The organism is Pseudomonas trutticola BRTCR10, from assembly GCF_056155105.1.
Genome location: NZ_CM149552.1, coordinates 3,729,883 through 3,787,553 on the forward strand (window position 1 = coordinate 3,729,883; position 57,671 = coordinate 3,787,553).

The 57,671-nt window shown below is 60.3% G+C and carries 45 protein-coding genes (2 of these 45 only partly in view); 17 read left to right on the forward strand and 28 right to left on the reverse strand.

The window, feature by feature from the left end; all coding sequences use genetic code 11:
• On the reverse strand, positions 1–1,422 hold the 5' portion of the coding sequence (locus tag ACVVH8_RS16915; protein ID WP_475225054.1) for a fatty acid cis/trans isomerase. 873 nt of this gene lie to the left of the window's left edge; only the first 1,422 of its 2,295 coding nucleotides appear in the window; its start codon is at positions 1,420–1,422; the stop codon falls past the left edge of the window.
• A gap of 155 nt (positions 1,423–1,577) precedes the next feature.
• Here ACVVH8_RS16915 and metH point away from each other — a divergent pair, with 155 nt between their 5' ends.
• Positions 1,578–5,288, forward strand: coding sequence for a methionine synthase (metH, locus tag ACVVH8_RS16920; protein WP_475225057.1), 3,711 nt, complete (start codon positions 1,578–1,580; stop codon positions 5,286–5,288).
• 53 nt (positions 5,289–5,341) lie between these two features.
• Here metH and ACVVH8_RS16925 read toward each other — a convergent pair whose 3' ends face one another.
• Complete coding sequence (locus ACVVH8_RS16925) at positions 5,342–12,583, reverse strand: NEL-type E3 ubiquitin ligase domain-containing protein (RefSeq protein ID WP_475225060.1); 7,242 nt, start codon at positions 12,581–12,583, stop codon at positions 5,342–5,344.
• Positions 12,584–12,755: 172 nt separating this feature from the next.
• Here ACVVH8_RS16925 and ACVVH8_RS16930 point away from each other — a divergent pair, with 172 nt between their 5' ends.
• Entirely contained in the window at positions 12,756–12,974 is a 219-nt protein-coding gene (locus ACVVH8_RS16930; RefSeq protein ID WP_042559414.1) for a DUF2970 domain-containing protein, read from the forward strand.
• A gap of 6 nt (positions 12,975–12,980) precedes the next feature.
• Here the strand turns inward: ACVVH8_RS16930 and ACVVH8_RS16935 are convergent, their stop codons facing one another.
• Positions 12,981–14,054, reverse strand: coding sequence for an ABC transporter substrate-binding protein (locus tag ACVVH8_RS16935; RefSeq protein ID WP_475225062.1), 1,074 nt, complete (start codon positions 14,052–14,054; stop codon positions 12,981–12,983).
• A 524-nt stretch (positions 14,055–14,578) separates the two neighbouring features.
• Between ACVVH8_RS16935 and ACVVH8_RS16940 the strand changes: the two genes are divergently transcribed.
• Positions 14,579–16,237, forward strand: a complete 1,659-nt coding sequence (locus ACVVH8_RS16940) for a nitrite/sulfite reductase (RefSeq protein WP_103302364.1) — start codon at positions 14,579–14,581, stop codon at positions 16,235–16,237.
• Entirely contained in the window at positions 16,221–16,715 is a 495-nt protein-coding gene (locus ACVVH8_RS16945; RefSeq protein WP_095189786.1) for a DUF934 domain-containing protein, read from the forward strand. The genes ACVVH8_RS16940 and ACVVH8_RS16945 overlap by 17 nt, the downstream gene beginning before the upstream one ends.
• Before the next feature lie 81 nt (positions 16,716–16,796).
• On the opposite strand, the gene sohB is transcribed toward ACVVH8_RS16945, so the two are convergent.
• Positions 16,797–17,828 carry a protease SohB gene (sohB, locus tag ACVVH8_RS16950; RefSeq protein ID WP_475225064.1) on the reverse strand — a complete coding sequence of 344 codons (1,032 nt, stop codon included), beginning with the start codon at positions 17,826–17,828 and terminating at the stop codon, positions 16,797–16,799.
• Positions 17,829–18,032: 204 nt separating this feature from the next.
• Between sohB and ACVVH8_RS16955 the strand changes: the two genes are divergently transcribed.
• Together ACVVH8_RS16955 and ACVVH8_RS16960 are read left to right on the forward strand one after the other, a co-directional pair.
• Positions 18,033–18,743, forward strand: coding sequence for a histidine phosphatase family protein (locus ACVVH8_RS16955; RefSeq protein ID WP_103302366.1), 711 nt, complete (start codon positions 18,033–18,035; stop codon positions 18,741–18,743).
• A 49-nt stretch (positions 18,744–18,792) separates the two neighbouring features.
• Positions 18,793–19,107, forward strand: coding sequence for an SCP2 sterol-binding domain-containing protein (locus tag ACVVH8_RS16960; protein WP_008015934.1), 315 nt, complete (start codon positions 18,793–18,795; stop codon positions 19,105–19,107).
• Between the two features lie 58 nt (positions 19,108–19,165).
• Here ACVVH8_RS16960 and ACVVH8_RS16965 read toward each other — a convergent pair whose 3' ends face one another.
• The 14 genes from ACVVH8_RS16965 to ACVVH8_RS17030 all read right to left on the reverse strand — a co-directional run bounded on the left by ACVVH8_RS16965 (position 19,166) and on the right by ACVVH8_RS17030 (position 36,376).
• Positions 19,166–19,741 carry a hypothetical protein gene (locus tag ACVVH8_RS16965; RefSeq protein ID WP_475225066.1) on the reverse strand — a complete coding sequence of 192 codons (576 nt, stop codon included), beginning with the start codon at positions 19,739–19,741 and terminating at the stop codon, positions 19,166–19,168.
• An 81-nt stretch (positions 19,742–19,822) separates the two neighbouring features.
• On the reverse strand, positions 19,823–20,329 hold the full coding sequence (locus ACVVH8_RS16970; protein ID WP_475225069.1) for a hypothetical protein: 507 nt from the start codon (positions 20,327–20,329) through the stop codon (positions 19,823–19,825).
• 95 nt (positions 20,330–20,424) lie between these two features.
• Positions 20,425–21,462: a hypothetical protein gene (locus ACVVH8_RS16975; protein ID WP_103302370.1), complete on the reverse strand. Its 1,038-nt coding sequence runs from the start codon at positions 21,460–21,462 to the stop codon at positions 20,425–20,427.
• Between the two features lie 12 nt (positions 21,463–21,474).
• Positions 21,475–22,002, reverse strand: a complete 528-nt coding sequence (locus ACVVH8_RS16980) for a PAAR domain-containing protein (protein ID WP_103302371.1) — start codon at positions 22,000–22,002, stop codon at positions 21,475–21,477.
• A 43-nt stretch (positions 22,003–22,045) separates the two neighbouring features.
• Positions 22,046–23,665 (reverse strand): ABC transporter ATP-binding protein, encoded by a 1,620-nt coding sequence (locus ACVVH8_RS16985; RefSeq protein WP_475225071.1) that lies wholly within the window; start codon positions 23,663–23,665, stop codon positions 22,046–22,048.
• Positions 23,666–23,667: 2 nt separating this feature from the next.
• Positions 23,668–24,690: an ABC transporter permease gene (locus ACVVH8_RS16990; RefSeq protein WP_475225073.1), complete on the reverse strand. Its 1,023-nt coding sequence runs from the start codon at positions 24,688–24,690 to the stop codon at positions 23,668–23,670.
• Complete coding sequence (locus ACVVH8_RS16995) at positions 24,690–25,754, reverse strand: microcin C ABC transporter permease YejB (protein WP_315446978.1); 1,065 nt, start codon at positions 25,752–25,754, stop codon at positions 24,690–24,692. Before ACVVH8_RS16995 ends, ACVVH8_RS16990 begins: the two co-directional genes overlap by 1 nt.
• Positions 25,741–27,591 (reverse strand): extracellular solute-binding protein, encoded by a 1,851-nt coding sequence (locus ACVVH8_RS17000; protein ID WP_475225076.1) that lies wholly within the window; start codon positions 27,589–27,591, stop codon positions 25,741–25,743. The genes ACVVH8_RS16995 and ACVVH8_RS17000 overlap by 14 nt, the downstream gene beginning before the upstream one ends.
• Before the next feature lie 224 nt (positions 27,592–27,815).
• Positions 27,816–30,470 (reverse strand): TonB-dependent receptor, encoded by a 2,655-nt coding sequence (locus tag ACVVH8_RS17005; RefSeq protein ID WP_475225078.1) that lies wholly within the window; start codon positions 30,468–30,470, stop codon positions 27,816–27,818.
• Positions 30,471–30,588: 118 nt separating this feature from the next.
• Positions 30,589–31,092, reverse strand: a complete 504-nt coding sequence (locus ACVVH8_RS17010) for an RES family NAD+ phosphorylase (RefSeq protein WP_103302377.1) — start codon at positions 31,090–31,092, stop codon at positions 30,589–30,591.
• Positions 31,089–31,565, reverse strand: a complete 477-nt coding sequence (locus ACVVH8_RS17015) for an antitoxin Xre/MbcA/ParS toxin-binding domain-containing protein (protein WP_177431357.1) — start codon at positions 31,563–31,565, stop codon at positions 31,089–31,091. Before ACVVH8_RS17015 ends, ACVVH8_RS17010 begins: the two co-directional genes overlap by 4 nt.
• Before the next feature lie 270 nt (positions 31,566–31,835).
• Complete coding sequence (locus tag ACVVH8_RS17020) at positions 31,836–34,757, reverse strand: TonB-dependent receptor domain-containing protein (RefSeq protein WP_475225081.1); 2,922 nt, start codon at positions 34,755–34,757, stop codon at positions 31,836–31,838.
• Positions 34,758–34,925: 168 nt separating this feature from the next.
• A complete protein-coding gene (locus tag ACVVH8_RS17025) occupies positions 34,926–35,873 on the reverse strand; it encodes a FecR domain-containing protein (protein ID WP_475225084.1) in 948 nt (315 codons plus the stop codon).
• Entirely contained in the window at positions 35,870–36,376 is a 507-nt protein-coding gene (locus ACVVH8_RS17030; protein WP_064120628.1) for a sigma-70 family RNA polymerase sigma factor, read from the reverse strand. The genes ACVVH8_RS17025 and ACVVH8_RS17030 overlap by 4 nt, the downstream gene beginning before the upstream one ends.
• A gap of 297 nt (positions 36,377–36,673) precedes the next feature.
• On the opposite strand from ACVVH8_RS17030, the gene ACVVH8_RS17035 reads away from it, so the two are divergent.
• The 4 genes from ACVVH8_RS17035 (at position 36,674) to ACVVH8_RS17050 (ending at position 41,762) form a co-directional block, all read left to right on the forward strand.
• Positions 36,674–38,392 carry a hydrogenase maturation protein gene (locus ACVVH8_RS17035; protein ID WP_475225087.1) on the forward strand — a complete coding sequence of 573 codons (1,719 nt, stop codon included), beginning with the start codon at positions 36,674–36,676 and terminating at the stop codon, positions 38,390–38,392.
• A gap of 175 nt (positions 38,393–38,567) precedes the next feature.
• Positions 38,568–39,431 carry a LysR family transcriptional regulator gene (locus ACVVH8_RS17040; RefSeq protein ID WP_103302381.1) on the forward strand — a complete coding sequence of 288 codons (864 nt, stop codon included), beginning with the start codon at positions 38,568–38,570 and terminating at the stop codon, positions 39,429–39,431.
• Between the two features lie 112 nt (positions 39,432–39,543).
• Entirely contained in the window at positions 39,544–40,689 is a 1,146-nt protein-coding gene (locus ACVVH8_RS17045) for a sterol desaturase/SRPBCC family protein (protein WP_475225090.1), read from the forward strand.
• Entirely contained in the window at positions 40,686–41,762 is a 1,077-nt protein-coding gene (locus ACVVH8_RS17050) for an SMP-30/gluconolactonase/LRE family protein (protein WP_103302383.1), read from the forward strand. The genes ACVVH8_RS17045 and ACVVH8_RS17050 overlap by 4 nt, the downstream gene beginning before the upstream one ends.
• 132 nt (positions 41,763–41,894) lie before the next feature.
• On the opposite strand, the gene ACVVH8_RS17055 is transcribed toward ACVVH8_RS17050, so the two are convergent.
• Together ACVVH8_RS17055 and ACVVH8_RS17060 are read right to left on the reverse strand one after the other, a co-directional pair.
• Complete coding sequence (locus ACVVH8_RS17055; RefSeq protein ID WP_177431347.1) at positions 41,895–42,059, reverse strand: hypothetical protein; 165 nt, start codon at positions 42,057–42,059, stop codon at positions 41,895–41,897.
• Positions 42,060–42,168: 109 nt separating this feature from the next.
• Positions 42,169–42,411 carry a DUF465 domain-containing protein gene (locus ACVVH8_RS17060; protein ID WP_212809167.1) on the reverse strand — a complete coding sequence of 81 codons (243 nt, stop codon included), beginning with the start codon at positions 42,409–42,411 and terminating at the stop codon, positions 42,169–42,171.
• Between the two features lie 205 nt (positions 42,412–42,616).
• On the opposite strand from ACVVH8_RS17060, the gene ACVVH8_RS17065 reads away from it, so the two are divergent.
• A complete protein-coding gene (locus ACVVH8_RS17065) occupies positions 42,617–43,138 on the forward strand; it encodes a DUF4142 domain-containing protein (RefSeq protein ID WP_103302385.1) in 522 nt (173 codons plus the stop codon).
• Positions 43,139–43,200: 62 nt separating this feature from the next.
• Here the strand turns inward: ACVVH8_RS17065 and ACVVH8_RS17070 are convergent, their stop codons facing one another.
• Positions 43,201–43,470 carry a hypothetical protein gene (locus ACVVH8_RS17070; protein ID WP_475231203.1) on the reverse strand — a complete coding sequence of 90 codons (270 nt, stop codon included), beginning with the start codon at positions 43,468–43,470 and terminating at the stop codon, positions 43,201–43,203.
• A 251-nt stretch (positions 43,471–43,721) separates the two neighbouring features.
• Between ACVVH8_RS17070 and ACVVH8_RS17075 the strand changes: the two genes are divergently transcribed.
• Genes ACVVH8_RS17075 through ACVVH8_RS17100 form a run of 6 tightly spaced genes read left to right on the forward strand, consistent with a single transcriptional unit; the run spans position 43,722 to position 49,126 of the window.
• Positions 43,722–44,573 carry an STAS domain-containing protein gene (locus tag ACVVH8_RS17075; protein WP_212809168.1) on the forward strand — a complete coding sequence of 284 codons (852 nt, stop codon included), beginning with the start codon at positions 43,722–43,724 and terminating at the stop codon, positions 44,571–44,573.
• A 2-nt stretch (positions 44,574–44,575) separates the two neighbouring features.
• Entirely contained in the window at positions 44,576–44,938 is a 363-nt protein-coding gene (locus ACVVH8_RS17080) for an STAS domain-containing protein (protein ID WP_103302387.1), read from the forward strand.
• Positions 44,935–45,339: an anti-sigma regulatory factor gene (locus ACVVH8_RS17085; protein WP_103302388.1), complete on the forward strand. Its 405-nt coding sequence runs from the start codon at positions 44,935–44,937 to the stop codon at positions 45,337–45,339. The genes ACVVH8_RS17080 and ACVVH8_RS17085 overlap by 4 nt, the downstream gene beginning before the upstream one ends.
• Positions 45,336–46,346 (forward strand): ATP-binding protein, encoded by a 1,011-nt coding sequence (locus tag ACVVH8_RS17090; protein ID WP_103302474.1) that lies wholly within the window; start codon positions 45,336–45,338, stop codon positions 46,344–46,346. The genes ACVVH8_RS17085 and ACVVH8_RS17090 overlap by 4 nt, the downstream gene beginning before the upstream one ends.
• Positions 46,339–47,214: a sensor histidine kinase gene (locus ACVVH8_RS17095; RefSeq protein ID WP_475225092.1), complete on the forward strand. Its 876-nt coding sequence runs from the start codon at positions 46,339–46,341 to the stop codon at positions 47,212–47,214. The genes ACVVH8_RS17090 and ACVVH8_RS17095 overlap by 8 nt, the downstream gene beginning before the upstream one ends.
• Positions 47,204–49,126 (forward strand): response regulator, encoded by a 1,923-nt coding sequence (locus ACVVH8_RS17100; protein ID WP_475225094.1) that lies wholly within the window; start codon positions 47,204–47,206, stop codon positions 49,124–49,126. The genes ACVVH8_RS17095 and ACVVH8_RS17100 overlap by 11 nt, the downstream gene beginning before the upstream one ends.
• Positions 49,127–49,418: 292 nt before the next feature.
• On the opposite strand, the gene ACVVH8_RS17105 is transcribed toward ACVVH8_RS17100, so the two are convergent.
• From ACVVH8_RS17105 to ACVVH8_RS17135, 7 genes are all read right to left on the reverse strand, one after another.
• Positions 49,419–52,052, reverse strand: a complete 2,634-nt coding sequence (locus ACVVH8_RS17105; RefSeq protein WP_475225096.1) for an excinuclease ABC subunit UvrA — start codon at positions 52,050–52,052, stop codon at positions 49,419–49,421.
• A 227-nt stretch (positions 52,053–52,279) separates the two neighbouring features.
• The gene (locus ACVVH8_RS17110) at positions 52,280–54,391 is read right to left on the reverse strand and encodes a hybrid sensor histidine kinase/response regulator (protein WP_103302392.1); all 2,112 of its coding nucleotides are present in this window, start codon (positions 54,389–54,391) and stop codon (positions 52,280–52,282) included.
• Between the two features lie 134 nt (positions 54,392–54,525).
• The gene (locus tag ACVVH8_RS17115; protein WP_401297020.1) at positions 54,526–55,215 is read right to left on the reverse strand and encodes a GntR family transcriptional regulator; all 690 of its coding nucleotides are present in this window, start codon (positions 55,213–55,215) and stop codon (positions 54,526–54,528) included.
• 220 nt (positions 55,216–55,435) lie between these two features.
• Positions 55,436–56,095 carry a DUF799 domain-containing protein gene (locus tag ACVVH8_RS17120; RefSeq protein WP_103302394.1) on the reverse strand — a complete coding sequence of 220 codons (660 nt, stop codon included), beginning with the start codon at positions 56,093–56,095 and terminating at the stop codon, positions 55,436–55,438.
• Positions 56,092–56,460, reverse strand: coding sequence for a DUF4810 domain-containing protein (locus tag ACVVH8_RS17125; RefSeq protein ID WP_103302395.1), 369 nt, complete (start codon positions 56,458–56,460; stop codon positions 56,092–56,094). The genes ACVVH8_RS17120 and ACVVH8_RS17125 overlap by 4 nt, the downstream gene beginning before the upstream one ends.
• A gap of 29 nt (positions 56,461–56,489) precedes the next feature.
• Positions 56,490–57,176, reverse strand: coding sequence for a CsgG/HfaB family protein (locus tag ACVVH8_RS17130; RefSeq protein ID WP_166223043.1), 687 nt, complete (start codon positions 57,174–57,176; stop codon positions 56,490–56,492).
• 331 nt (positions 57,177–57,507) lie between these two features.
• A protein-coding gene (locus tag ACVVH8_RS17135) for an error-prone DNA polymerase (protein WP_475225099.1) crosses the window boundary here: on the reverse strand, positions 57,508–57,671 show its final stretch. 2,914 nt of this gene lie beyond the right edge of the window; the window shows 164 of its 3,078 coding nt (coding positions 2,915–3,078); the start codon falls outside the window, past its right edge — the gene reads right to left on this strand; it ends in the stop codon at positions 57,508–57,510.

Genomic DNA, 57,671 nt, shown 5'->3' on the forward strand with positions numbered 1-57,671 from the left:
CACTTCACCGATCAGGCCTTTGGTCACCGAAGCGCTGTCGAAGTGGCGGAAGATGCTCAACAGCGCGTTGTCGTTGCCGGCCCACAACGTCGACCAGCTCGGCGCGGGAATATCGGCGTAGCTGTCGCGGCGCAAAGCCTCGTACTCGTTTCGTTTGTTGCGGTAGTTATGCCACAGGCTCAAAACGCTGCCGACATCGTCGTTCTGCCCCGGCATGGCCAACAGCGGCGTGGCCTGGCCGCGATAGTTGGGGTCGGTGATGTACAGGTCATGTTCCGGCGCCTGGAACAGCGCCCAGAAGTTGTCGCGGATCACGTCAGTCGCGATCTGCCCACGGCACACCGGACCGCGAATAAAGGTGCGGACGAAGTATTCGGCGTTATCGAGCATGAACTGATAACGCGCCTGCGCCGGAATCGCTTCAAACGTGGCAAACGGGTTGGCGCGACTTTGCGGGCCGTAGCCGGGCAACGCGCTGACTTGCCAGTTGCCGTTGTAGAACAGGCTTTTGACCCGAGCCATCTTCGCCGCGCTGAGCGGATAGGTGATGTGGGTTTTATGCACGATCACCCCTTGCACCGGCCACAAGCGGTAATACACCTGGGTGCCCGGATCATCGTTGGGGCGACGGGTGGCAATCAGGTCGATCGGCTGACCTGTCGGCGTGCGCGAGCGCACCCACTGAAAGTAGTGCCCCGGCTCGCCATCCTTGAAATAGATGTGCGCCAGAAACAAGTGCTCGAACAACCAGCGCCCGACCAGACTCTGGCGAGCGCCCGGCGCATTGAGCAGGTTTTCCCACTGAACGATCTGCATCGCCTCTTTGGCACTCGGCGCCAGCCCTTGCTCGTCAATCGGCGCACCTGAGGCCAGCCAACGCTGCAACGTCTGATACTGCTGATCGGTGAGGCCGGTCACCGCCAACGGCATGCCTTCCTTCGGATGCGCCCCGGCATAGCCCTCGAATTCGGCGGGCATCGCACACATGTTCTCGCGATTGAGACCGAGCACGATGTCTTCCGGGAGTTTGGCGTTCGGCGTCAACGGGGTTTTGTGCCCCAGCTCAAGCATGCGCGCCATCAACGCGGCCTGACTGCCCTGGGCATCAAGCACCGAATAGAAGCCCTTCTGCTGCCAGGCGCGTTTGCCGAAGGCGTCGTAGAACAAGCGCGTGGTCGGTGCCGCTTGTGTGCGTTCGCCGTCATAGACCGGCATCTTGCTCGCGCCCCGACCCGCGCCTTCGCCACTGCCCAGATTGAGCTGGCAGGCAGAGTCATAGCACGCATGGCAGGCCACGCACTTCTCGGTGAAGATTGGCTGGATGTCGCGGGTGTAGGAAATGGAAGGCGAGATCGAGGGCTCTTGCGCCGCCGCGCCAAAGCTTAATAACAGCAACACAGTGCTGATGACGCGGTACGACATGCCCTTGATCCCGATCCTGAAAAAAACGCCGCGATTCTACAGTATGACGCCCGCACCAACATGAGCGATATTCATGCAAAAGCCTCACATGCTCCAAAACCGCACAGGTTTGTTATGATCCCGCTCCTTCGTAATGGTCTTTCCGAGTAGTCCAAATGTCCGATCGCAGCGTCCGCCTTCAAGCTCTCAAGCAAGCCCTCAAAGAGCGCATCCTGATACTCGACGGCGGTATGGGCACGATGATCCAGAGCTACAAGCTCGAAGAGCAGGATTATCGCGGCAAGCGCTTCGCTGACTGGCCGAGTGACGTCAAAGGCAACAATGACCTGCTGGTGATCACCCGTCCGGACGTGATCGGTGGCATCGAGAAAGCCTATCTGGATGCCGGCGCCGACATTCTCGAAACCAACACCTTCAACGCCACGCGCATTTCCATGGCCGATTACGGCATGGAAGAACTGGCCTACGAACTAAACGTAGAAGGCGCCCGCCTGGCCCGCAAGGTCGCAGACGCCAAGACTGCCGAGAACCCGGACAAGCCACGCTTTGTCGCCGGCGTACTTGGCCCGACCAGCCGCACCTGCTCGCTGTCGCCTGACGTCAACAACCCTGGCTATCGCAACGTCACCTTTGATGAGCTGGTGGAGAACTACACCGAAGCCACCAAAGGCCTGATCGAGGGCGGCGCCGACCTGATCCTGATCGAAACCATTTTCGACACCCTCAACGCCAAAGCAGCGATTTTCGCCGTGCAAGGTGTGTTCGAAGAGCTGCATATCGAACTGCCGATCATGATTTCCGGGACCATCACCGATGCCTCCGGTCGTACCCTGTCGGGCCAGACCACCGAAGCGTTCTGGAACTCAGTGGCGCACGCCAAGCCAATCTCGGTCGGCCTCAACTGCGCACTCGGCGCCAGTGAGCTGCGTCCGTACCTGGAAGAGCTGTCGAACAAGGCCAGCACCCATGTGTCTGCGCACCCGAACGCCGGCCTGCCCAACGAATTCGGCGAGTACGACGAACTGCCGTCGGAAACCGCGAAAGTCATCGAGGAGTTCGCCCAAAGCGGTTTCCTCAACATCGTCGGCGGTTGCTGCGGCACCACGCCGGGGCATATCGAAGCCATCGCCAAAGCCGTGGCCGGTTATGCCCCGCGTGAAATTCCAGACATTCCCAAGGCCTGCCGCCTCTCGGGTCTGGAGCCGTTCACCATCGATCGCAGTTCGCTGTTCGTCAACGTCGGCGAGCGCACCAACATCACCGGTTCCGCCAAATTCGCCCGGCTGATCCGTGAAGACAACTACACCGAAGCGCTGGAAGTCGCCCTGCAACAGGTCGAGGCCGGTGCGCAGGTGATCGACATCAACATGGACGAAGGGATGCTCGATTCGAAGAAGGCCATGGTGACCTTCCTCAATCTGATCGCTGGTGAACCGGACATCTCGCGCGTACCGATCATGATCGACTCGTCGAAATGGGAAGTGATCGAAGCAGGCCTCAAGTGCATTCAGGGCAAGGGCATCGTCAACTCGATCAGCATGAAAGAAGGCGTCGAGCAGTTCATCCATCACGCCAAGCTGTGCAAGCGCTACGGCGCTGCCGTTGTGGTGATGGCGTTCGACGAAGCCGGCCAGGCCGACACCGAAGCGCGCAAGAAAGAAATCTGCAAACGTTCCTACGACATTCTGGTCAACGAAGTCGGCTTCCCGCCGGAAGACATCATCTTCGACCCGAACATCTTCGCCGTCGCCACCGGCATCGAAGAACACAACAACTACGCTGTGGACTTCATCAACGCCTGTGCCTACATCCGCGACGAACTGCCGTATGCGCTGACGTCGGGCGGCGTGTCCAACGTGTCGTTCTCGTTCCGTGGCAACAACCCGGTGCGCGAGGCGATTCACTCGGTATTCCTGCTTTACGCGATCCGCGCCGGCCTGACCATGGGCATCGTCAACGCCGGTCAACTGGAGATTTACGATCAGATCCCGGTCGAGCTGCGCGACGCCGTTGAAGACGTGATCCTCAACCGCACACCGGAAGGCACCGACGCCCTCCTCGCCATCGCTGACAAGTTCAAGGGCGACGGCAGTGTCAAGGAAGCCGAAACCGAAGAGTGGCGCAGCTGGGAGGTCAACAAGCGTCTGGAGCATGCGCTGGTCAAAGGCATCACCACGCACATCGTTGAAGACACCGAAGAGTCGCGCCAGTCGTTCGCCCGCCCGATCGAAGTGATCGAAGGCCCGCTGATGTCCGGCATGAACATCGTCGGCGACCTGTTCGGCGCCGGCAAAATGTTCCTGCCGCAGGTGGTGAAATCCGCCCGCGTAATGAAGCAGGCCGTAGCGCACTTGATCCCGTTCATCGAACTGGAAAAAGGCGACAAGCCGGAAGCCAAGGGCAAGATTCTCATGGCCACGGTGAAGGGTGACGTGCACGACATCGGCAAGAACATCGTTGGCGTGGTGCTCGGTTGCAACGGCTATGACATCGTCGACCTCGGCGTGATGGTCCCGGCAGAGAAGATTCTGCAAGTGGCCAAGGAGCAGAAGTGCGACATCATCGGCCTCTCCGGCCTGATCACACCGTCGCTGGATGAGATGGTCCATGTGGCTCGCGAGATGCAGCGTCAGGACTTCCACCTGCCGCTGATGATCGGTGGCGCGACCACCTCCAAAGCGCACACCGCAGTGAAGATCGAACCGAAGTACAGCAATGACGCCGTGGTCTATGTCACCGACGCCTCCCGAGCGGTGGGCGTGGCCACACAGCTGCTGTCGAAAGAATTGAAGGCCGGTTTCGTCGAGAAGACCCGTCTGGAATACATCGACGTGCGTGAGCGCACCGCTAACCGCAGCGCCCGTACCGAACGCCTGAGCTACGCGGCCGCCATCGCCAAAAAGCCACAGTTCGACTGGGCCAACTACGAGCCGGTCAAACCGACGTTCACCGGCAGCAAGGTGCTGGACAACATCGATTTGAAGGTATTGGCCGAATACATCGACTGGACGCCTTTCTTCATCTCTTGGGATCTGGCCGGCAAGTTCCCGCGCATCCTCGAAGACGAAGTGGTCGGTGAAGCCGCCACCGCGCTGTACAAGGATGCGCAGGAAATGCTCGCCAAACTGATCGACGAGAAGCTGATCAGTGCCCGTGCGGTGTTCGGGTTCTGGCCGGCCAATCAGGTGCATGACGATGACATCGAGCTGTACGGCGATGACGGCAAGCCAATGGCCAAGCTGCATCATCTGCGCCAGCAAATCATCAAGACCGACGGCAAACCGAACTTCTCCCTCGCCGACTTCGTGGCACCGAAGGACAGCGAAGTGACCGACTATGTCGGTGGTTTCATCACCACCGCCGGCATCGGCGCCGAAGAAGTGGCCAAGGCTTATCAGGACGCTGGTGACGATTACAACTCGATCATGGTCAAGGCCCTCGCCGACCGCTTGGCCGAGGCTTGCGCCGAGTGGCTGCACCAGCAGGTGCGCAAAGAACACTGGGGTTATGCAAAGGACGAAGTGCTCGACAACGACGCGCTGATCAAAGAGCAATACAGCGGCATCCGCCCTGCCCCGGGTTATCCGGCCTGCCCGGATCACACCGAGAAAGCGGCGCTGTTTGCCTTGCTCGACCCCGAAGCCGAAGAAATGCGTGCTGGCCGTAGCGGCGTGTTCCTCACCGAACACTACGCGATGTTCCCGGCGGCAGCGGTCAGCGGCTGGTACTTCGCTCACCCGCAAGCGCAATACTTCGCGGTGGGCAAGATCGACAAGGATCAGGTGCAGAGCTACACCTCGCGCAAAGGTCAGGAGCTGAGTGTGACCGAGCGTTGGTTGGCGCCGAATCTGGGTTACGACAACTGAGAACCGGCCCGGGCATGAGCGCAACTCGCGCTCATGCCCGGGCAACCGCGCAATCATTGGCGATGTGACGGGCCTGGCTGGGGTGACGGCGGCGTGGGTGGCACCGCGTCCCCTATCGAGGCCAGCGCCTGCATTTCTGCACGCGACAGCTCCATCAGATTAGCGGTTCGGGCACTGGCCAACTCTACCTCCAGCTCATGCAGCGCCTTCGTGTACTGATCCAGAGCGGGCTCCTCGGTTCTGTCGGGATGCGCATCCTCGACCTCATCCTGGCGTTTAGAGGCGTTGCGCTCAACCGCATCGAATGCGTCCGGATGGCGCTCGCGCAGATACCGCTCCCAGTAATCACGCGAAATCAGATCCTCGATAAACACATCGGAGGCCTCGTCGGCGAGCACCGAGGCACGTGCGCGGGCCAGTTGCTGCCCACGAATCGGTCTGCCGAACATCATGTGCTCGGGTTGCCCCGGCAGCTCCAGCCCATCGGGCCAGCCCGAGGTCATGCCGATTCGATATTCCAGACGCACTTCTGCTCTATCCTGTCCGCGCCCGGCGCGTTCTGCCAGACGGTCGACGCGGCCCAGACGAAAGAGCCGGCGCGACAGATCCAGCAAGGCGCGGCCGCGCTGCTCCGGGCGCTGGCGCGGAATATCGCGCAATGCGTTGTACTCATAGACCCGGCTTTCCAGTTCGCTGAAGGACAGGATGCGCCCGTCGGAACAGGCGCCGTGGGTCTCGGCATTGATGAACAACAGTTGCCGCAGTTCGGTGTTTTCCGTGGCGGCTTGTATGACACGCCATACGCGATGCGTCAGGTCGGCGCGCGACAGGCGGAAATCACTGGTATCGCGCAGCGTCGACAGCAAGTGAAAAAACGCCTGGCGGTCATCTTCCTGTGCGAGCTGCACCCACAGGCTGGTTCGGCCGGATCGCACTTCAGCCCGGGTATCGACAAGCCACGGCTGCAAGGCTGAGTCGGACACCTCGAATGACGGATTGAGCAGGGTTTCGATGGGTTGCACATTGGCATGGGTATCGTCGCCATCACTGTCGCTGTCGCCCGGAGAATCGATGTCGGAATCGAAATCGCTGTCCGAGTCGCTGATAACCGCGCTGATGCGCAAATCGAGTTCCTGACGCGAAATCCCCATCACCGCAACGTCGCCGTGTGCAGCGCTGTAATTGCGCATTTGCTCAAGGCTCATCAGCGACAACTGATAAGTGTCGGCGAGCTGCGTGCCGCCAACCAGTGGCTCATGGGTGCCGTCCAACAGTCGATCCGGAATGACCCTGAAATCGTTGCCACTCAGGTTCAGGGTCCGCAGGTTCGGCGCCTCCAGCGTCCCTTCCGGCCACTGCGCCAGACCGTTGTAGGCCAGATTCAGCGTCTCCAGACGATTGAAGGTGCGGGCATCGAATTGATTGAGGTGGTTATGACCCACGTCCAGCCAGCGCAATTGATCACGACCGGGCAGCCGGTACAACGATTGCGCATCAGCGAACTGGTTGCCGTTGAGTTCCAGGCGTTGCAGCCGGCTCATGCTGAGCACCGCTTGCGGCAGCGCACTCAGTTCGTTGCCGTTGAGCACCAAAGTGCTCAACTGCGGGAAAGCCTGCAAAAAGCCATTGGACCCCTGCGCGGTGATTCGCGACCCCGTCAGATTCAGCGTCCGCACGTGGTCGAATTCGGCTGTCAGCGAAGGCAGGTCGCCGGTGCGCGGCCCCATCAGGCTGAGCTCCTGGCCGGCGTCGGGGGTCAGGGCTGTCACCCCGTCCTGCCAGCATTCGCGAATGCTCAGGGCGGCGAATCCGCGCCCATCGGCGCTGACCACCGCATGGGGCGAACGGGTCTCGCGGGTAAAGATCCAGCCATTGAGCTGGCGCGTCAGTGACTCGTTGGTCTGCTGCCATTCGCCGAGACGGTTGCTGATCTGGTCGTCGCTCATCCCCGCGCTGCGCAGTCGCGAAATGCATTGCTCGGCTTCCGCGGGCGAGATCACTGGATTCAGATTCTGCAGACGTTCAGCGAATCCTGAGGCCTGCGTGCCGGTATTTGCCCTGCGGGGCAGCGGCAACAGGTACTCGACGATGGACCTGGCCGTCTCGCCGGGAGGAAAATCTGCCGGTACGGGTTCCAGCGCAAATCGCTGCAGCGCCCCTACCGGCAACCCCCTGACGTTCTCCACGCGTTGCTGCGCTGCGTTCAACGCGACTTGGCCTTCGGGACTGAAGGCATTCCCGTTCAGGCTGGTTTTGAGCAGCGCCTCATCGTCGGCCAGAACCGCTGGCGGCAACGAGTCGATGGCATTGTCGCGCAGGTCGGCCCAATCAAGCTGCGGCAAATGCTCGGCACCTGCGGGCCATGCCTCGAGTTCAGTGGCGCGCAGGTTGAGCGCCTTGAGCTTCGTCAGCGCGCTGACGTCCAGGGCAGTCAGCGGATTCTGGCTGGCATTCAGGTATTCAAGGCTGGACATGCGGCTGAACTGGCTCTGCACATGCGGCGTGACGACTACACTGTTGTAGGAGATGTCGAGACGGCTAAGTTGCGGCAGATCGCCCGGTCCGATGGGCAGTTCACTCAAGCCATTGCCGCTGATTTCCAGGGTTTGCGTGCCGCCGAAAGCCCGAATGAAACCGCGCACCTGCTCGACCGGCGCATCCAGCCAGCCCAGCCGCAAGGTGGTCACATCGGCGAAAATCCCGGCCGGCAATGGCGGCAGTTCGCTGATCTTTTCATAGCCCAGCAATTGCGACATTTGCGCGCCCGATGCGGGCAATTCGAACAGGGTCACTTTTTCATTCAAGCCATAGCGGGCTCGCACCACGGCGCGCCAGTTGATCTCCAGTGCGCGCAGAACGCTGGCATTGGGTTCCTGGGTCCAGCGCAACGCTCGCCGGGCGGTGCGTAGTTCTGCCGACGTGCCGGGCTCATAGAACTGGCGAAAGATCCCCGCGTGTTCGGCACGTAACGCTTCTACGGCGGCGAGCCTCGTCGCAGGCGTATCCCAGAGGGTGAGGATCCGCTCAGGCAAGGGGTTGATCACACCGGGCTCACCGGTCAGAAACGCCAGTTCCCCGTAGCAGAAACCGCGAACCATCAGAGGCAGGTCAACCAGATGCCCCAACGGCCCGGCGTAATTCCTGACGTACTCGTACGCGGGTTTGAAAGCTTCATGGGTGAACTTCGACCAATCCAGCGACAGCCCCGCCCAGAGTTTTTCATGTCCGTTGTACAGTGCCTGCGGAATGACATTGATCGAGGTGTTGGCCAGATCCAGGCGCTCCAGTTGCGGGAGGTGCTGCGCAAAGGCAGGCCATTGCGTCATGGCCGGCGCATCGATCGTGAGGCTCTTCAACTGCGTGAGCGGCGTCAGATCGAGGTTGTGCATGGCGGCAGGATCGACTCCCTCGCACTCAATGTGCAGCGCTTCAAGTGACGTCAGTCCCTGCAATCGTGTGGGAAAATCGGCGGCCAGCTTGAACGCATGGGATCTGAATCGCAGGTTCTTCAGCGAGCGCATCGCACTGAGCGAATGCGGTACGGTCGTCAGCGGCTGCGCACCGGCCGTGTAGGTGTCGAGAAAGTTGCCGCGTTCGCCCAGCGAGAGTTTTTCCACGTCGGGAAAGCGCGCCAGAAAATCATCGGCATTGGCATCCGTCAGCCCGCGCCCGCCCACGGACAACTCGCGGATGTGGCTGAAATCGGTGGTCAACCCCGGCAACGGCTCGAGACTGCTGATCACCAAGCGATCCGCACCGGGTAGCTCTGCGGCCAACGGCGCCTGGCGCCAACAGGCCTTGAGCGCTTGTGCGGTCAGGGTTTTGCGCTCATACGTTGCCTGTGCGTCGGAGCGTGCCGGCGCATCGCGCAACGGCTGCTCCGGCGCGGGCCCCAGCCATCGGTCAAGCGCGGCATTCAGCCCGTCCCAATCGCGCTGCCGGTGCTGCAACAGGTTGAAAATATCCTTGTCGGTTTTCCCCGCCTGCAACTGCCGGAGGATGAAGCCGTTGGCCTGCTGATCGGTCAACTGCGGATACACATCGCGCACGCGCACGGTCAGGTGCGGGTTCAAGCCAGGGCCGCGACCACTGGCGTAGTAGCCCAACAGTCGTTCGTTGATCCGTGTTGGCGGTTTGAACCAGGCGGCCTGCGGTTCCAGCAGAGTCACGGCCTCAGTGCGATGCTGAACGGCATGCTCGATGATCCTGCGGCGTAACTCGGCACTCTGGCTGACCTCAGGCACCGCAAGGCTGCGACGGGCGTCATCGGGCAAGGCGTGCATGATCGAGACATAGAAATTGTCTCCGGCGTCTGGCTGGCTGTTGAGCGCTTCGCCACGCTCATCGAAGGCCTGAAAGCGTTGGCCTTTTTTGACCAGGTATTTTTTGTCGCGGGCGCTCTCGCTGCCGACGCTGTCGAGCAGCGCGCCGCGCTGGCTGCCCTCGCGGACTTCGAGGCGCACGGTGTCCGGCCAGCCCGGCAGGTTTTGCAAGGTGTGCAACGCCAGACGCCGGCTATCGGCGGTGGCGATATTTTCACTGCGCAGCCCCGCGTAAGCGCGAGTCTGGCGTCCCTGTTGCTGAAACCAGCGCGCCTCCTCCAGCAGACGCAGGGGCACTCCTCGGTTGGCGTTGAGCCGCTCGATTTCTTCAGGCCGGGCATGCGCGAGGATTTCCTCGGCCGCGGCATCGCCGAGTCCCGGACAGGTCCTCCGTAGCAATCGGACGCGCGCGTCTGCCGGCGAAGTGCCGCGATAAATGCTGTCGAAAATCGCCGGCTGGCGAGTCCGGGCGTAATCGGCAATCTGCTGACTGAATTCTTCGGCACGGGCATAGCGCAAGCGCGCCCCGCCCTCACCGAGCAGTCGAATGATTTCAGGCTCATCGAGCTGGGCGAGAATGCGTGCCGTCAGGTCGCCGCGCAGGATGTCGGCGCGGCTCACCCTGATCGGCGCCCTGACGACCGCGCCGCGAATCTGGGGGCTGGCGCCATAGGTGAGCGACTCGCCGGTCAATCGATCCCCATCGAACACCTGCAGCACGCGGCTGGCCGGCCAACGCGGCATTTCCGTCACCAGCGGCAATGCGTACAGATACAGCGAATCAACCGCTTGGCTACCGCGCAGTTGCGCGATGACCCGTGCCGAATCCGCATCGGCCCGGAACAGACGCATGGCGTCCTGTAACTCGGGTGGGGGCGGCGCGTTATCCAGATGCATCTTGCGCAGCGCGTTATCGCTGACGCCGCTGATATCGGCCACCTTGAGCAACTGCGCATCGGAAAATTCTTCGGCGGCATGGCCCATACGCCGCAACAGGGTCAACCGGTCCCACTGCAGAGGACGTTCCAGGGTATGCCGCCAGGCACCGCGGCCATTGTGTTCAAGCAATGGCTGGTAAGCGTCAGGATCGGAGGGATGCCTGATGCGCCATTTGCCCAGTGATTCATCAAAGAACTGTTGGTAAGCCTGACCGCCCTGGCGCATGTAGGTTGTTCCATCGACCCGATGCTGCCCTGACAGATTCGGACCGCCGCTGGCCTCCAGTGCCACCGGGGAAGCATAAGCACGCAGATCCGGTTTCCACAGCCGGGTTTTGCCATTGGGCAATGTCACCGGGCGCAGATCTTCGAGCACTGCGGGTGCTTCGGCCGCCTGAAATTTGCGTACCCCGGCGCCCACCCCGGCCATCAACGCAATCTGCACGAGGTTTTCTGCCACATCCACCAGATGATCCTTGGCTGCCCGGCGATCGCCCTCCCCCCACTCGACCGCACCTTCAAGGGTTTCGTACAGCAACTGCCCGGCCATCACTACCATCATTACTTCGCCCAGGACTGGCACGAACATCGACACCAGGTTCAGGCCCAACAGACCGACCTCCATCAGGTGGGCCAACTTCGCCTCTCGGGCCTTGGCGTCGACCTCTTGGGTCGGCACCGCATGACTGCGCGCATCGGCCAGCACTTTGGCGCAATGTTGCTGGTAGAGGTATTCCCAGAGATCCTCGTTTTCCGCCCAGATGCCTCGCCCCTTGCGCGTGAGGGTAGAGGGTGCGAGATACGGATCCGCTGCCGGCGCAAGTTTCGCCGGACGTTCGGGCGGCAGCTCCCTGATATGGGTAAATGCTGCGGTGTGAGTAAACGCGTTGACAATCGTGCGCCAGGGCGAGCGCCACGGATCGCTGGGGGAGTCGGCGGCCTTTTGCGTGAACTGGCTGAAATAGTACGGTCGCTGGTCGTAGGGGACGAATTGGCTGAAAAAGCGTTGGTACGGGGTCGGCTCTGCGCCGGTGACCGCGGCGCTTCCTGCAGTGAACAGGCGCTTGAACTCTTGCTTCATCTGCGCGCCGCTGTAGCGCTTGAGCGGATGTTCGGGATCGTTGGGAACGTAGAGAATCACTTCGTCGCTGTAGCGATATTTTTCGCAGATAGAGAACGCCACGCAGCCAGTCATGCGCTTTCTCATCAGGCCCAGGTCTTCGAACCAAACCTGCTTGCGGCCCATCCACGGATGCCTCTCGCCGTTGATCACCGAAACGATCATCGTGTAGTCCGCCGGTTCAATGTCCTTTTTCAACAGCGCCAGTTCAGCGGCGGCACGCAGGGCTGCCTTCTGACTGGCGATGAACGGTTCGCGAAGTGCGGTGGGCGCAGTCGTGGCGGCCGGATAAAAGAAGCCCTTCAGATACGCCTGGTACTGCTTGCCGATGTCCAGGCTGCGGCACAACGTCAGGAACTGGCTGACGCTGAGGTTGACCGGCACCGCTTCGTAGGTGTCCGGTGTAGCGGTTTGCTTAACGAACCCGGAAGTCTTGTGATAGGCCCCCGGTTTGCATTCGTAAGCTTCGAAATTGTGCAGTGCGGCGTCGAGCATCGACAGCTTGAGCACTTCGAACGATGACAGTTCGATCTCGAAAATGCTGATTTCCAGTGGACGCCGCAGGCACAGCAGGATCTTGTCGACATCCAATTGCAGCTGGAATCGGTCCTTCAGGGCCTTGATCAACAGGGGCCGGGCGAAAGCTTCAACGTCCTGAAACGTCGCCATGCTTTGGTCCAGACGGTTCTGCGCCTCAAGACTGGCGACGAAGCTCGCATTCAAGGCCTCGCGCTGGTCAGGTGCGGCGTTGCGGTACCACGGTGGCAGCGTTGTATGAATGTTCTTGAATGCCTGGCGTCTTGGCGCCGAAGCGTCGGTCAGCCATTGGGGGATGGATTGTTCGAGGAAGTCGCCGTGCAGGCTCTGGGTTGCCGCCGGCCGGACTGTTGGCGCAATGGATGGGATGACGGTCATGGTCGCTCCTTTTTGGTGGAGCCAAGAGCAGACCATCTCGAACATTCGCATCTGCGGTAGATAGATATCGCACGGTGAGTGGAAACCAATCGACTGTATGGGCGCGCGCGGGCAGGCCATCGAGTGGCAAGTTGGCTATGCTCTTCTGGACAACTGACGCTACGAGGGATTTATGGACGATCCAGTCGACAACAAACCGCCGAGCTTCTGGCAAATGTTGCACAGCGTGATGGCGGCAGCGTTCGGCGTGCAGAGCGGCAAAAACCGGGCAAGGGACTTCACCCACGGCAAGCCCAGCCATTTCGTGCTGCTGGGCATTCTGTTCACGGCGGTGTTCGCCCTGACGCTGTTTGCCATCGTCAAACTGGTGCTGCATTTCGCCGGGGTTTGACGAGTTTCAGCGCATCAGGGTCTGCAAGGTGAACGGATAACGGTAGGAAGCCGGGCGGCCCTTGGCCGAGAGTTTGCGAAAACTCACGCCGTAGTCTGGCGACTCACCCATGGCCAGCATTTGCCGGGCCTGCCTTTTGTCGATCAGTTGCAACAAGGGCAACTGCCGGTCACGCCCGCCGAACTGATTCAGATCGACGCCTTGCTGATAGTCATGCACTTCCACCAGGGCCCAGCCGCCCAGGGTGAAGTGCCCGCCCAACAATGCACTCAGACGCCCGTCGACCATCGCCTGCAAAGCCGCCGGTGAAGTATTGACCGCGCTGAACAGGGCGTCTTTGCCCGGGACCTTGCCGGCCTCGGAAAACGCGCGCATTGCGCCGAACGCCATCTCATCATTGGCCGACCACACCAGCGACACCTTCGGATAGCGGGCGAACAGTTGTTTCGCCTGTTCGTAGGCACGTTGCTGCGTCCAGCCGCTGTAGACCAGTTGACGCAGGCGTACCTGCGGATGCTCGGCCAAAGCGCGCTGCATGCCGTGTTCGCGCAACTGCGCCGACGGGGTGATCTTCAGACCGGAGAACGCCAGCACTTCAATCGGCTCATTCGCGGCAACGGGCGGGTGCAGACGAATCAGTTCCTTCATCATCAGATAACCGCCCTCCTCGTCGTTCGGCACCAGACTGCCGATGCGGTCGGTGCGCTCGCCGACCAAGGCCTGCTGATTGGGGGTCAGTGCGGCATTCACGATAAACAGCTTTACCCCGCTGTTTTGCGCAAGTCGCAGGATCTGCGGGGCAACGTATTGTTCGTTGGCGAATATCAGATAATCGGGCCGATTCGAGCCCTGCAACGCCAGACGCGCCTGTGCCAAGGTGAGTTCAGGCTGGCGTTGGGAATAGAGGATTTGCAGATCGATCCCCAAGTCCCGGGCGGCCGCCTGCATGAATTGTGAATAGCTGAGCCAAAAGGCTTCCTGCGTCGAGCCCGGGTTAAGAAACAGCACCGACTCCGCCCGTGCGCAGGTGGAAAACACCGCACCGAAGAGCAGAAAGCTGACGTGGAGAAACTTGAACATTAATCATCCGGGCCCAAGGAAAAATGGCCGCGCATTATAGCCATCCAGACACCGGCTATTGACGCCTGATCCCGTTTTTTGTCCGACAATCGTCGGGCGCGGACCCGGATGGGTCGTTTACTGATGACTGACCCAGAATACCGCTGTCCCCACGACCAGAATGATCAGGAACAAAATGGCCCATGCATCAACGCTGCTATCGCTTTTCCTTGCCTTGGTCGGATTGCTCATTGCATCGCCTCTTATCGGTTTTATCGGTGATTGCAGAAAGACTCGTCCACAGTTAAGACGATGATTGTCCGCACGACAAATGTGGAATAGTTAATAACTGTTCTCGTTAGGCGATTTGGTTCTTTACATATACTCAAACATCACTTTTGCGCATAACTGCAAACGGGTATATTGCCCCGGCTCCGTTAGGGAGTGCGCGGCCGTGCGCGCAGAATTGCAGAGGCACCATCGGACTCCAGCAAGCGAAAACGCAGCGTTTTCCGAGTAGCCCAAAGCCTGAGAACAGGACTTATATGTACGTATACGACGAGTACGATCAGCGGATCATCGAGGACCGCGTCAAGCAGTTCCGTGATCAGACCCGACGCTATCTGGCAGGTGAGCTGAGCGAAGAAGAATTCCGCCCCCTGCGCCTGCAAAATGGCCTGTACATCCAGCGTTTTGCGCCGATGTTGCGTGTTGCGGTGCCTTACGGCCAACTGACTTCGCGTCAGACGCGCATGATGGCCAAGATTGCCCGCGACTACGACAAGGGCTACGCCCACATCAGTACCCGGCAGAACGTGCAGTTCAACTGGCCGGCGGTGGAAGACATCCCGGACATCCTCGCCGAACTGGCCACCGTGCAGATGCACGCGATTCAGACCAGTGGCAACTGTCTGCGCAACGTCACCACCGACCAGTTCGCCGGTGTCGCCGCCGACGAATTGATCGACCCGCGCCCATGGTGCGAAATCGTCCGTCAGTGGACCACCTTCCACCCGGAATTCGCCTACCTGCCGCGTAAATTCAAGATCGCCGTCAACGGTTCGACCGCTGACCGCGCCGCCATCGAAGTTCACGACATCGGTCTTGAACCCGTGCATAACGAAGCCGGCGAACTGGGTTTCCGCGTGCTGGTGGGCGGTGGCCTGGGTCGTACTCCGGTCGTCGGTGCGTTCATCAACGAGTTCCTGCCATGGCAGGATCTGTTGAGCTATCTCGACGCCATCCTGCGGGTCTACAACCGCTACGGCCGTCGCGACAACAAATACAAGGCGCGGATCAAGATCCTCGTCAAAGCCCTCACGCCTGAAGTGTTCGCACAGAAAGTCGATGCGGAAATGGAACACCTGCGCGGTGGCCAGACCACGCTGACCGAAGCCGAACTGCATCGCGTCGCCAAGCACTTCGTTGATCCGGACTACAAGGCGCTGGACAACCAGACCGCCGAGCTGGCCGCACTCGACAAGGAACACCCAGGCTTCGCCCGCTGGCGCACCCGTAACACCCTGGCGCACAAAAAGCCGGGGTATGTGGCCGTGACCCTGTCGCTGAAACCGACCGGCGTCGCGCCGGGCGACATCACCGACAAGCAGCTCGACGCCGTTGCCGATCTGGCCGACCGCTACAGCTTCGGCCAACTGCGCACGTCCCACGAGCAGAACATCATTCTTGCCGACGTCGAGCAGAGCCAGTTGTTCACCCTGTGGGGCGAGCTGCGTGAAGGCGGTTTCGCGACGCCGAACATCGGCCTGCTGACCGACATCATCTGCTGCCCGGGCGGTGATTTCTGCTCGCTGGCCAACGCCAAGTCGATCCCGATTGCCGAATCGATCCAGCGCCGTTTCGACGACCTCGATTACCTGTTCGACATCGGTGAGCTGGACCTGAACATCTCCGGATGCATGAACGCCTGTGGTCACCACCATGTGGGCCACATCGGCATTCTCGGCGTGGACAAGAAAGGCGAAGAGTTCTATCAGGTCTCCCTCGGCGGCAGCGCCAGCCGTGACGCGAGCCTGGGCAAGATCCTCGGCCCGTCCTTCGCTCAGGAAGCCATGCCTGACGTCATTTCGAAGCTGATCGACGTGTACGTGGAACAACGTACCGAAGACGAGCGCTTCATCGACACCTATCAGCGTATTGGCATCGACCTCTTCAAGGAACGCGTCTATGCAGCGAATCATTAAGAACAACGAAGTCGTCGACGAAACCTGGCACTTGCTGCCCAAGGATTTCAACATCGACGAGATCAGCAATTGCGACGATCTGATCGTTCCACTGCAACTGTGGCGCGAACACAGCCGCATGCTCAAGGCCCGCGACGGTGGTCTGGGTGTCTGGCTGGACGCGGACGAAGAAGCCGAGGAAATCGGTGACGACGTCGCCGAGTTTCAGGTCATTGCGTTGAACTTCCCGGCGTTCACCGACGGCCGCAACTACTCCAATGCACGTCTTTTGCGTGACCGTTACGGTTTCAAAGGCGAGCTGCGGGCAATCGGCGACGTGTTGCGCGACCAGTTGTTCTACATGCACCGCTGTGGCTTCGACGCCTTTGCCGTGCGTGCGGACAAAGATCCCTACGAAGCCCTGGAAGGTCTCAAGGACTTCTCGGTGACCTATCAGGCCGCCACTGACGAACCGCTGCCGCTGTTCCGGCGTCGCTAGGCTTTCGGCCTTCCCTGCTGACAAAAAGCTGCGGACAAAAGAACGCCGGTCAATGACCGGCGTTTTTTATGCCTGACTGTTTTACCAGAAACGTTGCTGCGTCAAACGACTCCACCAGCTCAACAGCACGCGATCCACCGAACCGCTGGCCGCCATGCCGATGCGCTCTTGCAGGCTTTTGCGTTCGGCGTAATGCAAGTGATAGACCTCGGTCTGTTTGGCTTTCTGAGCGAGGTATTCATCGCTGGTCTTGAGCTCATCCACCAGTTGCTTGTCCAGCGCTGCGACGCCGAGCCAGACTTCGCCGGTCGCCACTTCGTCGATGGCCAGTTGCGGGCGGTAGCGGGCAACGAAGTTCTTGAACAGTTGGTGGGTAATGTCCAGGTCTTCCTGGAACTTCTCGCGGCCCTTTTCGGTGTTTTCGCCGAACACGGTCAAAGTGCGTTTGTACTCACCGGCGGTCAGCACTTCAAAATCGATATCGTGCTTCTTCAGCAAGCGATTGACGTTAGGCAACTGCGCTACCACACCGATCGAGCCCAGAATCGCAAACGGCGCACTGATGATCTTCTCGCCGATGCACGCCATCATGTAGCCGCCGCTCGCCGCGACCTTGTCGATGCAAACCGTCAGCGGCACACCGGCTTCGCGGATACGCGCCAGCTGCGACGACGCCAGACCGTAGCTGTGCACCATACCGCCGCCACTTTCCAGACGCAGGACGACTTCATCCTGGGGAGTGGCGAGGGTCAGCAGCGCGGTGATTTCGTGGCGCAGGCTCTCAGTGGCCGAGGCCTTGATGTCGCCATCGAAATCCAGCACGAACACGCGAGATTTGGCCTCGGGCTTGTTCTTTTGCTTCTTCGCGCTTTTCTCGGACTTGGCCTCGCCCTTGCGCAACGCCTTGAGCTGGTCCTTGTCGAGCAGCGTCTGCTCCAGACGCTCACGCAGGCCCTTATAGAAATCATTGAGCTTGCTGACCTGCAGCTGCCCCGCCGACTTGCGCCGCCCCTTGCTGCGCAGCGCGGCAAAACTGGCAAGCACCACCAGGATGGCGATCACCAGGGTAACGGTCTTGGCCAGGAAACTGGCGTATTCAGTCAAAAACTCCACAGAGACTCCTTAAAACGATGCGTGGATGTACGGCACACGCGGAATGGTTCCAGCATACCCATGCGCCGGCTCGTCGGCCAGCCGTGAAAACTCTGGCAACACGCCTGTAACGGGCATTTCAAACAAGCGTATGTTTTTTCATTGACAGCTCAGCATCATCCTCATAACCTCGCCAAACCTTCAACGTACCGGGATGACGCGGACGTGGGCAGCATCTATCTGATTCGACATGGCCAGGCCTCCTTTGGTGCAGACGACTACGACGTCCTGTCGCCGACCGGTGTGCGCCAGGCAGAAATCCTCGGCCAACACCTGGCCGAACTGGGGATTCGCTTCGATCGCTGCCTGTCGGGTGACCTGCGGCGCCAGCAACACACGGCCACCAGCGCGCTGGAACAGTTCACTGCCCAAGGCCTGTCGGTACCAACGCTGGAAACCGATTCTGCCTTCAACGAATTCGATGCCGACGCGGTGATTCGCGCCCTGCTGCCGGCGATGCTGCCGGAAGAACCCGAGGCCCTCGACATCCTGCGCAACGCCGCGCAAAACCGTGGCGAGTTCCAGCGCATCTTCGCCTTGATCATCGAGCGCTGGCTGGCGGGCACCTACGATACTCCGGGGCTGGAGAGCTGGCTGGGCTTCGTCGAGCGAGTCCGGGGCGGGTTGCATCGCATCCTTGAGCAGGCGGAAAAAAACCAGAAAATCGCCGTGTTTACCTCCGGTGGCACCATCACCGCCCTGCTCCACCTCATTACGCAAATGCCTGCCAGACAGGCCTTTGAATTGAACTGGCAAATCGTCAACACCTCGCTCAACCAGCTGAAGTTCCGCGGTCGCGAGGTGGCTTTGGCCTCCTTCAACAGCCATGCACATCTGCAACTGTTGAAGGCCCCGGAACTCATCACTTTTCGTTGAGTCCGGATTACCGTGAACCTTGCTGTATCAACCAAATAAGGATTGAACCATGACCTCCGTAGCTGACGCAGTACAAGCAATGAAAGCCAAGTTCAACCCAGCCGCTGCTGCCGGTCTGGATCTGGTCTTCGGTTTCCGCATCGACGACACCAAGAACTTCTCGCTGATCGTCAAGGACAGCACCTGCGAGCTGCAAGAAGGCGAGAACCCGGACGCCCAGGTCACTCTGGTGATGGACGGCGAAACCCTGGAAGGCATCGTCGACGGTTCGACCGACGGCATGCAAGCGTTCATGGGCGGCAAACTGCGCGCTGAAGGCGACATGATGCTGGCGATGAAACTGTCCGAGCTGTTCCCTTCGTAAGACTGCCGTTCGCTTACAAACAAATCCCGCCTGTTTGGCGGGATTTGTCGTTTCAGGGTCACTGGATGCCGTCGGCGTCCAGCTCCTTGAAGACCTGCCGATCGGCGATCTGGGTCTGACTGTCGGGGTACATCAACTGGACGCTGCCACCGGGGATGATTTCACCGGTTTGCGCATCACGGGCGAAGGTGATGACATACCGCTCACCCTGATACTTCAGATAAATATTGTAATAATCCTGCGGCTGGTCCGGCGCTGCAAAAGCGCTGTAGCGATAACGTACCCGTGGCACCAACATTGGCCAGTGCTTTTGTAGCAACTCGCCACTCACTTCGGGATCCGCAGACTCCAGAGCAACAATCGCCGTCGCGACCAATTCATCGTTATTTGCCGAGGTCAGAATTAGTGGCTGTGTGCGTTGCATGGTGATGAGACTGACCTTGCCATTCACAACATCCCGACGGTACATACCGTTGCTAAACCACCTGGAAGCATCAAAGCGGTTCTCTTCAGGGCTCCAGTCGCCGTAATACATATCAACCCTTGAAGGGTAGAGATAAACACTCAACGGAAGAATGACAGTAAGCAGCACGAGCGCTTGAACGACCCTGGTCCTGAAAAAATGACTTTTCACTCGATGACCTGCGAACGTCTGCGTCGACGACTTACGTTCGATATTTGAATTTCGCCTGCGGAGTTTTTCAAACTCTGCAGTTCAACGCTTTGCGTCAGCCGCTTTTTCAAGCTCGCGCTGTACTTGCAGGTATGCGACTTCTTCATCACTCCCTTTCACCAAGTGCGAAGCCATGGCTCCGGTCAGCAGTTGCTTGTCGTTGACGTCCCAATCCAGAGTGACGACGTAGGTATCGTGCTGAAGCGTTACAAACAGCCAATAGGAATCCACTGGCTTGTCCGGTTCAGCGAATGCGCTGTAGGCATAGCGTATTTGACGGCGCAAATCCGGGGTATTCAGGACAAGATCTTCTGTGTCGACCTTCGGATATTTCTGTTCGATCGCCACCAGAGCCTTGGTCAAAAGAACGTCGTTTTCAATCGACTGCAAGCTTTCCGGCTTGTTACGCAGCATTGTCAACGGACTCGCCTGCGGCGGCGTCTCCATCAAACGCGGGCGGTACATGCCAGAGCTGAACCACCGAGTGGCGTCAAAGCGGACTTCTTCGGGACTCCAGGCGCCGTAATACATCATCACTTTGGCGGACATATGATCTTCCTTGGCGTAAATAAATAGTGTTGCAGCGCTGACGACGGCCAACAGTATGCATAAAAGGCGCTGTTTACCCGATAACAGCCTTGTTTTCATATGGGTTTATAGGCACAGAGTTGCTTGGGAACACCATCAGGCGTGTTACCTGAGCGAACATCACGATGTGCACCTAATGCATCAAGGGGAAAGCCAACCTTTTTTTCATAAAACGCCCGACTGTCGTCGTGCGCCATCAAATCACGCTGTTCATCAGTGATCGTGGGTTTTGGTGCCTGCGGTGCCTGTTCTCCAGGGATTTGCGCAGTGGGATCATTCGCCTGCTTGCGATGCGCTGCCAATTTTCGCTGATAGGCAGTCTTCTGACTTCTGTATGCCTCCATTGCCTGGGCATCACTACTCGCCTGCTTACGAATCCCCGGCACGGACTCGCGTTCGGCCGACGTGCCGTAGGTGGTGTCGTAATTGCTGCGTCGTGGAAACGCCCAAACAGTGGTCTGAGTCGAGTTGGCCAGAATCTGCGCCAGACTGCGTTCGTAATGAGGATCTTCGCCCTCATTCACTTTGAAATCGGCGTCGATACCCAAACCGGTACGGCAGGCATACGAGTAAATCTTGGCACCGTAAGCAAATGCCTCGGGCTTGAACATCTGGGCCTGCGCATCACGCAGCCGATAACTGTCGTTTTTATCCAGTTCGTAGCCCAGTTCAATACTGCCCACTACACCGTGGGAGAAAAAATCCAGTTGTTTGATTTCCCGGCCCCGACGTTGCCGGGTGGCAATGAAGTCGACAACACCAGAGATGGAATCCATCTCCCGATACTGCGCACCGTGTTGGTTCTCCACGACGTCTTTCAAAGCCGCCAGCAAGTTATCCGGGTAATCATTCTTGAACACCAGAAATACACGCTGGACAGAGAAGTTAGGAGTACCTGCCGGGTACTTGGTGAGTTGACGGATGCCCTGATTGATAAAGCGCATCTTGTTGCCTTTCTGGCCGCGAACCTTCTCGTATAGCGACATGTAGGATGCCCCCACTACAGTCACATAGTCCTGCGCCAGTGTGCCCTTGACCTGCGTCGTCGCGTGTTGATCGCTCGTCTCGCCCTGTTTCTTGTCCGGTGTCGCCACGTTGAACCTTCCTTAGTAAGCGATGCCCAGTGCATCCAGGTGAGCGGCGGCTTCCTTGCCCCATTGCACGACAATGGACGTCGGGTCGGCGGTGAACACCCGTGCGGCGTTGCCGTGGTTGTCGGTATGGCCGACAAGGCGTTGGCCGTCACCGGTTTCGATGCAAAAGAGCATGTCGGGAATGGCTTCGCCGGTGGTTTCGTCCACCAGTTGGAAGCGTTCGCTGTGTTTGGGGACCGTCACGATCGGAGTGAACGGCGCGGCGCCGGCCTGAGTGCCGACGAAGACGTCGCCAGAGCCGGTGATGATCATGCCGCCGTGGGCGGTGGCACTGCCGAGAAATGCAATGGGTTGGCCATTGATCAGGATATTGCCGATGCCTTCGCTGACCGCATCGCCGCAGGCCGTGGCGTCGCCGACGCGCAGCACCGGCATGCCGTTGATGTTCACATTGGGTGAACCGGCGGTGCTTGCATTGGTGCCGTGGCCGGTTACCGGGCAGGCGTTGAGATCACTGAGTCGGGCGGCAGGTTTTGCCATCATCTACATCCTTGTGAGAGCCAAGCCGCGGAATGTACCGGATCTAGACCAGGGATAAAAGTCTGTCCTTGGCTGCAAGGGGCAAATCCGGCGCAGCGAACGAGGCTGCCAGCAACTCTCGCGTATAAGGATGGCGCGCCTCGCGAAACAGTTCATCCGTCGCGCCACGCTCCACCACCTCGCCGTCCTTCATCACAATCAAGTCATGCGCCAGCGCCCGCACCACCGCCAGATCGTGGCTGATGAACAGGTAGGTCAAGCCGTGTTCCTCCTGCAATCGCCGCAACAACCCAACGATCTGCTTTTGCACCGTACGATCGAGCGCCGAGGTCGGTTCATCCAGCAGGATCAGGTCCGGTTTGAGCACCAGTGCGCGGGCGATGGCGATGCGTTGTCGCTGACCGCCGGAAAACTCATGGGGATAGCGATGACGCGTTGCAGGGTCGAGGCCGACTTCGCGGAGCACATCGATCACCGCCTGCTCGCGCTCGCCAGCGTTCAAATCACTGTGCACGCGCAATCCTTCGGCGATGATCTGCTCCACGCAAAGACGCGGGCTGAGACTGCCGAACGGATCCTGAAATACCACTTGCAGGCGTTTGCGCAGGGGCCGCAGTTGCTTGCCGCTCAGTTGCTCCAGCGCCTCGCCCTGAAAGCGAATCTGGCCCTCGGCATCGATCAGACGCAGGATCGCCTGTCCCAGAGTGGATTTGCCGGAACCTGACTCGCCGACAATCCCCAGGGTCTTGCCCCGCTGCAGCGTCAGGCCAATCCCCTTCACCGCCTCCAGATAAGTCCTGGGCCGCAGCCAGCCGCCGCCCAGCCGAAAGCGCACATTGAGATCACTCACCTGCAACAGATCTTCTGCCGCATCGCGACAAAGCGCCGTACCCCCCGGTTCGGCATTGAGCAATTCAATGCTGTAAGGATGCTGCGGTGCACTGAACAATTGTTCGCAAGGCGCCTGCTCGACAATCAGACCGCCGCGCATCACTGCCACGCGCTGAGCGATAGTGCGCACCAGATTAAGGTCATGGCTGATGATCAACAGCGCCATGCCCAGGCGCGTCTGCAACTGCTTCAACAGCAGCAGAATCTTGCGCTGCACAGTCACGTCCAGCGCTGTGGTCGGCTCGTCGGCGATCAGCAATTGCGGTTCGCACGCCAGCGCCATCGCGATCATCACCCGTTGCCGCTGGCCACCGGAAAGTTGATGCGGATACGCCTTCAGCCGTTCGCGTGGGCGCTGAATGCCGACCAGTTCCAGCAGTTCAAGAATACGTGCGCGGGCAGCCGCGCCGGCCAGGCCCTTGTGCAGGGCAAGGCTTTCACCGAGTTGCCGTTCGATGGTGTGCAGCGGGTTCAACGAGCTCATCGGCTCCTGAAAAATCATCGCGATGCGATTGCCGCGCAGTTGCCGCAGATAACGCTCATGCACGCCCAACAACTCTTCACCGGCATAACGAATGCTGCCGTCGATCCGCGTGATGGCCGGGTCGAGCAGTTGCAGGATGCTGTGTGCCGTCACCGATTTGCCGGAACCGGACTCGCCCACCAGTGCCAGGCATTCACCGGGACGAATGTCGAGGTTGATACCGTGCACCACTTTCTGGCCATTGAAGGCCACTCGCAGGTCGCGTATTTCGATCAGGTTATCGCTCATTTTCAGGTCCTTGGATCAAACGCGTCGCGACAGGCTTCGCCGATAAAAACAAGCAGGGAAAGGATCAGCGCCAGCGCGAAAAACGCGGTCAAGCCAAGCCATGGCGCTTGCAGATTGTTTTTGCCCTGGCCAATCAGCTCCCCCAGTGAGGCGCTGCCGGCCGGCATGCCAAAACCGAGAAAATCCAGTGCCGACAACGTCGCAATCGCGCCGGTAAGAATGAACGGCAGGTAGGTCAACGTCGCGCTCATGGCATTGGGCAAGATGTGCCGGACGATCACCTGCGCATCACCCACCCCCAGTGCCCGTGCGGCTTTCACGTACTCAAGCCCGCGGCTGCGTAGGAACTCGGCGCGCACCACATCGACCAGACTGAGCCAGGAAAACAGCGCCATGATCCCCAGCAACCACCAGAAGTTCGGCTCGACGAACCCGGACAGAATGATCAGCAGATACAACACCGGCAGCCCCGACCACACCTCCAGCAAGCGTTGCCCGATGAGGTCGACCCAACCACCGTAGTAGCCCTGCAACGCACCGGCCGCGATGCCGATCAGCGCGCTGGCGACGGTCAGAGCCAAGGCAAACAACAGCGACACCCGCGCACCAAAGATCACCCGTGCCAGCACATCCCGCGCCTGATCGTCGGTGCCCAGCCAGTTTTCGCTACTCGGCGGGCTCGGCGCTGGTTCCGTGAGGTCGTAATTGACCGTGTCGAAACCGAACGGGATCGGCGCGAACCACATCCGCCCGCCCTGCCCCTCGATCAACTGACGCACCTGCGCGCTGCGATAGTCCGGCTGAAACGGCAGTTCGCCGGCAAAGTCCTGCTCGGTGTAGCGCTTGAACGCGGGGAAGTACCAGTCGCCCTGATAGCTCACCAACAGCGGCTTGTCATTGGCGACCAGTTCGCCGCCCAGGCTCAGGCCGAACAGCGCGAGAAACAGCCACAACGACCACCAGCCGCGCCGATGCGCCTTGAACCGCGCCCAGCGACGCTGGCTAATAGGAGATAACGTCAGCATCAGGCAGCCCTCGCAGTGAAGTCGATGCGCGGGTCGACCAGCGTGTAGCACAGGTCGCCGAGCAGCTTTATCAGCAGGCCGAACAGGGTGAAGATGAACAGCGAACCGAACACCACCGGATAGTCGCGCGACACCGCCGCTTCGTAGCTGAGACGGCCAAGGCCATCGAGGGAGAAGATCACTTCGATCAGCAGCGAACCGCCAAAGAACACAGTGACCAAGGCCTGAGGCAATCCGGCAACCACCAGCAGCATCGCATTGCGAAACACATGGCCGTACAACACCTGCCGCTCACTCAAACCCTTGGCCCGCGCGGTGACCACATACAGCCGTGAGATTTCATTGAGAAAGCTGTTCTTGGTGAGGATTGTCAGCGTGGCAAAACCGCCGATCACCAGTGCTGTCACCGGAAGCACCAGATGCCAGAAGTAATCGGCAATCTTGCCCCACAGCGACAGCTCGGCGAAGTTGTCCGAGACCAGCCCGCGCACCGGAAACCAGTCCAGCGCCGTGCCGCCGGCAAACACCACGATCAGCAGCAGCGCAAACAGAAACCCCGGCATCGCGTAACCGATAATGATCGCCGCACTGCTCCAGACATCGAACGCCGAGCCGTTGTGCACGGCCTTGCGAATGCCCAGCGGAATCGACACAAGATAAGTGATCAAGGTCGCCCACAAGCCTAGCGACAAGGTCACCGGCAGCTTCTGCCAGATCAGCTCAGTGACGCTCGCCCCGCGAAAAAAACTCTGCCCGAAATCCAGTTGCGCGTAGTTCTTGAGCAGCAGCCACAAACGCTCGCTGGCAGGCTTGTCAAAGCCATACTGGCGCTCGATGTCGGCCACCAGTTGCGGATCAAGGCCGCGAGTCGCGCGGGATTCGCCGCCGACGCTCTCGACATGGCTGGAGCCTACCGCAGCCCCGACGCCAATCCCCTGTAGCCGCGCAATGGCTTGCTCCACCGGGCCACCCGGTGCGGCTTGAACGATGACGAAATTGACCAGCAGAATCGCCAGTAACGTCGGCACGATCAGCAGCAGGCGTCGCAGGCTATAACCCCACATGGGCGTACTCCTTTTGCTGGTTTTGCATCTGGGTCGAGGTCAGCGCCGTGGGACTGATTTCCCACCAGGTGTCGAGGCCGGCGTCGTACAGCGGCGCAATCGCCGGGCGACCGAAACGGTTCCACCACACGGTGGAAAGGCCCGGCGGGTAATAGTTGGGCACCCAGTAATATCCCCACTGCAACACCCGATCCAGGGCACGGGCGTGACGCAGCAGGCTTTCGCGGTTATCGGCCTGTACCAGCCCTTCGAGCAGCGCGTCGACTGCCGGATCGCGCAGCGTCATGTAGTTGTTCGAACCCGGATCGTCGGCCCCGTCGGCGCCAAAGAAATTGAACATCTCGCGCCCCGGCGCCTGACTCACCGGATAACCGACAACGATCATGTCGTAGTCGCGATTGCGCACGCGGTTGGTGTACTGCGCAGTGTCGACCTGACGGATATCGAAGCCGATGCCGATCTGCGCCAGGTTGCGCTTGAACGGCAGCAACAAGCGTTCGAAGCCCTTCTGGCCATTGAGAAAAGTGAACTGCAGGGGTTCGCCTTTGGCGTTGACCAACTGATCACCCTGGGGTTTCCAGCCAGCCGCTTCCAGCAGTTTCAACGCTTGCAGTTGTTCGGCGCGGATGTTGCCGCTGCCATCGGTTTTCGGCGCCTCGAAGACCTGGGTGAAAACCTCGTCGGGAATCTTGCCGCGCAACGGCTCAAGGATTTTCAGTTCCTCGGCATCAGGCAGTTCGGTGGCCGACAAGGCGCTGTGTGAAAAGTAGCTGCGCTGACGCAAGTACATGCTGCGCATCATCTGCCGGTTGGTCCATTCGAAATCCCAGAGCATGGCGATTGCCTGCCGTACCCGGCGGTCCTGAAACTGCGGCTTTTGCAGATTGAACACAAAACCCTGCGTGCCTTGGGCCGCGCCGGGTGCGAGGTGCTCACGGCGCAATCTGCCCTGTTCCAGCGCCGCGCCGGCATAGCCGATGGTGAAACTGGTCGCCGAGAACTCACGGTTGTAGTCGAAGCCGCCGGCCTTCAGCACCTGACGCGCGACGTCGGTGTCGGCGAAGAATTCCACGCTCAAATGATCGAAGTTATACAGACCGCGAGTGATCGGCAGATCCTTGGCCCACCAGTCCGTGATCCGTTGAAATTTCACGCTGCGTCCGGCATCCACCGCACTGATTCGATAGGGGCCACTGCCCGGCGGAATCTCGAAACCGCCACCGTCGGCGAAGTTACGGGTGCGCCACCAATGCTCGGGTAGCACCGGCAGCGTCGCCAGATCCAGCGGCAAGGTGCGGCTGTCATTGTTCTTGAAAATGAAACGCACCTGAGTCGGCGACTCCACCTGCACTTCAGCGACGTCACGAAACTGCTGGCGGTATTTGAGGCTGCCCTGGGTGGTCAGCAAATCGAAGGTGTAGCGCACGTCTTCGGCGGTGATCGGCGAGCCGTCTTCGAAACGTGCGTGAGGGTTCAGATAGAAACGCAGCCAGCGCCGATCGGCGTCCAGCTCCATCTGCTGCGCCACCAGACCATAAACGCTGTAGGGCTCATCCTTGCTGCGATAGGCCAGCGGCGCGTAAAGCCAGCCGTCGACATCCGCCACGCCGGTGCCTTTGTCGATGTAGGGAATCAGATGATCGAACGGTCCGCTTTCCAGCGAAGACCGACGCAGTGTGCCGCCCTTGGGTGCGTCGGGGTTGGCGTAGGCCAGGTGCTGGAAGTCGGCGGCGTACTTGGGGGCTTCGCCGTAGACGGTGAGCGCCGGTTGTGGGGTCGCCCAACCGAACGGCGTTAAAAGCACACAGGCGCTGAATAAAATGAGTCTGGAGAACATTGGCAGATCCCTTTTTACGGTGCTGCTAATGGCCTCATCGCTGGCAAACCAGCTCCCACAGGTTTTCTGCTGCTCGCGAATTCCTGTGCAAGCTGGCTTGCCAGCGATGAGGCCCTAACAATCACTACACAACCTGCCTACCCGTGATGTGCAACAGGCCGGCGATTTTTATAGGGCAGGCTTTAGATCAATCAGTGACTAAAACCCGCCAACACTGACCATTTTTAAAACTTGTAACTGACCCGCGTGTACAGCGTCCGCCCGAACGGGTCGCCATATTTCGGGTCGTAGCCGCTCTGGAAGGTGTAGGTCTGGTTACTGAACGGCGGCTCGCGGTCGAACAGGTTTTTCGCGCCGAGGGTTACGCTCAGGGTCTTGCGCCAGGTGTAGGTGCCGGCGAGGTCCCAGACGTTGTATGAGCCAACGTAGTCGTGGGACTCGCGATCCGAATCGTGATAACCGCTGGTGTAACGGTTGGTCAGCGCCACCCCGTACGGGCCGTAATTCCAGCTGCCGGTCAGGCTGTGCCGCCAGCGGGCCACGGCGCCGGCCGAGGCGAAGTCACCGCCACGGAAATCACCTAGCTTGTCGATGTAATCGCCCTTGAGCTGTTGCTGATAGTCATAGCGGGTGACGTAAGTGCCTTGCAGACCGATGCCGAAATTGCCGTACGGGGTACTCGGCAGGCGATAGTCGAAACTGACGTCGACGCCGTTGGTCTTGATCTTGCCGAGGTTGGCCAGACCGGTGACGACGTGGTCTATGGAACCGTCAGGCTTGCGGATCAGACGATCCGGGTACAGCTCGGGATTTTCAAACACCGCCGATTCGGGAAACTCGGCGATCTGATTGGCGATGTCGATCCACCAGAAATCCAGCCCGGCCGTCAGGCGTTCGAACGGCTGATAGACAAAACCGAGGGTGACGTTACGCGCAGTCTCCGGGCTCAGGTCGGTGTTGCCACCGCTGGTACGGTTGAACTGCTGCGCGCAGTCGCGGTTGGCGATGCCGCCGTTGCTCGGGTTGCCGCCAGCGCACAGGCGCGGGTCGTTGTAGTTGGCGTTGGTGAACGTCGTGAAGTTGGGGTTGTACAGTTCATACAGCGACGGCGCACGGAAACCTTCGCTGTAGGCACCGCGCACCACCAGTTCCTTGAACGGCTGGAAGCGGAACGAATATTTCGGGTTGGTGGTGCTGCCGAAATCGCTGTACTTGTCGTGGCGCACGGCGGCAGACAGCTCCAGGCTGTCGAGCACCGGCACGTTGACCTCGGCGTACTCGGCCGAGACGCTGCGATCCCCGGCCACGCTGCCGTTCGGGTCGACACCGAGGCTTTGCACATCACCGGCGAATTGGGCGAAATCCTGATGGAAGTCTTCCTTGCGGTACTCACCGCCCAGCGCCAAAGCTGAGGGACCGGCACCAAACCAGTCGCCAATTTCGCGGCTGATCCGCCCGTCGATTGCCTTCACACGCCCGACCGCCGTGGCGTAATCGCCGTCCACCGCATTGGCCGCCAACAGCGCGGAACCGGCGGCGGTCTGTGGACCGAACGGGTTGATCACGCCATTGGCAATGCCGGCGCTGACAGCGCGGTCATTCACGTAGCCGCTTTGAATGGTGTTGACCACTTTGTTCTGGTTGTACGAGGCACCGACGTTGTAGTCCCAGCCCACCAGCGTGCCGTCAAAACTCAGCAGCAAACGCTGACCGGTGTTGTCGTCCTCATGCTGACGCGCGCCCACTGCGGTTTCTCGCCAGTTCACATCGACCGGTTGTGTCGGGTCGAGGGCAAAACCGTTCGGCCCCGGGGTGATGCCGTTACCTGGATAGAACGTGGTACCGGGATTGACCTGATTGCCCATCAACGTACCCGGACCAATCTGCGTGCGGTTTTCATTGCGTGCCCAGAAGTATTCGAGGCTGACGTTGTGATCGTCCGACAGCTTGCCGGTGGCTTTGGCGAAGGCCGAGGTCTTTTCGGTTTCCGGCACCAGATCGAGATAGTTCCACAGGCTCTGGCGGCAAATACCGTTGCGCGAGAGCAAACCAGGCGCGTTGCAACCGGAACCGGCCAACGGGTTGGTGGCGTTGCTGCCCTGACTCCAGTTGGCCGGCGAGGCGGTGCCGGAGGTGTAATCGAGGCCGCGGTTGGGCTGGTAGTTGTAGGTGTAACCACGGTCCTCGGCGGCCAGTCGCTGCTGTTTGTCGTAACTGACCACGCCGAACACGTTGAAGCGATCATCCTGCAAATCACCAAAACCCCAGCTGCCGCTGAAGTTACGGCTTTCGCCACCACCGGAATGTGTCGGTGTGTCGTAATTGGTGCTGATCTGGCCTTCGGTGAGACTGGTCTTGGTGATGAAGTTGATCACCCCGCCAATCGCATCGGTGCCGTACAAAGCCGACGCGCCGTCGCGCAGCACTTCCACCCGGTCGATCGCGGCGAACGGAATGGTATTGAGATCAACGCCAGATCCGTTGATCGCGTTGGTGGCGTTGTTACTCAGGCGCCGACCGTTGAGCAACACCAGCGTCTTGTTCGGGCCGATCCCGCGCAGATCCGCGTAAGACGCCCCGCCACTGCTCGACCCCACCGAGCGCCCGGAGCCGACCGAAGACTGGTTGGCGGAAATGCGACTGACCAGCTCTTCCGTGGTGGTGACGCCCTGCTCGCGCAACTCTTCGACGCGCAGAATCGTCACTGGCACTGCAGTTTCTGCATCGACCCGACGAATCGCCGTGCCGGTGACTTCGACACGCTGCAGCTGTGTGGTCGGCTCGGTCACAGTGCTCTCGGCGGCAATCGCCGGCACCGTGTTGATTGCCAGCAGCAAGGCCAGGCTCAAAGGGGATTTAACGGGTGAAAAATGGATCATGAACAGCCATCCCTGCGTTTTGGTTTATGCAGGGATGTGCGATGACGAATAAGGTTTTATAGGGTTGGTGTTAGACCGTTGGGTGATGAGGTTATGCAAAAAACGAAATCCGCACAGATCATGCCGATGCCATCTCCCTGAGTAACCGGGTATCCAGTCCAAACCGCTCTTGAGAGACCATTTTGAACTGCCCCTCCGCCAGTTCGCAGCTCACCAGTAGATTCCACGAGTGCCGGGTTGCCGCCGAGGGGATCAGCACAAACGGATGTTCAGCCAGTAAAGCGTCGGCAAAATCCCGTTGATTGGGTGAAGGCCGCGCAGGGCTCAACCAGTAAGGATTCGGCACTTCCTCTGGCTGCACCACTCTGACCTTGGCGTCGCTGATGACCTCGAAACAGGTCAGTACATAAGGCTCACTGTCCAGCACATCAAAACTGTGATTGGCTGCCACTTCCAGAATGGCCGACGACGGGTCGACCGATGCATAAACCACTCGCCGACCGGGGGCATTCCATCGTCCCCCGTTCAGCTTTGAACCAATCCCGCTGTCCCAGGTGCATCCGTAGACTTCCGGGTCCAGCCGCCAGGCATACCACTGCCCGTCCCACGGCAATGGATTCATTGGTGGACTCCGTAGATGATCTGCCCAAGGTACTGCTCCACCATCTGGAAACCCAGTGAATGCCGGGTCAGTTCCGACGGCACGTAACCGTTCAAATAGGGGGTGGGCTGCTGCAGCCACTCTTCTGCCTTTGATTGACGCCCAAATGCCCGAATAGCCATCTGCAACACCAAGGCATACTGGTAGGCGACGACACTCTGATGCGGGTCAAGCCGTACCGACAAGCCTTCCTTCATGAGCCGGCGCACGGTTCGGACAGATTTGCCGGTGATGCGTTTGACCATCTCGCCTTGCTGGTACAGCTCGGAAGTGGACAGCATGTTGACGACGTCGCTGAGCTCAAAGCCCTGTTCTGTCAGCTCGACGATCAAAGTGGCATCGTCACCGACGTTCTGACCATGCACGAGTATGTCGACAGGTTTGCCTTCGACTTTTTTCAGCCCCGTGAGTCGAGGCGTTTTCACTGCGGGCATCGCGACATCCTCCATGGGGCATCGGGCGCGATCGTCGCGCCAGTAATGGCGAGGGGAATACGTTGGGGTTTCGATCTCGATGTGTGGGGTTCGCATCATTCATCCTTTGTCTGGGGTCTGAGCGTTCGAGCCGCTCAGCGACTTCAATGTCATGACTGATGCTATAGATCGCGCTTCCGACGACCAACCTGAAAAAGTCGTCGGAAATATCCCCTACCCGTCGCAAAACCCTGCCTTTTCCGTAGGACGTAAACGCGAGGCATCCTGCCATCAGCTGCCGAAGTGATAACTCACATCCAGCCACCACTGACGCCCGTACGGGTCGTAGTTGCCGGTCGGGTAATAAGGCCAGCCTGCGGAATCGTCGTGTTTGATCTGATTGAGCACGTTGTTCACGGTCAGACCGACACTCGCCCGGTCATTGAGCTTGTAGCGCGCACTGGCGTTGAACACTGTCCACGGCGACAGTCGCCCATCCCCCGCGCCATTGGTGACGGAGCCGTAGCGAATGCCCATCAGCGTCGCCGTGGCTTGCTGATAGTCCCAGGTCAGGCTGGCGTTGACCTTGCTGCGCCAGTCGTAGTTGGTGCGCGAGGTGCGCCAATCCTGGGTTGGGGCCTCATCGGATTCCTTGTAGTAATGCGACAGCACCAGGGTGTAGCCCAGCGTCGAGCTGAACGCACCGTACTGGCCGGCGCCCCAGCGAATGTTGCTCTTGAAGTCCAGACCGCTGACCCGCTCGCTGGCAGCGTTGATCGCATTCACCCGCACGCGCTGCAATTGGTTCGGATCGACGGCGGCGTTGCCAGCATTGCGGTCGATACGCGCCAGCGTCGACTGGCAGTTGGCCGAGTTGATGTCCTGGGTGCCATTGCGGCATTCGTTCTCCTGCTGCAACAAGCGGTTTTCGTCGACCGTGGTCAGCAGGTCATCGATCTCCACACGCCAGAAATCCGTGGAGAAATCAAAGTTACGCGAGGGCGACCAGACGAAACCATAGGTCCACGATTTTCCGCGTTCGGATTCAAGGTCGGCGGTGCCACTTTGCGTGTAGTCGACCCGCCCGCGATCACAGGCGCCCTCCAAGCCCTGGCTGCAACCGTAGTAGTCGATCTGTGCCGGGTAGTAACCGTTGCTGTCGGACTGGTAGATGTAGTTCAGGTCCGGCGCGCGGAAACTGGTGCCGTAACTACCGCGCAACAACAGGCTGGTGACGGGCCGCCATTCAAGCCCGAGGTTGTAGGTCTTCTGTTGCTCGGTGCGGCCGCTGAATTTGTATTGGTCCCAGCGCCCCGCTGCGGTCGCCAGAATCGTGTCGGTGAGCGGAATGCTGAACTCGCCGCCCGCCGCATAACGCTTGCGCGAACCGCCGGAGCTTTGCGCGGGAGACACGCCATAGAACGTGCCATCGTTAAGGCCGTCATCCGGGTCGACACGGTATTCCTGCTTGCCCGCCTCCAGCACGCCGGCAAATCCCACCGGGCCTGCCGGCAGATCAAACAGATCGCCATTGACCGAGGCGTTGTAACTGGTCGACACCGATTTGCTGCTCTGGGTCAGGTTGCTGCGAAACTGCTGCCACTCCTGCGGCGTCAGCGGCCTATCAAGACGCGATGCTTCCGGGGCGAATACCGGGTAACCGCCGCTGGTACCCAGTTGCGGGCCGAGGTAGAAATCCTGAATCGATGACAGCGGCGTGTAGCGGGTTGTCCGCACGCTGCGATATTCCGAGCGGTTGGCCGCCAGATCGTAGCGCCAGCCAGTGTCGGCAATCTTGTCGGAAAGACCGAGGGTGCCGGTCCACGAAGTGTCGCGCCACTTGCTGTTATTGCTGGTGCGCCCACCGATTTCCTCTTCGCCGTAGCGTCGATACCAGCGCTCCAGATTGCCGCTGTTCTGGTTGATGAAATCCGGCGAAGTGAAGGTCGGGCCGCGGGTGTTGTTCTGGATGTGGTCGAGGCCGTACATCAAGTCGGCAAACACCTCTCCGCTGTCGCTGAAGTGCCAGGTGCCGCGGCTGTAGCCGTCGTAGTTTTCCTTTTGCGTCTGGATTGTCCAGTAATCGTTGTACATCTGATCGGTGCGGCAGCGGCCACCACTGTTGACCAGTTTGTTGTCGAAGGTGCCCTGATAGGCACCGCACCCCGGCCCCAGATAACGGCTATTAGTCAGGTCGCGGCGATAACCGACGTCCGCCAGCGGGCCGCTTTGCATGAAGCCACGGTCGTCAGCCCAGATCGGGTCGCGGTGGGTCAGCTCCAGGCCGAACAGACCGTCGAAATCGCCCCAGCTGCCACCGCCACTGATCTGCAAGCGCTGATTGTCGCCACCGCCACGCTCTGTCGTGCCGCCCTTGAGGTTGACGTCGACACCGTTGATTTGCTTCTTGAGGATGATGTTGACCACCCCGGCAATCGCATCCGAGCCGTAGATCGCCGAGGCGCCGCTGCTGAGGATTTCGATGCGTTCGATGACCGCCGACGGAATGTTCGCAAGGTTGGTGAAATTGACCTTGCCATCGTACGGCGTCGGGTAATCGGCGACGCGCCGCCCATTGATCAGCACCAGTGTGTGATTGGGACCGAGGCCGCGCAGGTTCAGCGCACTGGCCGCCGGTTGCCAGGTGTTGCCGTAATCCTCGCCCTGGGTCATGCCGGTGTTTTGCGTCTGGGTCGCCAAGGCGTCGTAGACGTTTTTATAGCCGCGCGCTTCCATTTCCTCGTGGGTGATGACGTTCACGGGTGTCGCACCGTCGCTCTGTGCGCGGGCAATGCGCGAGCCGGTGACGGTGACTTTCTCCATGCGGTAATCGGCGCTGGTGGCGGGTGCCACAGTGGTGACTTTTGCCGGTACGGAAGTCACGGCTTCGCCTTCGCGGATGCTCAGCCCCTGAGCGCTTTGCTCGACTTGCAGACCGCTGCCGAGCAATGCCTTCTCCACCGCTTGGCGACCACCCAATGCCCCGCGTACGGCGCTGCTGCGTTTGCCCTGCACCAGATTCTGGCTGAAGGAAATCGGCACGCCGGTCTGCCGCGAGATATCCAGCAGCACCTCGTCGAGCGCGCCGCTGGCAATGTCGAAGGTGAACACGGCCGCAGTCGGTTGCTGGGCGAAAACATTCAATGGACTGATGCCCATCGCCAACGCAGCGGCGAGGGTCAGTCGAGGTAATTGTTGTTTGAATGAGAACATCGAGGGGCTTCCCTGTTGAAGGCGTCTGCAGGGAATGAGCAGCGGGCCGGCACTTTTTATAGGTCGGCAATTAGGCCAAGAAGTCATATCCCTATAACCGAACTTGATGAATACCTTTATCTGGACTCACCTCCCCCTCGGCAGCTCCTACACAGCCGGGCGGTGTATTTACGAGCGCGGTTCGATGCTGACCCAGTAAGGGTTGTGCCAGGTGACGATGATCGGCAGTGAATGCTCCAGCAACTGCAGCGTCTGGTCACTGTCGTCCAGCGGATAGAGGCCGCTCAAGCGCAAGTCGGCAACCTCTGGGCTCACATGCAAAATGCCGCGACGGTAACGGCGCAAGCTGTCGATGACCTCGCTCAAGGGACGGTCACGAACTTCCAGCCGCCCTTGCACCCACGCACTTTCATGGCCTTTGTTGCGTTGCAGACTGAGGATGTTCTGGCTGTTGAACAGCAGGTTCTCCCCCGCCTCCACCACTTGTCGCGCGCCGCCCGAGGTGACCACTTCGACCTGTGAATGGAGCATCACCAAACGCGTGGCATCCTCGCCCTGCTCGACGAGAAATTTCGTCCCCATTGCGCGCATCCGACCGTGCTCGGTCTCGACTACGAACGGCCGCGCCGGGTCCTTGGCCACGTCCACCAGCAACTCCCCGCTGCGCAACGCGAGCAAGCGTTGATGAGCATCGAATACAGGCAGCACACGACTGCGCGCGTTGAGCGTCAATGCACTGCCGTCTTCCAGGGTGAAATCACGCCGCTCACCGGTGCCAGTTGCCAATTCGCCCACCTCCGGCAACCAGCCATAGCGCCGTCCGAGCAACCCGGCCAGCAGCGCAACACCGAGCACGCTCAAGCTGCCGCTGATAAAGCGGCGGCGGCTCGATGGTGCGTTAAGGCTGTGCAGCAGACTGTTGCGCGGCAGCCCGCGCAGGCTCGGATTACGCAGCAGGTTCAGACCGCCGCCCATTTGCTCGATGATCTGTTGGTGTCGTGGATCCGCCGTGCGCCAGGCGTCGAACGCGGCGCGCTCGCCCAGGCTGACTTCGCCCGATTGCAACAACGCCATCCATTGCGCCGCTTCATCGATCACCGCTTCGTCGGCCCTCATGCCTGCATCGCCTGATAGCAACGTTTGAACGCCTCGACCATGTACTGCTGCACGCGACTGGTGGAAACCCCGAGGCGTTCGCCGATTTCGCTGTAGGTCAGCCCGTCGAGCTGGTGGTAGAGAAACGCCGCTTTGGCTTTCGCCGATAGGCCGTTGAGCAAACGATCGACCGCCAGCAATGCCTCGATCACCAGCGCGCGTTCTTCCGGCGAGGGATGCACCGGTTCCGGTGCCAGCGCCAGGCTTTCCAGATAGGCGCGCTCCAGGTCCTGACGGCGCCAGCCCTCGTACACCAGACGCCGGGCGATGGTGGTCAACAACGCACGCGGCTCGCGGATCGCCGTCGGGTCCGGCAATGCCAAAACCCGTAAAAAGGTTTCCGAAGCGATGTCCTGCGCACTGTGCGGGCAGCCCAGCGTGCGGCCGACGGCAGCGCACAGCCAGCGATAGTCCTTTTGGAACATCTGCCCGATGATCTGGTAATGCGGGTTATGCCCACCCATGTCCTGCTCCCTGAAACGGGCTCCACCCGCTGCGAAAAACCATCGTTCTGCCGGGATCGTCCGGCTCTGATCAGGCGCGACTGTGCAATAGCGCTTCATACATTTGAAGTAATAAAAAATATACATAAGCGAACTATTTGACATATGACGCTTCATCGCCCCAGAAACATTGGCTGACACAACGTTGACCTCGATCAGTGGTGTGCGGGTGGCCACTCATTACTCTTCCGGCTCCATCGAAGGCCAGGGAAGGCTCACCGGGAGCCTGCGGCTGATCCCACTCAAGGAAGAACTTTCATGCGACCACTCAAGATCATTCTGCTGTCGTCAGCGTTCAACGGCCTGACCCAGCGTGCCTGGCTGGAACTGCGTGAGGCCGGGCATTCGCCCAGCGTCGTGGTGTTTACCGACGAGGCCTCGGTGTGCGAACAGATCGAGCACAGCGGCGCCGATCTGGTGATCTGCCCGTTCCTCAAGGACCGCGTACCGCAAGCACTCTGGAGTAACTCCGAACGCCCGGTGGTGATCATTCATCCGGGCATCGTCGGCGATCGTGGTGCCAGTGCTCTGGATTGGGCGATCACCAATGAGCTGTCGAGCTGGGGCGTGACCGCGCTGCAAGCGGTCGAGGAAATGGACGCCGGGCCGGTCTGGGCGACTTGCGAGTTCAATCTGCCGACGGGCCTGCGCAAGTCCGAGCTGTATAACGGTCGGGTCAGCGACGCGGCCATTGTTTGCATTCGCGAAGTGGTGGAAAAATTCATCGAAGGCTTCCAGCCAGTGCCGCTGGATTACACCAATCCGGCTGTGCGCGGACGTTTGCAGCCGAACATGAAACAGGTCGACCGCAGTTTCAGCTGGCACGATTGCGCCCGCTTCATCAAACGCTGCATCGATGCGGCGGACGGCCAGCCCGGGGTCCTGGCGAGTCTGGCCGGCGGTCAGTATTACGTGTACGACGCCCATCTGGATTCGCGCAGCGGCCTGCCCGGCGAGATTCTCGCGGTGCATGACGATGCGGTACTGGTCGCGGCGGGAGACCACAGCGTGTGGATCGGTTCGTTGCGGCGCAAACCGCAGCCCGGCGAAGAAACCTTCAAGCAACCGGCGCGGCATGTGCTGGCCGATCAATTGGCCGATGTGCCGAGGCTGGACTGGTCGGTGGCCAGCCAGCCGTTCAGTGACGAGGTGTATCAGCCGATTCGTTACCGCGAATCCGGGCATGTCGGCGAGCTGACCTTCGAGTTCTACAACGGCGCGATGAGCACCGAGCAATGTCAGCGCATGGTCGATGCACTGCGCTGGGCCAAGTCCCGCGACACTCAGGTGCTGTTGATCAAGGGCGGGCGCGGCAGTTTTTCCAACGGCGTGCATTTGAATGTGATTCAGGCAGCGCAGGATCCGGGCGCTGAAGCCTGGGCGAATATTCAGGCGATCGATGATGTCTGTGAAGAGCTGCTGACGGCGCGGCAACTGGTGGTCAGCGGCGTCACCGGCAACGCCGGCGCTGGTGGTGTGATGCTCGCCCTGGCAGCCGATATCGTGTTTGCCCGGGCCGATATCGTGCTCAACCCGCATTACAAGAGCATGGGCCTGTATGGCTCGGAATACTGGACCTACAGCCTGCCCCGCGCCGTCGGCCCGGCGATGGCCGAGCAATTGACTCAGGCGTGTCTGCCGGTGAGCGCGGTGCAGGCGTGGCAACTGGGTATGGTTCAGGAAATCGGCCCGCGCTGCCCGGATGAGTTTTCCCTGTGGTTGCTGCAACGGGCCAACAGCGTTTTGAGTGACCCGACCTATGCAGCGGTGCGTGAACGCAAGTTGCGGGTTGATCAGGTGCTGATCCAGCAATGCCGCGAAAACGAGTTGCAGGAAATGCAGGAAGACATGCTTTACAACCGCAACGGCTTCACCGAGAAGTGCCGGCACTTTGTGTACAAGCGCAAGGCGTGTGGCACGCCGGCGCGGTTGGTCGAGGATTGGGCGCGGGTGCAAGAGATTGAACTGACCGACTGATCTTCAGCGTCTACGAGGGCCCCATCGCTGGCAAGCCAGCTCCCACAGTGTCCGTGGCGTACCCAGACTCTATGTACACCGCAAAACCTGTGGGAGCCTGGCTTGCCAGCGATGAACGATGACGCGGTGTCAGGGCAGCACTTACAATGCGTGCACCTCAAACACCGGCCCGCCCATGGACATCGATCTCGCCCGCACCTTCCTCGAAATTGTCCGCCACGGCAGTCTCGCCGCCGCCGCGCAAAAGCTCTTCGTCACGCAAACAGCGATCACCGCCCGCGTCCAGAAACTCGAAAGCCAACTAGGCAGCACCCTGTTCGTGCGCAACCGCGCCGGGGCGAAATTGACGCCGAACGGCGAAGCGTTCGTGGTCTACGCCAATCAACTGGTGCAGACGTGGGAGGCCGCGCGTCGCGACTTGCCGTTGCCCGAGGGCTATCACAATGTGCTGCACATCGGTGGCGAAGTCAGCCTGTGCAATCCGTTGATGCTCAGTTGGGCTGCGGAACTGCGCGAGAAAATTCCCGGGCATGCCCTGCGCATGGAAATCCGCGACGGCGAAAACCTGCTGCGCCAACTCGAACTCGGTGTGCTCGACGCGGCGCTGGTCTATCAGCCGGAATACTGGCCCGGCCTGCAAGTCGAGCAAGTGCTGGAGGAAAAGCTGATTCTGGTGCGCACACCGGAGCGCGCCGACCCTTACGTCTACATTGACTGGGGCCCGGACTTCCGTCGCCAGCACGATGCCGCCCTGCCGGAAAAAGCCAAAGCCGCGCTGAGCTTCAACCTCGGCCCGCTGGCTCTGCAATACATCCTCGAACACGGCGGCAGCGGTTATTTCCGCACCCGCGTGGTGCGCACGTATCTGGAAAGCGGTGCCCTGGAACCGGTGACCAAAGCCCCTGAATTCAGCTATCCGACCTATCTGGTGTACTCCCGCGACCGCGACTCGGCGACGCTGCAACAGGCCTTCGACCTGCTGCGCAAAGTGATCGAGGCCGATGACGACTGGTCGCAACGCTGGAATCCATTGAGCTGAATCCGCCGTTTTACACCGGATCATGGCGCATGTGACCTCAAGGTCCGGCCTGCACAAATGGCCGGATCGGCTAATCTGCCGGGTATAACAACAATACCTACGGGTGAACGCAGTGAGGCAGACCACCGAGGCATTTCGCAGCCGCTATCGTGCGGCGATCCATCCGTTCTACAACCCGTGGCTGCACGGCGCCTTCGTGCTGCTGTTCGGTGTGCTGGCCATCGGCGCATTCTGGAGCAGCGTCGACCAGGTCCGTTGGCTGGAATGGCTGACCGTGCCACTGACGCTGTTGTTCTTCAACTTTGGCGTTTACATGGTCCATCGCCATCTCGGCCACCATAAAAAAGCCTTTGCGAAACTGTTCTACGCCCGCCACGCCGGCGACCATCACAGTTTCTTCACCCCCGGCCACATGACCTACGACAGCGCCCGCGACTGGCGGGTGATTCTGTTTCCGGCGTGGCTGATCGTACTCCATACGCTACTGATCACCCTGCCCTTGTGGTGGCTGATCGCGCAGGTCAACGCCAACGTCGCCGGGTTGTTCGGCGGCTGCATGGTCCTTGGCTATCTGACCTACGAAGTGTTTCACGCCGCCGAACACCTGCCACCGGCCAATCCCCTCACGCGCCTGCCGTGGATCCGGCAGATGCGCCGTCTGCACGAACTGCATCACCGCCGCGAGCGCATGCAAGAGCGCAATTTCAACATCGTTCTGCCGCTGATGGACTACCTGTTCGGCACCCTGTACTGGGAGCCGGAAGTCGCCCCTTTGAGTTATTCGAGAATGCCCATGACCCGTCAACAGCACACGATCGACATTGCCGGCGAACCGATTGCCGTACTCGCCTATGCCGCCACGGTCAGCCGTTGGCCCGAGTGGCACCCGTCGTCGCTGAAAATCGACGGCCCGCAGGGGCCGCTGCATGCGGGCTCGGGTTTTGAAGAAGACATTCATGCCGGCGGCCGGGCAGGTCATCTCCGTTGGCAAGTGACCGAGTACCTGCCGGGCCGGCGCTGGTGCGCACGGGCTCGGGGTGATCACGGCCTGTCGCTGGAGCTGACGTATGAATGCGCGGCCGAAGGTGGCGGCACAAGATTCGTGCGCACGCTGGACTATCGCTTTGACGGCCTGGGCATGCGCATCGCCAATCGACTGTTGCTGAAACGGCGCATCGAGCGCGAATCCTGCGCCTCGATGCTCGCGCTGCGGGACAGGGCTGCGCAGTATCTGGCGTCAGTGAGGGCCAGCGCATGAAGTGGCAGCGGGTGCTATTTCTGCTGATTGCCGTGGTTATCGCGTTTTTACTGCTGATGCCCACTCGAGTAGAGCCGGTCGCCTGGCAACCGTCACCGGCGCCCTCGCTCAAGGAAGGCGTTTATGCAGAAAACCAACGTCTGAAGAACACAGCGCAGGTCGGGCCGAGCGACATCGAGGGCCCGGAAGCGTTGCTGTTGGAAAATGACTTTTTGATCACCGGACTGCATGACGGCCGACTGATCCGCAGCAGCCTCGATGGCCAGCAACGCAAAGTGCTGGCCGATACCGGTGGGCGGCCGCTGGGCCTGGCGCGGCATCCCAACGGATTGCTGGTGATTGCTGACGGGGTCAAGGGCTTGCTCTCACTCGATGCTCAGGGCCAGTTGATTGCCCTGACCACCGCCGCCAATGGTCTGACGTTCGGCTTTACCGATGACGTGGCAATCGACAAATCCGGGCACTACGCCTACTTCAGCGATGCCTCCAGCCGTTGGGGCTATGGCCATGATGGCGAGGCGATCATCGAACATGGCGGTGACGGACGCTTGTTGCGCTACGACTTCCAGACCGGCAAGACCAGCGTATTGCTGGACAAACTGGAGTTCGCCAACGGCGTGACCCTCGGCCCCGATGACGCCTATGTGCTGGTCAACGAAACCGGTGCCTATCGCATCAGCCGCTTCTGGCTGACCGGGCCCAAGGCAGGCACCCACGACCTGTTCATCGACAACCTGCCGGGACTGCCGGACAACCTCGCGTTCAACGGTCGCGACCGCTTCTGGGTAGCGCTGTATGCGCCGCGCAACGCCTTGCTCGATGGCACAGCCGGGCATCCGTTCGTCCGCAAGATGATTGTGCGCGCGCTGACCGTACTGCCGAAACCGGTGGAGAAGCGCGGGTTTGTACTGGGGCTGGATCTGCAGGGCAAGGTGATTGCCAATTTGCAGGACGCCAGCAGCGGCAATTATTCGCCGATTACCACGGTTCGCGAGTACGGGGACTGGTTGTATTTCGGCTCGTTGAAGGCGACGCATATGGCGCGGTTGCCGTTGGCTGAAGCCTTGAAGTGAAACGGGTTCTGATGTGTTGAATTGACTGACGCCATCGCTGGCAAGCCAGCTCCCACAGGTACCGGATCGTTCGCAATATATGTTAACGACAGCGATCCTTGTGGGAGCTGGCTTGCCAGCGATAGCGGTCTGTCAGTTGCTGGACTTGTCGAACTTTTCGGGGTCTTCGTCTTCGGGAAGATCCTTGTCCGGTTCTTCAGGATTGGCGGTGGTATGCGCCGGGCTGTTGGGTTCAGGATGGGTGGGCACGGGGTCAAATGCGCCCTGCTCTTCACTGGGAAATTTGGGATCGTTCATAAGGCACCTCGCAAAGAGTCGATGATTGAGGACTCTGAACATTCGAGGTGCCGGTCGGGCCTGTCGTTCCAGTCAATCCGCAACCGTAGGTCGGCGGATCAGAATGGGGTCAGGTCGGGGTCTGCAAATGGCTGACGATTTCGTCCTTGACCTTCAGACGTTTCTCTTTGAGTTTCTTCAGGGTGTCGTCGCTGGGAGCATCCGAGGTGGCGGTTTCGGCCTTGACCACATCGGCATCAGCCTGGGAATACTTGTTGATCAGTGAATCCAGTCGTGGATCCTGGGTGCGTTTTTGCTGGATCTCTTCCTTCGTGCAGCTCAAGTCCTGAAACAGGTCATGGGGAACCGGCATGGAACACCTCCGTCAGTTGATCGGGTGGCCAGCGCGACCGATTGCGCTAACCAGTTATCAGAATGGCCTCGGTCAGGCCGTTCTGTCGACCACCTGTCAGACCAGCGGTGTCCGTTCGTCGCCCTGTCGCAAATGCGATAAAACCTTTGTCCGTCGCCTCGCCTCCATTGCATAACGCTCACAACAAACTGCGTGGAGAAACACAATGGACGGATTCAACCTGCGTCACCTGGCACTGGCTGTCGCTTTAAGCACCGGCATGGGCAGCGCCTTCGCGGCCACCGACAATGACTTCGTCGATAACGCCGCTGCCGGTGGCATCGCCGAAATCGAAACCAGCCGCCTCGCCCTGGAAAAAAGCCAGTCGGCCGACATCAAGAAGTTTGCCGAAATGATGATCACCGATCACAGCAAGGCGAATGACGAACTGGCGACGATTGCCAAGGCTCACGACATCGAAGTACCGGACACCACCACATTGGTCAAACAGGCCAAAGAGAAAATTCTAGAAGTGCGTGATGAATCCTTCGATGCGGCCTACGCCAACAACCAGGTCAAGGCCCACGAAGAAACCATCGAGCTGTTCAAGAAAGAAGCCAATACCGTGACCGACGACAAGGTTAAGGGTGCCCCTGAATTGAAGGCGTTCGCGCAGAAAATGTTGCCGGCGCTGGAAAAACACCTGGCCGCGGCAAAAGAGCTGCAGGCCAAGCATCCGAGCAAGTAAACCCTGATTGCAAAAAAACAGGCCGCATCCAATGGATGCGGCCTTGTTGTTTCCTGCCTTGACTAACCCCCATCAGTATCAATATCCGCATCAGTCTCCTCCCCCGGCTGCGGGCGATCCGGCTTTGGCTCGAAACCCGGACTGAACTCATTGTCGTTATCGGTATGCTGATTCTTCTGATCCACTGCCGGATCAGCACTTTGCGCCTGGTCAGTGTCGCCCTGCTGTTTCGCAGGTTGCGTCGGCGCCGGTTGCCCCGGCACTTGCGGGTCGATTGCCGGATCATTGCGATTGATCGGCTCCCCGGCCTGATTTTGCTGTTGCTCGTTCATAAGCACCTCGTAGGTCTTGGCCAGCACGACTGAAACCAGCCGGGCCTTGAAGATTCGAATCCGGCACCGCACCATCGTTCAAAACATCGCGCCTTGCTGGCATGCCGACTAGAGTTACCGGGACGTTTCTTACGCCCGGGCAAAAATATCCTCGCAAGACCGAACAACTATTTCGAACGGCAACGGTCATTGACTTCGCGCCGATCAATTTTGCGAAATCGGCCCCTCATTCGCTACGGAGCAACAGGCACATGGCAGCACTGCAGAACAGCACACTCGATGCGATGAAAAACAAACAGGCACAGCTGCTGGGCGAATGGATCAATAGCCTGGAATCCAGCGGCGGCACGCGCAATCTGAAAGGCCAGGACCTGCAGCAACAGACCAGCGAATTCCTGCAATTGGTGGTCAGCGGTCTTGAGAGCGACAACGGCACCAACATCAATGCGCCGGGCTGGGACGCCACTCGGCAGTTCCTCGAAAAGCTTTCGCATAGCCGCGCCCTGCTCGGTCAGGATTCGCAACAGACCGCCAGTTTCATTTTCTCGCTCAAGGGACCGCTGTTTGCCCTGCTGCAGAATCACTACAAAGAACAACCGGCCCTGCTCGCCGAACAGCTGTGGGAAGTCTCCGAGCTGCTCGACGCGTTCGGCCTGCACACCATCCGCACCTTCCAGAAATCCCGTGAAGCGGTGATCAAGCGTCAGCAGGAAGAACTGCTGGAGCTGTCCACCCCTGTGGTCAAGCTGTGGGACGGTGTGCTGGCCCTGCCGATGATCGGCACCCTTGATTCGCAACGCACTCAGGTGGTGATGGAATCGCTGCTGCAACGCATCGTCGACACCGGTTCGGAAATCGCCATCATCGACATCACCGGCGTGCCGACCGTCGACACCCTGGTCGCCCAGCATCTGCTGAAAACCGTGACGGCGATCCGCCTGATGGGGGCCGATTGCATCATCAGTGGCGTGCGCCCGCAGATCGCGCAAACCATCGTTCACCTCGGCCTCGACCTGCAAGGTGTGGTCACCAAGGCCAATCTGGCCGACGCGCTGAAACTGGCCCTGACCCGCCTGGGTGTCAGCCTCGTCAAGACGGGTTAAGCATGGAACGTATTCCGATTCTTCAAATGGGTGACTTCCTGCTGGTGACCATCCAGGTCGACATGCATGACCAACTCGCCCTGACCCTGCAGGACGATCTGTCCGAACGCATCAGCAAAACCTCGGCGCGCGGGGTGTTGATCGACATCTCGGCGCTGGACATGGTCGATTCGTTCATTGGTCGGATGATCAGTACGATCTCCGGGCTGTCGAAAATCATGGACGCCGAAACCATGCTGGTCGGCATGCAACCGGCGGTGGCGATCACCTTGGTCGAACTCGGCCTGACCCTGCCCGGCGTCAGCACGGCGCTGAACGTCGAGCGGGGGATGAAACTGCTGCGAGAACGAGTACTTGCGCAATGATCGTGCGCAGCAGCGGAACTCAACCCATCCATATCGAGCAGGACGTGGTGCTGGCGCGCCAGACTGCACGCAAACTGGCGACCGAGTGCGGCATGCGCCTGATCGACCTGACCAAAATGGTCACGGCGGTCAGTGAACTGGCGCGCAACACCATGGTTTATGGTGGCGGCGGCGATATGGACTGGCAGATCCTCGATGACGATCACAAGGTCGGTTTGCGCCTGACCTTTCGCGACGAGGGTCCGGGCATTGCCGACATCAAACTGGCCATGACCGATGGCTGGACCTCCGGCAGCGGCATGGGGCTGGGCCTGACCGGCGCCAAACGCCTGGTCGAAGAGTTCGAACTGGACACCGAGCCTGGTAAAGGCACTCGCATAACGATTACCCGATGGACATGAACATCAGCGGGTCACTGACCCAGGTATTACTGATCGAAGACAACAGCCAGATCGGTCATGCCCGCCGTAGCGCACAACACCTCGCCGAACAACATGGTTTTGGTGAAAGCGATGCGGGGCGCGTGGCACTCATAGCCACTGAGCTGGCGAGCAACCTGCTCAAGCATGCCGGTCACGGCGAACTGCACCTGCGGTTGTTGCCGCGACAGGGCGACGCCGGTATCGAGTTGATCGCGGTAGACCGGGCCAAGGGTTTCGATCTGCAGGCGTGTCTGGCCGACGGTTTTTCCACCGGCGGCACTCAGGGCATTGGCCTGGGTGCGGTGTCACGCCAGGCCGACGTGTTTGACGTGTATGCCGACCATCGCGGCGCCGTGCTTCTCGCCCGGTTGTATCCGCGCAGCGACCGCCAGGCGGATCTGCTGTACGGCGTCAGCCAGCACTCACTGCATAACGATCCAGCCTGCGGCGATGTCTGGCATCTGGCGTATCACGGTGGCGACATCAGTGCACTGATCGTTGACGGTCTCGGTCACGGCGAGGACGCCGAGCGCGCCGGTCGGGCCGGAGAGCAAGCCTTCGCCGACGCGCCGTTCAGCTCCCCGGTGGTGCTGATGGAAGACATGCACCGCGAGATGATCGGCACCCGTGGCGGCGCCGTGGCGTTTGCACAGTTTCGCGCCGACCGCGCCAGCCTGACGTTTGCCGGGGTCGGCAACATCGGCGCAAGTCTGATTGCCGCTGACAAATCGCGCGGCCTGGCCTCACATCCCGGCATCGTTGGCGGCCAATACCGAAAAGCCCAGCCCTTTGACTATGCTCACGTGAACGGACATTTATTGATCATGTACAGCGACGGCTTGCAGTCCCGTTGGAATCTTCAAGACTACCCCGGTCTGGTGCACCGCCATCCCGCCGTGATAGCCAGCGTCCTGCACCGCGATTTCTGTCGCGGGCGCGACGATGTAACGGTACTGGTCGTTGCCCTGGAGGCCGCCCATGGCTGAGTCGCCCGACTTGAGCAATGCCGAACAGGCCGCGCTGATCGCGCAACTGCAAAGCGAAACGGCGGCCCTGCGTGAAGAACTCGACGAAACCAACCAGGGCGTGCTGGCGCTGTACGCCGAACTCGACACTCAAGCCGAAGAACTGCGTCAGGCCTCGGATCTGAAAAGCCGCTTTCTGTCGTACATGAGCCACGAATTTCGCACCCCGCTGGGTTCGATCCTCAGCGTCAACAGCTTGCTGGCCGACGAGCTGGACGGGCCGCTGAGCCCCGAACAGCACAAACAGGTGGCGTTCGTCAGCAGCGCTGCCCGTGAACTCAGCGACATGGTCGATGACTTACTCGATCTGGCGAAAATCGAGGCCGGTCGCATCAGCATCTCCCCTGCGTGGTTCGACATGTTTGACCTGTTCTCCGCCCTGCGCGGAATGTTCCGGCCGATTGTCGATGCGACGGCAGTGGACTTGATCTTCGAAGAACCGGTCGGCCTGCCGCGCCTGTACACCGACGACAAGAAACTCGCGCAGATCCTGCGCAATTTCATTTCCAACTCGCTGAAGTTCACCACCCGTGGCGAAGTGCGGGTCTCGGCGCGGCTTGAGGGTGCGGATAAGGTGCGCTTTGCCGTCAGCGACACTGGAATAGGTATCGCCGCCGAGTTGCATGGCGCATTGTTCGAGGACTTTTCTCAGGTCGACTCGCCTTTGCAGAAACGCCTGCGCGGCACCGGTCTGGGCCTGTCGTTGTGCAAACGCTTCGCCGCACTGTTGGGTGGCGAGGTCGGCATGGACAGCGCACCGGGGGTCGGTTCGACCTTTTCCGTGATCATTCCGTTGGCGATCGCTCAGGAGAACGTCGATGAAACGTGACATGCGCCTGTTGATCGTCGATGACAACGTCGCCACCCGCTACGCCTTGCGCAAGCGTCTGGAACGCCACGGCTATGAGGTGCTGGAGGCTGGCACCGGTACCGACGGCCTGGCGTTGATCGAGCGCGAACCGCTCGATGCGCTGATTCTCGACGTCAACCTGCCGGACATGAGCGGCTTCGACATCGTGCGCATCCTGCGGGCCGACACGCGCACCGCGTTGCTGCCGGTAATCCATGTCTCGGCCGCGTCGATCCAGACCGGCGACATCATCACCGGCCTCAACGCCGGGGCCGATGCCTACCTGATTCATCCGGTCGACCCGGACGTGCTGCTGGCGACCTTGCGCACGCTGCTGCGGGTGCGCGACACGGAAAATGCCCTGCGCGAAAGCGAGGCGCGGTTTCGCGAGATTTTCGCCAATGTTTCCGCGCCGATTGCGGTGCTCGACGCCAATCTCAAGGTGCATGAGTGCAACCACGCATTCAACCAACTGATTCTGGATAACCAGGGTTCACAAACCCTGAGCGAATGTTTTGCCGACGAACAAGGCGCCATTCTCAATGAACTGCGTTTGCGCCTGGTTGATGGCGAGCGCTGGAAAGGCACGCTGAACATGCGCGTGCAGGGTGAAATTCGCGAAACCGAGTGGCAGATTTCGCCATATCGCACGCCACAACTGAGCCTGGTGTTCGTCGAGGACGTCACCGAACACCGCCATCGCGAACGTTCGCATCTGGCCCGGCTGGACGACACCACCACGCAACTGGCGCGTGCCGAATCGCAGCTGCTGCAAGTGCAGAAAATGGATGCGCTGGGCAAGCTCACCGGCGGCATCGCCCACGACTTCAACAACCTGCTGACCGGCATCATCACCAGCCTTGAGTTGATCCAGAAACGCATCGCCGATGACCGACCGGACAAGGTCAAGCTGTACGCTGAGGCGGCGCTGAATTCAGCGATGAGCGCGGCCGCCCTCACCCATCGTCTGCTGGCGTTCGCTCGCCAGCAACCGCTGGACACGCGGCCAGTGGATATCAACGAACACGTGCGTTCACTTGAAGAACTGTTGGTGCGCACCATCGGTGAACGGATTGCCCTCAAGCTTGAGCTGACCAACAAACCGGCAATTGCCCTGGTCGATCCGAGTCAGTTGGAAAGCGCAATGCTGAACCTGGTGATCAATGCCCGCGACGCGCTGCCTCAGGGCGGCAACATCTGGGTCAGCACTTACGCGGCGTATTCCCACGGCGATCCGAATCTGGCCGATGGCGCTTATGTCGCGTTGTCGGTGCGCGATGACGGCACCGGTATTGAGCACAACGTGATCGACAAGGTGTTCGATCCGTTCTTCACCACCAAACCCCTGGGTCAGGGCACCGGGCTGGGGCTGTCGACGATTTATGGTTTTGCCCGCCAGTCCGGCGGCGATGCACACATCCGCAGCGTGGCCCGACGCGGCACCGAAGTGACGATCATGCTGCCGGCCACCAGCGATCCGACCGGGGTCGATATTCCAGCGGTGACGGTCAATCCGCAAGGCACTGGCGAGCATGTGTTGATTGTCGAAGACATGCCGTCGGTGCGCATGTTCGTCACTGAAGTGCTGGAGGATGCCGGCTATCGCTGCACCCAGGCGGCTGACATCGAAACCGCGCTGGAGCGTCTGCAAAATGACCCGTCGATCAACCTGCTGCTGAGCGACGTCGGCTTGCCGCGCATGAGCGGCCGCGAACTGGCAGACATTGCCCGGGGCTGGCGCGAGGGATTGCCGATCCTGTTCATGACCGGCTACACCGAAACCGCGATCAACCGCCAGGTATTCCTCGGCGAGGGCATGGATCTGCTGATCAAACCGTTCCAGATCAGCGAACTGCTCGACAAGGTTCGCCGCACGATCGACGGCGCCTGACCCACCGCTATCGCTGGCAAGCCAGCTCCCACATGTTTTGCGGTGTACCTGGAATATCAATACACACCAAATCCCACAGGTTTTGCGGTGTACCTGGAATATCAGTACACACCAGACCCACAGTTTGGGGTGTACCTGAAATATCAGTACACACCAGATCCCACAGTTTGGGGTGTACCTGAAATATCACTACACACCAGATCCCACAGTTTGGGTGTACCTGGAATACCAGTACACACCGGTCACTGTGGGAGCTGGCTTGCCAGCGATGAGGGCAGAACGGTCGGCGCTGTTATCGGCTCAAGGCGCGGGTGAGGAACGGCGCTGTCCGGCTCTTCTTGCTGGCGGCGACTTTCTGCGGGGTGCCGGCGACAACGATCTTGCCACCCTGATCCCCTGCCCCCGGGCCGATGTCGATCACCCAGTCACTCTGCGCCACCACGCGCATTTCATGCTCGACCACAATCACCGTGTGCCCCGCTGTCACCAGCGTATCCAACTGTTCCAACAGCCGATCGACATCACGCGGATGCAGGCCGGTGGTCGGTTCATCCAGTACATACAAGGTTGCGCCACGCTGATTGCGCTGCAACTCGGTGGCCAGTTTGATCCGTTGCGCCTCGCCCCCGGACAATTCCGTAGCCGGTTGGCCGAGCCGCAGATAACCCAGGCCGATATCGTGCAACACCTCCAGCGAACGGCGAATACCCGGCTGCCCGGCAAACACCGCCAGCGCTTCATCGACGGTCAGTTGCAACACCTGCGCGATGCTCAAGCCTTCCCATAAAACTGCCAAAGTCTGCGGGTTGTACCGTGCGCCATGACAGGTCGTGCAAGGTGCATACACGCTGGGCATGAACAGCAACTCGACACTGACAAACCCTTCACCTTCGCACGTGGCGCAACGGCCCTTGGCGACATTGAAGGAAAACTGCCCGGCGTCATACCCCGCCGCCCGCGCTTCGGGCGTCGCGGCGAACAGCTTGCGCACGTTGTCGAACAGCCCGGTGTACGTCGCCAGATTGGAACGTGGTGTGCGGCCGATAGGTTTCTGATCGACCTGCACCAGCCGTTTTATCGACTCCAGACCGGCAATGACCTGACCGCTGCTGACCTGCGGCGCATCGTCTTCAAGACTGGGTTCTTCAGTTTCAGTCTCGACGGGCGGACGTCCCAGTTGCGCACCGACCAGTTCCAGCAACGCCTGACTGACCAGACTCGACTTGCCGGAACCGGACACACCCGTCACCGAAGTGAAACAGCCCAAGGGAAATTCGGCGCTGAGGTTGCTCAGGTTATTGCGGCTGATGCCCGCCAGTTTCAGCCAGCCCGAGGGCTTGCGCGCCGCCCGTGTCGGGCGCTGCTGGTCGGCGAACAGATAGGCGCGGGTCTGCGACTCTTCAACCTCGGCCAGCCCGGCAGGCGGGCCGCTGTACAACACCCGCCCGCCCTTCTCGCCCGCCGCTGGCCCGACATCGATCAGCCAGTCGGCGCGGCGCATGGTTTCCAGGTCATGCTCGACGACAAACAGCGTATTGCCATCGGCCTTCAAGCGCTGCAAGGCCTCGAACAGCGCTTCGCCATCGGCGGGATGCAGACCGGCAGAAGGCTCGTCGAGCACGTAGATCACCCCGAACAACTGCGAGCCCAATTGCGTGGCCAGACGCAACCGCTGCAACTCACCGGACGACAATGTCGGCGTGCTGCGCTCCAGTGCCAGATAGCCCAGACCCAGATCGGTCAGGGTACTGACCCGCTCCAGCAGATCCTCGGCAATCCGTTGCGCGGCCAGACGCTTTTCCAGTGACAGGTTCGGCGTGTGGCGCACATCCGGCGCGCTGGCGTGGCCACTGGCACCCTGGGCGACACGTTGCTGACGCGCTGCACGGGTCTGCGCATGGCTCAAGGTCTCGCCGGTTTCCTCGGCATGATCCAGGTAACTCGTCGCCGCCACCGGCCGCAACACTTCGGCGACTTGCAGCAGCGGCATTTGCGACAGCTCGCCAATGTCGTACCCGGCAAACGTCACCGACAACGCCTCACGCTTCAGACGTTTGCCCCCGCACAACGGGCAAGGGCTGCCAAGCATGAACTGCGCAACGCGCTTCTTCATCAGCGCACTTTGCGAATGCGTGAACGTGTGCAGGATGAAGTGGCGCGCGCCAGTGAAAGTGCCCTGATAACTCGGCTCCATCTTGCGCTTGAGGGCTACGCGGGTTTCTTCCGGGGTCAGCCCGGCGTACACCGGCACGGTCGGGGTTTCTTCGGTGAAGAGAATCCAGTCGCGCTGTTTCTTCGGCAACTTGCGCCACGGGATGTCGACGTCGATGCCCATGGTCACGAGGATGTCGCGCAGGTTCTGCCCCTGCCATGCCAGCGGCCAGGAGGCGACGGCGCGTTGGCGAATGGTCAGGTTCGGATCGGGCACCATCAGCGCTTCGGTGACTTCATACACCCGGCCCAGACCATGACATTGGGGGCAGGCGCCCTGCGGCGTGTTCGGCGAAAAATCCTCGGCGTACAACATTGCCTGCCCCGGCGGATAACTGCCGGCGCGGGAATAAAGCATGCGGATCAGGCTCGACAGTGTGGTGACGCTACCCACCGACGAGCGCGTGCTCGGTGTCCCGCGTTGCTGTTGCAGCGCCACGGCGGGCGGCAGGCCTTCGATGGAATCGACATCCGGCACACCGACCTGATCGATCAGCCGTCGCGCATACGGCGCCACCGATTCGAAATAGCGCCGTTGCGCTTCGGCATACAAGGTCGAGAACGCCAGCGACGACTTGCCCGACCCGGACACCCCGGTGAACACCACCAGGGCATCGCGGGGGATGTCGACGTCGACATTCTTCAGGTTGTGCTCACGGGCGCCGCGCACCCGAACCATGCCGTCGGGTGCTTTGGAAGAACGTTTGGAAGTCATTGGCGGGCCTTTTCTGGAAAATTACAATCTCCGTAATTGCCGAGATTCTTGTGGCTAGTGACGCTGTTGTGGTGAGGGGAATTATCCCCGATTGGCTGCGCAGCAGTCATAGATACTGATAAGGCGGTTCATCTGGAAAACGGCTTGGGAGCGCTGCGCACTCCATCGGGGATAAATCCCCTCGCCACAAATAATCATCTGTCCCCTGAAAACACTTCTGTCGCAGGTCATGCACCCAACACCGAACGAATCATCTGCAACAACGCTTCGGGGCCATAAGGTTTGCCTAACAAATGTGTGTCGGGGCTGAGTTGGTGATTGCGCGAAATGATGTCGCGGGTGTGCCCGGAGGTGAACAGCACCGCCACCGGCGGCGACTGCACCTTGGCCCACGCCGCCAGGTCGGAGCTCTTGATCAGCCCCGGCATGACCACGTCGGTGAAAATCAGATCGATGTCAGCGCCCTCCAGCAGCATTTGCATCGCCACATCGCCATTGGCGGCAGTCAGCACGCGATAGCCTTCCTCGCGCAGCAATTCCATCGCCGAGGCGCGCACTGCGTCGTTGTCCTCGACCACCAGAATCGTTTCGTGCCCCCCGTGCTGCTGCGGGTCGATGCTCGGCGACTCATCAACGATCGTGCGCAGGCTGCGCGGAAAGTACAACTGCACCCGCGTCCCCTCGCCCACGGTGCTGTCGATCTCGACATGCCCGCCGCTCTGCTTGACGAAGCCGAACACCATGCTCAGGCCGAGCCCGGTGCCCTGGCCGTCGGCCTTGGTGGTGAAGAACGGCTCGAAGACCTGCTCGAGCATCTGCGGCGGGATGCCCACGCCGGTATCGCTGACCGCTACGCGGACAAACTCCCCCGGGAGAATGCCTTTACCGATGCAGAACTCGCGCTCGAGCCTTACATTGGACGCGCTGAGTTCAATGGTGCCCTCGCCCTTCATCGCATCGCGGGCATTGATGGCCAGGTTGAGAATGGCGTTTTCCAGTTGATTGCGGTCGACGTTGATGTGCCACGGCTCGTGCGGCAACTGCACGTCGATCTGGATGGTTTCGCCCAATGCCCGTTGCAGTAACTCACCCACCCCTTCGAAAATTTTCCGCGGATTGCACACTGCGGGTGACAGCGGTTGACGGCGGGCGAACGCGAGCAATTGCGACGACAGCTTGGCGCCACGCTCGACCGCTGCCAGCGAGGCGCTGACCCGCCGTTGTACGTTGGCGTTGTCCGGCTCATGGCGCGCCAGCAAATGCAGGTTGCCGGCGATCACTTGCAACAGGTTATTGAAGTCATGGGCGACGCCACCGGTGAGTCCGCCAATCGCTTCGAGCTTCTGCGACTGACGCAATTGTTCTTCGGCGGTCAGGCGCGCCTCGACTTCATCGGCCACACGCTGCTCAAGGTTACGGGTGAATTTCAGCAGCGATTCTTCGGCGGTCTTGCGTTCATGGATATCGATCAGGACGCCGGGGAAACGCAAGGCCTGGCCGCGCTCGTTGAACTCGCAGCCGCCGCTGGCCAGAACCCACAGGTAACTACCATCGCTGCGCAACACCCGGTATTCGGCGTTATATGGCTCGCCGGTCTGCACGCAATGGGCGACGCGTTCCTGTACCCAGGCGCGGTCATCGGGGTGAATACGTGATTCGGCAATGTGCTGCGCCAGATTGCTCAGGTCATGCTCCGGCGGATAGGAAAACGTGCGGGCAAAACGCTCATCGGCCGACAGCACATTGTTCTTCACGTCCCAGACGAAAGAACCGAGCAAGGCCCCGGCATTCAGCGCCAGCCGCACCCGCTCGTTGTCAGCGCGATAGGCTTCCTCGGCGGCCTGGCGCAAACGCTCGGAACGAATGAATTCGGTGGTTTCCACCACCATCGCCATCACCCCGGACGGGCGTCCTTCGTCGTCAGCCACGGGGCTGTAATAGAGATCCATCCAGACATCTTCGGGCACGCCGTTGCGCAGCAGCACCAGTTCCTTGTTGCGATACGACAAGGTGCCGCCGGCCAGACAGGTGTCCACCACATGCCGGTTGAACTCGGCGACCTCCGGCCAGCCCAGCTCCACCGGAGAGCCCAGCAGGTACGGATGGCGGCCACCGGCGAATTCGGAGTAGGCATCGTTGTAGATCATGTAACCGGCATGCCCCCAGAGCATCACCATCGGCAGCGGCGAAGCGAGCATCATCTGCACCGTGCTGCACAGGCTGGCCGGCCAGTCCTGCAACGGACCTAGTTCAGTGGCGCTCCAGTCAAACGCACAAATGCGTCCGGCCATTTCGCCTTTCCAGCCGCCACAGCCGTGGCTATCCGATAAAAACTGCATCGACTGACTCAGTGTCCTGTGGTGGTTGCCCGATAAACCGCGACGCCCAATACAACGCAACGCCCGTGTGTTTCGAGCGTCGCCGAACGCATTGGTTTCATTAGAGGTATAGCCGATTTCGCTCTACCCGGAACTCAGACCCCGATCAAGTGCTTGAGCGGATGGTAGCCAGTTTTCATCTTCGCGGCGACGTCCAGAATCGCCTTCTCGATGCCATTGAGATGCACGCAGGTCAACTCGATGGCGGCGCTCTGATTACCGGCCTCGATGTACTCGATCAGGCGCAAGTGTTCATCGTCGCGGCAGGCTTCGTGGCTGTCGTCATCCAGCGCGGCGGCGTACAGCGATGCGCGGGAAATCAGCTTCTGGAACCAGTCGAGCAGCACCGGGTTGTTGAGGCTGCGCGCCAGTTTGATGTGGAACTCGCCGAGCAGGTGAATCAGCCGTTGGTGATCCCCCGCCGCGTGCGCTTGGTCTTCCAGGAGCAGGTGCTCGCGCAGATCCTGCATCGCTGCCGTGTCCTTGCGCCGGCACAGTTCGGTGACGATGCCGATCTCGATCAGGCGCCGGGTTTCGAATAGCGAGCGGATCTCTTCGTTGCTCGGCAACGACACCGATGCACCCTTATTGGGCTCGGTAGTGACCAGTCCATCGGCCTCCAATTGCTTGAGCGCGGCACGCACCGACGTGCGGCTGACATTGAATAACTCCGCCAACGAGGCCTCGCCCAGCTTCATGCCAGGGCGCAACGAGCGCTTGCTGATCGCCTCGTAAACCCCTTGGTAGACGCGGTCGACCGTGGTTTCCGGTTTCTTTTCGGTCATTCGAAAGCTCCTTCAATGCTGGCAGCGCAGCCGGGCGCATTAACTGCCGCGCAGAATATCGCCTTCAGCGTGAAGATGCAGGTTCTTGATCAAGAGTTGAATGAGAGCGCGGTCGTGCGAGTGCGGGGGGCGACCTGGACAGAGGAGTCCAGTGCGAGGGGTCAACAGATGTGGCGAGGAAGATTGCTCCCTCGCCACAAAGGCATCAGTGTTTCAAGGCTTAGTCGGTGCCGTATTTCGGCGAACGCGGCCCGTACAGCAGGCCCGCCGGATGCCCGGCCGACAGCAGGCGATTGCTCGCCACACCGGCAATCGGATAACCGGCATCGGTGGAGCTGTTGATGATCTGCTTCACCGCCGCCGTGATCAGCATGCCGATCAGACCGCCGCCACTGTTGTTGCCGCCCTCTTCGCTCGACGCCCGCGCCGAGCCGGTCCACAGCGTCGTACCGGTTTTCAGATCAACCAGTTTCGCTGTCGCCGTCACCGCCGTTTCGCTGCTGATCACCATGTAACGCGTACCGTACTCGGTCACGGTGATGTACAGCGCCGCGTCGGCGCCGAAGATTTCCTTCAGCTTGGCCGGTGGTGCCTGATGGATGTCATCCGGGGTGGTCAGGCCGTTCTGGCGGAACGTCTCGTCGACCAACGTGATGGGCAACACGTAGTAACCGGCCTCGGCCAGCGGGAACGTCACCTGCGACAGCAGGCTGTACGACGCCTTGACGTCCGGCGAGGTGTTCAGCGGCGGCAACACCAGAATGCTTTTCGGCCGGGCTTGCTTGTACGCCGAATAGTCCACGGACTTGGGAGCGACGCAGCCACCGAGCACGGTCAACGCCAGCGCTGCGCCCAACAGTTTTACTACGCGCGAGATCATTGGGCTTCACCGGTCTTGGCGTTTTTTAGCAGAAAGTCCATGTAAGTCCCGGACTCGGGAAACAGGGTCTTCTCGGTGCGCAACTGCTGCACCATCTGATCGTCCTTGCCCATGCTCAGGTACAGCAGACCGAGATGTGCGTGGTAACCCGGCGGAACGGCTTTGCCACTGGCGCGGATCTTTTGCAGATCGGCTTCCAGCGCTTCGGCCTGGGCTTCTTTCGGCGTTTCGCTTTTGAAGTATTCGTAGACCTGCGGCTGGTAGCCTTCCCACTGATACAGGGTTTGCGGACTGCTGCAACCGGCCAGCAAGGCGCTGGCGGCCAGCGTCAGGGCCATCAGCGGCCGCGACAGAATCGAATTCATGGTGTGTTGCTCCTTGCAAATGGGGGCTCTCAGTTGCCCGGTTTCCAGGCACCGGCGTTCATGCCATCGACCAGACGATTGATCGCCTCGCGCATGGCCAGATCGAGAACTTTGCCGTTGAGGGTCGAGTCGTAGGCAGCGGTGCCGCCGAAGCCGATGATTTCGCGGTTGGACAAGGCATACTCGCCGGCGCCCTGGGTCGAATACACCACTTCGGACGTGCTGATATTGACGATGTTCAGGTTGACCTTGGCATAGGCAACCTGGGTCTTGCCGCGGCCGAGAATGCCGAACAACTGGTGATCGCCCGTCTCTTTGCGGCCGAACTCGGTGACGTCACCGGTGACCACGTAATCGGCGCCTTTGAGACGCTGGGCCTGGCCCTTGATCGCCGCTTCCTGTTGGATTTCGCCCATGTTGTCGCGATCCAGCACGCTGAAGCGATTGGTCTGCTGCAAGTGGGTGATCAGGATGGTCTTGGCCTGACCGCCTAGACGATCGACGCCATCGGAGAAGATCCCGCGCATGTAGCTGGAGCGGTTATCGAACTTGCCCACCGCCATTGGCACGCGAACACCGGTCCAGACTTGCGTGGCGCTTTCAACTTTAGCCACTGGCAACGCGCGGGAGCTTTCGGTGGCGCAGCCGGAGAGCGTGGTGGCCAGCGTGCCAAGCACGGCGATGGCAACGCCCGAGACCAACATCCGGGAGATCATTCTCACTGGGTATTCCTTCTTGAAAAACGGTATGTCCCGGCGTGATAAAGCGCTGGGCAGCGGAAAAGGGCCGGCATTATGACAAAGTGCCATCACTGAAGACAGATTTTTTTGACGTCAGTTAATTGGCTTGGCTTGGTCGTACACAAATCCACTGTGGCAGCGAGCCTGCTCGCGAAAGCGGTGTATTGATCGTTCCCACGCTCTGCGTGGGAATGCAGCCACGGACGCTCCGCGTCCGCTGTGACGCGGAACGTCACGGGAGGCGTTACCACGCAGAGCGTGGGAACGATCAGACAGGAGGTTTTGTGTTTGGCCTGAGGTGGAAGAATCAGTGGAAATCGCGGCTCTGCACGCGGATGCCGTTGAGCAGCGGGCTCAGGTCGCTCAGACGCCCGGCGATCAGGTGGCGCACTTCGCCTTGACGTTCCCAGCGGCCATCGACCCTGAGCAGTTGCGAGCCGACAAGCACCTGGCGCTGACGCTCGGCCAGAT

What these genes read in the sequence shown, in the direction of transcription:
- ACVVH8_RS17005 (WP_475225078.1), bottom strand. Translation starts at nt 30,470, where the DNA reads ATGATCCATTTTTCACCCGTTAAATCCCCTTTGAGCCTGGCCTTGCTG.
- ACVVH8_RS17095 (WP_475225092.1), top strand. Translation starts at nt 46,339, where the DNA reads ATGGCTGAGTCGCCCGACTTGAGCAATGCCGAACAGGCCGCGCTGATC.
- ACVVH8_RS17035 (WP_475225087.1), top strand. Translation starts at nt 36,674, where the DNA reads ATGCGACCACTCAAGATCATTCTGCTGTCGTCAGCGTTCAACGGCCTG.
- ACVVH8_RS17080 (WP_103302387.1), top strand. Translation starts at nt 44,576, where the DNA reads ATGGAACGTATTCCGATTCTTCAAATGGGTGACTTCCTGCTGGTGACC.
- ACVVH8_RS17090 (WP_103302474.1), top strand. Translation starts at nt 45,336, where the DNA reads ATGAACATCAGCGGGTCACTGACCCAGGTATTACTGATCGAAGACAAC.
- ACVVH8_RS17115 (WP_401297020.1), bottom strand. Translation starts at nt 55,215, where the DNA reads ATGACCGAAAAGAAACCGGAAACCACGGTCGACCGCGTCTACCAAGGG.
- ACVVH8_RS17100 (WP_475225094.1), top strand. Translation starts at nt 47,204, where the DNA reads ATGAAACGTGACATGCGCCTGTTGATCGTCGATGACAACGTCGCCACC.
- ACVVH8_RS17040 (WP_103302381.1), top strand. Translation starts at nt 38,568, where the DNA reads ATGGACATCGATCTCGCCCGCACCTTCCTCGAAATTGTCCGCCACGGC.
- ACVVH8_RS17125 (WP_103302395.1), bottom strand. Translation starts at nt 56,460, where the DNA reads ATGAATTCGATTCTGTCGCGGCCGCTGATGGCCCTGACGCTGGCCGCC.
- ACVVH8_RS17120 (WP_103302394.1), bottom strand. Translation starts at nt 56,095, where the DNA reads ATGATCTCGCGCGTAGTAAAACTGTTGGGCGCAGCGCTGGCGTTGACC.
- ACVVH8_RS16990 (WP_475225073.1), bottom strand. Translation starts at nt 24,690, where the DNA reads ATGCTGACGTTATCTCCTATTAGCCAGCGTCGCTGGGCGCGGTTCAAG.
- ACVVH8_RS16930 (WP_042559414.1), top strand. Translation starts at nt 12,756, where the DNA reads ATGGACGATCCAGTCGACAACAAACCGCCGAGCTTCTGGCAAATGTTG.
- ACVVH8_RS16925 (WP_475225060.1), bottom strand. Translation starts at nt 12,583, where the DNA reads ATGACCGTCATCCCATCCATTGCGCCAACAGTCCGGCCGGCGGCAACC.
- metH (WP_475225057.1), top strand. Translation starts at nt 1,578, where the DNA reads ATGTCCGATCGCAGCGTCCGCCTTCAAGCTCTCAAGCAAGCCCTCAAA.
- ACVVH8_RS17070 (WP_475231203.1), bottom strand. Translation starts at nt 43,470, where the DNA reads ATGAACGAGCAACAGCAAAATCAGGCCGGGGAGCCGATCAATCGCAAT.
- ACVVH8_RS17060 (WP_212809167.1), bottom strand. Translation starts at nt 42,411, where the DNA reads ATGCCGGTTCCCCATGACCTGTTTCAGGACTTGAGCTGCACGAAGGAA.
- ACVVH8_RS17110 (WP_103302392.1), bottom strand. Translation starts at nt 54,391, where the DNA reads ATGCAGTTTTTATCGGATAGCCACGGCTGTGGCGGCTGGAAAGGCGAA.
- ACVVH8_RS17050 (WP_103302383.1), top strand. Translation starts at nt 40,686, where the DNA reads ATGAAGTGGCAGCGGGTGCTATTTCTGCTGATTGCCGTGGTTATCGCG.
- ACVVH8_RS16980 (WP_103302371.1), bottom strand. Translation starts at nt 22,002, where the DNA reads ATGGCAAAACCTGCCGCCCGACTCAGTGATCTCAACGCCTGCCCGGTA.
- ACVVH8_RS17015 (WP_177431357.1), bottom strand. Translation starts at nt 31,565, where the DNA reads ATGCCCGCAGTGAAAACGCCTCGACTCACGGGGCTGAAAAAAGTCGAA.
- ACVVH8_RS17075 (WP_212809168.1), top strand. Translation starts at nt 43,722, where the DNA reads ATGGCAGCACTGCAGAACAGCACACTCGATGCGATGAAAAACAAACAG.
- ACVVH8_RS16995 (WP_315446978.1), bottom strand. Translation starts at nt 25,754, where the DNA reads ATGTGGGGTTATAGCCTGCGACGCCTGCTGCTGATCGTGCCGACGTTA.
- ACVVH8_RS17055 (WP_177431347.1), bottom strand. Translation starts at nt 42,059, where the DNA reads ATGAACGATCCCAAATTTCCCAGTGAAGAGCAGGGCGCATTTGACCCC.
- ACVVH8_RS17000 (WP_475225076.1), bottom strand. Translation starts at nt 27,591, where the DNA reads ATGTTCTCCAGACTCATTTTATTCAGCGCCTGTGTGCTTTTAACGCCG.
- ACVVH8_RS17085 (WP_103302388.1), top strand. Translation starts at nt 44,935, where the DNA reads ATGATCGTGCGCAGCAGCGGAACTCAACCCATCCATATCGAGCAGGAC.
- ACVVH8_RS17010 (WP_103302377.1), bottom strand. Translation starts at nt 31,092, where the DNA reads ATGAATCCATTGCCGTGGGACGGGCAGTGGTATGCCTGGCGGCTGGAC.
- ACVVH8_RS16945 (WP_095189786.1), top strand. Translation starts at nt 16,221, where the DNA reads ATGCAGCGAATCATTAAGAACAACGAAGTCGTCGACGAAACCTGGCAC.
- ACVVH8_RS17030 (WP_064120628.1), bottom strand. Translation starts at nt 36,376, where the DNA reads ATGGGTGGGCATAACCCGCATTACCAGATCATCGGGCAGATGTTCCAA.
- ACVVH8_RS17020 (WP_475225081.1), bottom strand. Translation starts at nt 34,757, where the DNA reads ATGTTCTCATTCAAACAACAATTACCTCGACTGACCCTCGCCGCTGCG.
- ACVVH8_RS16960 (WP_008015934.1), top strand. Translation starts at nt 18,793, where the DNA reads ATGACCTCCGTAGCTGACGCAGTACAAGCAATGAAAGCCAAGTTCAAC.
- ACVVH8_RS16985 (WP_475225071.1), bottom strand. Translation starts at nt 23,665, where the DNA reads ATGAGCGATAACCTGATCGAAATACGCGACCTGCGAGTGGCCTTCAAT.
- ACVVH8_RS16940 (WP_103302364.1), top strand. Translation starts at nt 14,579, where the DNA reads ATGTACGTATACGACGAGTACGATCAGCGGATCATCGAGGACCGCGTC.
- ACVVH8_RS17105 (WP_475225096.1), bottom strand. Translation starts at nt 52,052, where the DNA reads ATGACTTCCAAACGTTCTTCCAAAGCACCCGACGGCATGGTTCGGGTG.
- ACVVH8_RS16935 (WP_475225062.1), bottom strand. Translation starts at nt 14,054, where the DNA reads ATGTTCAAGTTTCTCCACGTCAGCTTTCTGCTCTTCGGTGCGGTGTTT.
- ACVVH8_RS17025 (WP_475225084.1), bottom strand. Translation starts at nt 35,873, where the DNA reads ATGAGGGCCGACGAAGCGGTGATCGATGAAGCGGCGCAATGGATGGCG.
- ACVVH8_RS16970 (WP_475225069.1), bottom strand. Translation starts at nt 20,329, where the DNA reads ATGTCCGCCAAAGTGATGATGTATTACGGCGCCTGGAGTCCCGAAGAA.
- ACVVH8_RS17130 (WP_166223043.1), bottom strand. Translation starts at nt 57,176, where the DNA reads ATGATCTCCCGGATGTTGGTCTCGGGCGTTGCCATCGCCGTGCTTGGC.
- ACVVH8_RS17065 (WP_103302385.1), top strand. Translation starts at nt 42,617, where the DNA reads ATGGACGGATTCAACCTGCGTCACCTGGCACTGGCTGTCGCTTTAAGC.